We start from the raw sequence: 57,671 nt of genomic DNA, 5'->3' as shown, positions 1-57,671 counted from the left end.
AAGCCGTCCGCTTTAATCACAATCGGTGCGCCTTTTTCACGCACATACGCCAATGCCGGTTCAATTTCAGTAAAGTTTCGATATTCCGCTGTCGGGATGTGATGTCTGGCTAAAAAGTCTTTGGTAAATGCTTTTGAGCCTTCCAACTGTGCTGCTGCTTTAGTTGGCCCAAAAATTTTCAACCCTTCGGCACGGAACGCATCAACCACGCCCAAAACCAACGGTGCTTCAGGTCCAACAATGGTTAAATCCACTGCATTTTCTTTAGCAAAATTGACTAATGCCGGAATATCCGTTGCAGAAATATTCACATTTTCCGCTTTAGCTTCTTGCGCCGTACCGGCATTGCCGGGAGCAACATAAACCTTATCCGCTAATGGTGATTGTGCCACTTTCCACGTTAATGCGTGTTCGCGACCGCCATTACCAATAATTAAAACTTTCATTTGCTCCCTCCGAATTAGTGTCTGAAATGACGCATACCGGTTAACACCATCACCATATTGTGTTCATCCGCTGCATCAATGACTTCCTGATCACGGATTGAACCGCCCGGATGAATAACACAAGTCACACCTACTTTCGCTGCCGCATCGATGCCATCACGGAATGGGAAGAACGCATCAGAAGCCATTACTGTGCCTTTCACTTCCAACCCTTCATCTTCTGCTTTAATGCCAGCTATTTTTGCAGAATAAACACGGCTCATTTGACCAGCCCCAATACCAATTGTTTGATTATTCTTCGCATAAACAATCGCATTTGATTTCACATATTTAGCTACTTTCCAACAGAATAAGAGATCCTGTAGCTCTTCTTTTGTTGGTTGACGTTTGCTGACCACTTTCAAATCATCCAAACCAACCATTCCAAGATCGGCTTCTTGCACCAATAAGCCGCCATTCACTCGTTTGAAATCCAAACGTGGTTGACGCTGTTGCCATTGACCACATTCAAGCACACGTACATTTTTCTTAGCGTGAACCACCGCTTTCGCTTCTTCAGAAACAGACGGCGCAATAATAACTTCAACAAATTGGCGATCAATAATGGCTTTTGCAGTTTCCGCATCAAGTTCACGGTTAAAGGCAATAATGCCGCCAAATGCGGAAGTCGGATCGGTTTGATAAGCACGGTTATAAGCTTCTAAAATATCTTTACCCAATGCCACACCACAAGGGTTAGCGTGTTTTACAATCACACAAGCCGGCTCTGAAAACTCTTTCACACATTCCAATGCGGCATCAGTGTCGGCAATATTGTTATAAGAAAGCGCTTTTCCTTGTAACTGTTTTGCTGTTGCCACACTGGCTTCTTTTAGCTCTTTTTCAACATAAAATGCAGCATTTTGGTGTGAGTTTTCGCCGTAGCGCATTGTTTGTTTACGAATAAAGTTAAGATTTAATGTGCGAGGAAACTGCCCACAAGGTTCTGCTAATTCCTGTTCATCTGCAGCTTGGTAAGGTTTGACTAAACGACCAAAATAATTTGCAATCATCGCATCATATTGTGCGGTATGTTCAAATGCTTTAATCGCTAAATCAAAACGAGTTTCAAACGTTAAACTATTTTGATTTTGATCCATTTCCGCCAAGATCGCATCAAAATCGCTATTATTCACAACTATCGCAACATCTTTATGATTCTTCGCGGCAGAACGCACCATTGTAGGCCCACCAATATCAATATTTTCTACTGCTAACTCTAAAGTGCAGTCCGCTCTGGCAACCGTTTGTGCAAATGGATATAAATTAACCACCACCATATCAATCGGATCAATTTGATGTTGCGCCATCACTTCATCATCAATGCCGCGACGCCCTAAAATACCGCCGTGAACCTTTGGATGTAACGTTTTAACACGTCCATCCATCATTTCAGGAAACTGTGTATAATCAGAAACTTCCGTCACTGCCAAACCGTTTTTTTCTAATAATTTTGCTGTACCGCCTGTTGATAAAATTTGTACGCCACGATCAATCAAACCTTTGGCAAATTCGACAATACCGGTTTTATCCGAAACACTAATTAACGCACGTTGAATAGGACGTTGTTGTTGCATCATTTTTTCCTTTGTTAATGATTAAAAAGATGAGATTTTTTGAGGACATAAGTATAAAGCAAACGTTTGCTTTTATAAATTAAAAGTTTAGGTTTTCCTTAAAAAAAGCAAACCTAAACTTTAAAATGACTAAAGCAAAAATTTAACTTTCTTGCTTAAAAAGACCGGATGAACCTTCAGAGTAATCTTTCGGTTGTTCCTTGAGATTGAGATTTTTTACTGAAGACTCCTCTTCAACTGCTGTAAATACCGCCTTATCCAAATTTGGTAACAACGCGGTAGAAGTCGCCGCAAAATGTTGATACAACTTGTGATAATCTTGCGCTAAATTTTTCATTAAATCAGACGCTTCAGTGAAATGCTGTTCAAGCTGTTGTTTTTGTTCAGCGATGGTTTCATTCGCTTGTTGCAGCTGTTGCTCGACCTGTTTTTGTTTGCGTACGCTACCGTTGGTAAAACGAGCCACCAAATAACCAATAAAAAAGCCGGCAATCAAACCAATTAACAAAATGTGCCACATTTCTTCACTCCAGTTTTGCATACAAACTCCTTAATAGCAGCGATGATTAACAATGTTCTAATCATAATGTCTTCACCATAATTTGTCTTGCAGCAATCTTCAATTATTTGTTGTAGTTCACAAAATTTTTATTTAATTGTATCGCCATTATCCAATCATAAAAAAGCTTCGCCTAATTGACGAAGCTTTTCCCGAATCTTCAATCTGCCTGACTATATTAACGCCACGCTTTGTATTGATTAATTAAGCCGTTGGTTGAACTGTCGTGGGAAGACACTTTTTCATTGCCCACCAATTCCGGAAGAATACGGTTTGCCAACTGTTTACCTAATTCCACACCCCATTGGTCGAAAGTGAAGATATTAAAGATAACACCTTGTACAAAGATTTTGTGTTCATACATCGCAATCAATGCACCTAATGTAAATGGTGTAATTTCACTCACCAAAATAGAGTTTGTCGGTTTGTTGCCGGTAAAGACTTTAAACGGCACGATGTGCTGTACATCTGCAAGGTTTTTACCCGCTTTCACAAATTCCGCTTCCACTTCTTCTTTTGTTTTACCAAAAGCCAAGGCTTCGGTTTGTGCAAAGAAGTTAGAAAGCAATTTAAGATGATGATCGCCTAACGGATTATGTGTTTTTGCCGGTGCAATAAAATCACAAGGGATCAAAGTTGTTCCTTGGTGAATTAATTGATAAAACGCGTGTTGGCCGTTGGTTCCCGGCTCACCCCAAATAATCGGGCCGGTTTGATAATCGACCGGATTGCCGTTGCGATCGACATATTTACCGTTAGATTCCATATTGCCTTGTTGGAAATAGGCAGCAAAGCGGTGCATATACTGATCATATGGCAAGATCGCCTCTGTCTGCGCGCCTAAGAAATTAGTATTCCATAAACCGATTAACGCTAATGTCATTGGAATATTTTTCTCTACCGCTGTATTTCTGAAATGTTTATCCATTTCGTGTGCGCCGCTTAATAACGCTTCAAAATTATCAAAACCGATAGAAAGTGCGATCGATAAACCGATGGCAGACCAGAGAGAATAACGTCCGCCAACCCAATCCCAGAACTCAAACATATTGTCGGTATCAATACCAAATTCCGCTACCGCTTTTGCATTGGTCGATAATGCTGCGAAATGTTTTGCGATATGCGCTTCATCTTTCGCTTTTGCCAAAAACCATTCACGCGCCGAATGTGCGTTGGTCATTGTTTCCTGTGTGGTAAAGGTTTTTGATGCCACCAACACTAACGTGGTTTCCGGATCAACTTTCTTCAATGTTTCAGCAATATGAGTGCCGTCAACATTGGAAACAAAGTGCATTGTAAGGTGATTTTTATATGGTCTTAACGCTTCAGTAACCATATAAGGCCCTAAATCTGAACCGCCGATCCCGATATTAATCACATCAGTGATCGCTTTACCGCTATAACCTTTCCATTCTCCGGAAATCACACGCTCACAGAAAGATTTCATTTTTGCCAATACCGCATTTACCTCCGGCATCACATCTTTGCCATCCACATAAACCGGTGTATTGCTACGGTTACGCAATGCAGTATGCAACACCGCACGATTTTCAGTACGGTTGATCTTTTCACCGTTGAACATACTTTCAATTGCGTCTTTAACAGCAGTTTCATCAATAAGTTGGCGCAATAAAGTTAAAGTTTCATCAGTGAAACGGTTCTTAGAAAAATCGACTAAAATATCATCATTGAATTTTAATGAATAACGATCAAAACGATCCGGTTGCTGTGCAAACAATTGCTGAATAGTGACATCTTTTTGTGCTTTTTGATGTTGCAACAATGCTTGCCACGCTTTTGTTGAAGTTGGATTAATATTTTTCATACATAATTTCCCTTAATTAAAAATTAATCAATATATTCTACTAATACTCGCGGAGTAAGTTTCGTTACTAATTCATAACTGATTACACCAATAATTTCAGCTATTTCTTCTATCGGCAATTCTTTACCCCATAAAATGACTTCATCTCCGACCTTGTCCTGTGCGTCCGCACCGAGATCAACCGTTAACATATCCATTGAAACTTTGCCAACGATAGGCACACGTCTGCCGTTAATATAAACAGGCGTTCCTGTTGGCACATCACGTGGGTAACCGTCGCCATAACCGATTGCCACCACGCCAATTTTAGTATCTTTTTCGCTTACCCAACGACCGCCATAGCCGACCGGCTCGCCTTTTTTATGATTACGCACGGCAATCAATGATGAGGTTAACGTCATCACCGGAATTAAATCATAAGCACTGCTCGGGGTGTTATTGGCGGAAATGCCGTACATAATAATGCCCGGACGAATCCAATCCAGATGGGAATCTTTCCAGAACAAGATACCACCTGACGCAGCAATACTTTTCTCTCCCACTTTACCGGCGCAAGCGGTTAGGAAACGATCCAGCTGTTTTAAGGTGTAATCGCTGTCCAACTCATCGGCTCGACTGAAATGGCTGATAAAGCGGATTTGATTAACATTTTGCGAAGCGGATAACGCTTGATAATAACGATCGACTTCATCCAGCTGCACACCTAAACGATGCATTCCGGTATCAATTTTAATCCAAACATTGATCGGGTTCGGTAATTTAGCCGCTAATAATGCTTCCAACTGCTCATCACAATGTACCACTGTTTCCAAATTATTAACCGACAAAATCGGCAAATCGGAGGCGGAAAAAAAGCCTTCTAATAACAAGATAGGCTTGGTAATTCCATTGGAGCGCAAACGCAACGCTTCACCTAAGCGTGCGACACCGAAACAATCTACATTGTCTTGTACAGTCTGAGAAACAAACTCAACACCGTGTCCGTAAGCATTCGCTTTCACCACCGCAATAATTTTACTGTTCGGCGCAAGCGAATGAATTTTTTCTATATTATGTTTAAGGGCAAGAGAGCTAATCTTTGCCGTTGCTGCTTTCATATAACTGCCTTTGTTAATTAATAATGATCTTCATAGCCTGAATCATACTGAAGATTAGTAAATTTCGAGAAATTACCTTGGAAGGCTAACCGTACGCTACCGATTGGCCCGTTACGCTGTTTACCGATAATAATCTCTGCCGTACCTTTAAATTCGGAATTAGGATTATAAACCTCATCTCGATAAATAAACATAATCAAGTCCGCATCCTGCTCAATCGCACCTGATTCACGCAAATCCGAATTGACCGGACGTTTATCGGCACGTTGTTCCAAACTTCGGTTTAGCTGTGACAATGCGATCACCGGCACTTTCAACTCTTTAGCTAATGCTTTTAATGAACGTGAAATTTCTGCAATTTCCAATGTTCTGTTTTCGGCATAACCCGGCACTCGCATTAACTGCAAATAGTCGACCATAATCAATGCCAAACCGTTCGGACTTTCTCGATGAATACGTCTGGCACGCGAACGCAGTTCTGTCGGGGTCAAACCGGAAGTGTCATCAATATAAATATTCTGCTTCTGTTTCAGCATTCCGATGCAACTTGCCAACGCATCGCCTTCCGCACCGTCAAATTCGATCTGACCGGTACGCAATTTGGTTTGATCCACCCTTGCCAATGACGCTAGCATCCTCATCATTAACTGTTCCGCCGGCATTTCCAAGCTAAAGATCAACACCGCTTTATTCTGATCCGCCGGTAATGCCGCATTTTCACACAAATTCATCGCGAAAGTCGTTTTTCCCATTGAAGGACGTGCCGCCACAATAATCAAATCTCCGGGTTGTAAACCTGCCGTTTTTTTATCCAAATCAGTAAAGCCGGTGGAAATTCCGGTCACGCCGCCATTCGGATTTTGTGCCAACAACTCAATTTTATTAACGGTATCTTTGAGGATTTTATTCACATTCTGCGGTCCGCTTTCCGTACCAACCATTCGCTGTTCGGAAATCTGCAAAATCTTACTTTCGGCGGTATCCAGAATGTCTTTCACATCCTGCCCGTTAGTGGAATAACAGTTTTCAGAGATGGTATTGCTGGCAGCAATCAACTCACGCAAAATCGCTTTTTCACGAATAATATTGGCATATGCCAAAGCATTGGCGCTGTTCGGCGTTTTTTGCGATAACTCAACCAAGTAGGAAAAACCACCGACCGAATCTCCTAAATTTTTACTATTTAATGCCTGCTCCAACGTGATTAAATCCGCCGGTTTACCATAACTCAACAAGGCTTCAATCTCTTGGAAGATAATACGATGGGCATAAGTGTAGAAATCTTGAGCAATTACCGCTTCGGCAACGCTGTCCCACAAAGCGTTATCCAACAGTAACGCCCCCAACACCGACTGTTCCGCTTCCAATGAGTGCGGCGGCGTAAATTGTTCTAAATCTTTATTATTTTTTGCTGATGTTGTCGTTGAATTTTTAAGCTGAGATGTTCGAGTCGGAGTCCACGCCATACTATTCACCATTTAACTATACTAAGGGCAGAAGTATAGCAAAAATAACGCCAAAGCGTGGATCAAAAATAGCGCAAAAACGTGCTGAAAAAGATAAACCGCTAAAAACCTTAACGATTTTTAGCGGTTTGCAGAAGAGGAAAAGAATTACTCTTTTTTACCTAATTGAGGGAATGCAGAGTTATTCAATAACAAACCGGTTTCGGTGTAGATGCCGAGCTTGTCACGTGTATCAGTAATATCCAAATTACGCATTGTTAATTGACCGATACGATCTTTCGGATCAAACGGTGCATTTTCAATTTTTTCCATACTTAAACGTTCAGGCTGATAAGTCAAGTTTGGTGATTCAGTGTTAAGAATTGAGTAATCATTACCACGACGCAATTCAAGTGTTACCTCACCGGTAATGGCACGAGCCACCCAACGCTGTGCAGTTTCTCTCAACATTAATGCTTGCGGATCGAACCAGCGACCTTGATAAAGCAAGCGACCTAAACGTAAACCGTTGATACGATACTGTTCGATAGTATCTTCATTATGAATACCGGTAACCAAACGTTCGTAAGCGATATGTAACAACGCCATTCCCGGAGCTTCATAAATACCGCGACTTTTCGCCTCGATAATACGGTTTTCAATTTGATCCGACATTCCTAAACCGTGACGACCACCGATACGGTTCGCTTCCAAGAACAGATCAACCGCATTCGCAAAAGTTTTACCGTTTAACGCCACAGGAACACCCTCTTCAAAACGCACGGTCACTTCTTCTGCTTTAATTGCAACGTCATCTTTCCAGAAAGCAACACCCATAATCGGATTTACGATACGAATACCGCTGTTCAAAAATTCCAAATCTTTCGCTTCGTGAGTTGCACCGAGCATATTGGAGTCGGTAGAGTAGGCTTTTTCAACCGACATTTTGTAATTAAAGCCGTTTGCAATTAAGAATTCGGACATTTCGTGACGACCGCCGAGTTCATTAATAAATTGTTGATCCAACCAAGGTTTATAAATTTTCAATTTTGGATTGGTCAATAAACCATAACGGTAGAAGCGTTCAATATCATTACCTTTAAAGGTACTGCCGTCACCCCAGATATTGACATCATCCTCTTTCATTGCAGTAACTAACATTGTACCTGTTACCGCACGACCAAGCGGAGTAGTGTTGAAATAGGTCACGCCACCGGTACTGATATGGAATGCGCCGCACTGAATTGCCGCAATACCTTCATTTGCCAATTGGCTACGACAATCGATTAAACGAGCATTTTCTGCACCATATTCTTTCGCTTTACGCGGAATGGCATCGTAGTCATCTTCATCAGGTTGTCCTAAATTTGCGGTATAAGCATAAGGCACTGCACCTTTTTGACGCATCCAAAGCAATGCTGCGCTAGTATCTAATCCACCGGAGAAAGCAATACCGACCTTTTGGCCCACTGGAAGTGATTCAAGAATTGTTGTTGACATATTAATTCCTATTAATGAGATGTGTTTGATAGTGTGATAAAACGAACATTTACCGAGTCGGTATTATTCCCTAAAATCAAACAACTGTCTATAAAATTTAAAAATAAAAATGCAACAAATATGCATAAAAATTCATTTATTTGCATAAAAATATCTTTTTAAGCGAAAGCTGTGCGATTCAAGAAAAATCATTCTAGAGAAGATAATCCGGCTATGCTAAAATCCGGGCGAAAAAAATGCCACTTAAAAGTTTAAGTGGCATATAAACTAAATAGAGTTTATAAAAATATACAGGAAGTGAAATGAGTAACTTCTCAGTTACTCAGTCTAGAAAATCTAGACTAATATGCAAACACAACATCATACTTAAGAATCTGAAACTCATTAACTAGTAAGGAATGACCAATCATTAAGTATGGCGCCATTCTAGGGGTCAACCTGACAATAGACAAACAATTTTTTTTTATCTTTAGCATAAAAAAAACTAATAACAAATGAAATAGATACTAACGAAAAGTTTTTATAATGGATACGAAATTATGGTTAAACGTTTGCCTCCCTTAAATGCTCTGAAAGCCTTTGACGCTGCCGCCAGACATTTAAGTTTCACTAAAGCCGCAGAAGAGCTGTTTGTGACTCAAGCAGCCATTAGTCATCAAATAAAAATTTTAGAAGATTTTTTAGGTGTTGCGCTTTTTTTGCGCAAAAATCGTACACTTGAACTCACTGAAGCAGGCAAAATTTATTTTTTTGACGTTGCCAACATATTAAAAAAATTAATTGACGCGACCGAACGCCTTACCCGAAATAAAGAACAAAACGTGATCTCGATCAATATTCCGCAAACATTCGGGATGCAATGGTTGGTTCCTCGTCTTAGCGAATTTAATCAACGCTATCCCAATATTGATGTCCGCATTAACGGTGTTGATCAGGATGAAGGTTTATTGACGCAGGAAGTCGATATTGCCGTTTATTACGGTAAAGGTGATTGGAACAGCTTAACCGTAAAACGCTTGAAAGAGGCTCGACTACTGATTCTCGCCTCGCCGGAACTGCTCCACGCTCATCCGATTCATCACGCTGAAGATTTGCGACAGCACACGTTGCTGCACGTACATAACCGCGATAACTGGCAGATGGCATTGAAAGCACTAAAATTAGAAAATATCGATCTGCAGCATAATCCGGTATTCAGCCACACCTTTATGGCGTTGCAAGCGGCGATTCACGAACAAGGTGTTGTTTTAGCCAATGAACTATTAGCGGAGCAAGAACTTCAGCAAGGCAATCTTCAGGAAGTGTTGCATTTACAACTTCAAGATCCGAAATCATTTTATGTGGTTTATCACCCGGATCGTGAAAATGATGATAAAGTAACAGCATTTCGTGATTGGTTGATTTCAGTAATGGGGCAAGAAAAATAATGTTTAAACGTTTTTTAATTTTCACCGCACTCAACGGCTTTTTTTGTGTTGCTTTCGGTGCATTTTCATCTCACGTATTAAGTGAACAACTTTCCGAACAGGCACTACTCTGGCTGGAGATTGGTTGGGATTACCAAGTTTTTCATACATTGGCATTGTTCTGCATTGCTATATTCTCATTATTGCCGTCTAATGATAAAAAATTAACTAAAAAAATTGCTTTTAGCGGTTATTGTTGGCTTTGTGGTATTGTATTATTCTGTTTTAGCTTATATTGTTTAGCTATTACTGGTAATAAAAGTTTAGCGCATCTTACGCCGTTCGGCGGTCTCTGCTTTTTATTGGGATGGGGTAATTTAATCTATACCGGGATACGTTATCCTTTTAGTAAATAACATCGTTCTAACTTACAGGAAAGTGCTATGAATCAAATCATCCTCTATTGCCGTGCCGGTTTTGAAAAAGAATTGGCTGCGGAAATCACTGATAAAGCGGCTAATTTGGGTGTTTATGGCTTTGCCAAAACAGAAGATAAGAGTGCGTTTGTTATCTTTGAATGTAACAGCAAAGAAGATGTACAAGCATTAATAACAGAACTTCCGTTCCATTCGTTGATTTTCTGTCGTCAATGGTTCGCGGTTGTTCAGAAGATGAATTTCGCGGAGAATTCCGATCGAATCACACCAATTATCAAAACGTTGAAAGAATCTTCATTGAAGTTGGAACAATTTACTGATCTTTGGGTGGAAACTGCGGATACCAATAAAGCCAAAGAACTGCTCACGTTCTGCCGCAAATTTACGGTGCCGTTGCGCCAAAAAATGAAAACGTTAGGCTATTTCAATATCGACACTGCCAAACGTTGGGAAAACATTACGCTTCATCTTTTCTTTACCGATGCCGAAAATTGCTATCTCGGTTACTCTTACAACAACAACCACTCTCCGGATTTTATGGGAATTAAACGCTTGCGTTCGCCACGTTCCGCACCGAGTCGCTCTACCTTAAAACTGGAAGAAGCGATTAAAACATTCCTCACACCGAAAGAGCAATCTGCACGTTTAACCGAACATCATTATGCGGTTGATTTAGGCGCTTGTCCGGGTGGTTGGACCTATCAACTTGTGCGCCGTGGGCTTTTCGTCTACGCGGTTGATCACGGTAAAATTGATGAAAGCTTAATGGAAAGCGGTCGTGTTGAACACTGCTCCGAAGACGGCTTCAAATTTGAACCGCCTGTCGATCACCATATTGACTGGTTGGTTTGCGATATGGTCGAACAACCGATTCGTATTGCCGAGCTTATCGCTAAATGGCTAACCAGAGGCTGGTGCAGTGAAACCATTTTTAACCTCAAATTACCGATGAAAAAACGCTATGAAGAAGTACAAAAATGTATCTTCCTGATTGAGCAAAAATTGCTGGATGAAGGCTTGGATTACAAACTTCACGCAAAACATCTATATCACGATCGTGAGGAGATCACAGTACATATCTATTTAACCAACAATTAATTGAGGAATTTATGAGTTTAAGAATTGCCGTTGTCGGCGCCGGCGGTCGTATGGGGCGCCAACTAATTCAAGCCATCAGCAAAGCGGACGGAGTGCAGCTCACTGCCGCATTTGAAAGAGAAGGTTCAAGCTTGGTCGGCAGCGATGCCGGCGAGCTTGCCGGTATCGGACATAACGGCATTGCCATTTCCGATAATTTGGCACAGCAGGCAGATAATTTTGATCTTTTAATCGATTTCACTCGTCCGGAAGGCACATTGGCGCATTTAGCTTTCTGTAGTGCCAATAATAAAAAAATGGTTATTGGTACTACCGGTTTTGATGAACAGGGAAAACAGGCAATTAAACAAGCTGCCGAAAAAATCGGCATTGTCTTTGCTTCAAATTACAGTGTCGGCGTAAACCTTGTGTTCAAACTGTTGGAAAAAGCAGCCAAAGTGATGGGCGATTATTGCGATATCGAAATTATCGAAGCTCACCACCGCCATAAAGTGGATGCACCTTCCGGCACAGCATTATCAATGGGTGAACACATTGCCAAAGCAATGGGAAAAAACTTAAAAGATCACGCCGTTTATGCTCGTGAAGGCATTACCGGCGAACGTAAACAGGATCAAATCGGTTTTGCCACTATTCGTGCCGGTGATGTTGTCGGTGAACATACCGTTTGGTTTGCCGATGAAGGTGAACGTGTTGAAATTGCACACAAAGCCTCCAGCCGGATGACTTTCGCCAACGGTGCGGTGCGTGCTGCCAAATGGTTGGCTAATCACGACAAAGGTCTGTTCGATATGACCGATGTTCTTGACTTGAATAATCTTTAATCTACGAAACCCAAATCTTGAAATAAAAAATGGTGAAAAGCAAACGCTATTCACCATTCTTATTTTGCTCCAATTTGCTTTTAACTTACTCAACCGTTACCGCTTTCGCTAAATTTCTAGGTTGGTCAACATCCGTACCTTTAATAATCGCCACATAATAGGAGAGCAACTGCATCGGCACGGTGTAATAAATCGGTGCGGTGATTTCATTCACTTTCGGCATTGTAATAATTTTCATATTATCACTGTCTTGGAAACCGGCTTCCGCATCAGCAAACACATATAATTGACCGCCTCTGGCACGCACTTCTTCAATGTTAGATTTCACTTTTTCCAACAAATCATTGTTCGGTGCCACCACAATCACCGGCATATCGGCATCAATCAATGCCAACGGCCCGTGTTTCAATTCACCGGCGGCATAGGCTTCTGCGTGAATATAAGAAATTTCTTTTAATTTCAATGCCGCTTCCATTGCGATTGGATAAAATTCACCACGCCCTAAGAACAACGCGTTATGTTTTTCTGCAAAATCTTCTGCCAATTTTTCGATCTGTTTATCGAACACCAACGCTTTTTCAATGTCGGTCGGCACAGTGTGCAATGCTTGCACGATCTCTTTCTCTTTTTCCGGCGAAATGCTGCCGTTCAATTTACCAATCGCCACCACCAACATCAACATTGACACCAATTGTGTGGTAAAGGCTTTGGTTGAAGCCACACCGATTTCCACACCGGCACGCGTCATAAACGCTAAATCGGACTCACGCACCAACGATGAACCGGCAACATTACAAATGGTCATCGCCGCCATATAACCTTTCTCTTTTGCCAAACGTAATGCTGCCAAAGTATCAGCGGTTTCACCGGATTGAGAAAGCGTTAATAACAGGCTGTTCGGACGTGTAACAAATTTGCGATAACGGAATTCGGAAGCAATTTCCACATCACAACTCACACCTGCCAATGCTTCAAACCAGTAACGCGCGACCATTCCTGAATTGTAGGAGGTACCGCACGCCACAATCTGCACGTGTTTGACATTTTCCAAAATAGATTTGGCTTTGCTGCCGATACTTTCGACAATCACGCTGTCGTGCGCAATACGACCTTCCAACGTATTAATAATCGCGGTCGGCTGTTCAAAAATCTCTTTCTGCATAAAGTGACGGAATTGCCCTTTATCCGCTGCATCCTGTTCTAAATTTGATTCTGAAATCGGACGTTCCACTTTTTCGCCTAAACGGTTATAAATGGTGACGCTGCGACGCGTAATTTCCGCCACATCGCCCTCTTCCAAGAAACTGAAACGGCGAGTCACGTTTAACAGTGCCAACTGGTCGGAAGCAAGGAAGTTTTCACCGACGCCATAACCGATAACCAATGGGCTGCCGGAACGGGCGGCAATTAAATGTTCCGGTTGTTGGCGGTGCATCACCACCATACCATAAGCACCGGTTAATTGCGTTACCGCTTGTTGCACTGCTTTTAACAAATCGTGGCAGTGATCAAATTCCCAATGCACCAAATGCGCAATCACTTCGGTGTCGGTTTGTGAAACAAATTGATAGCCACGTTGTTGTAATTCTGCTTTAAGCTCTTGATAATTTTCGATAATACCGTTATGCACCACCGCAATATCACCCGACATATGCGGATGCGCATTGATTTCAGACGGTTCACCGTGCGTTGCCCAACGTGTATGTGCAATCCCTGTACCACCGATTAACGGCTGTTTTTCCACCGCTTCATCCAACGCTTTCACTTTACCAACTCGGCGAACACGTTGTAAGTTATGGTTAGCATCCACCACTGCCACACCAGCGGAATCGTAACCACGATACTCTAAACGGTGTAAGCCTTGAATTAAAATTTCTGCAACATCACGTTGTGCGACTGCACCAACAATTCCACACATAATTTTTTCCTTTTTCAATAAATTAGTTTGTAGCGGCAATAAGCACGTCTACACCAAGATTTTCAATCTGTTGTTTAACCGCCGCATCAATATGATCATCGGTGATCAAACAGTTAATCTGTTGCCAAGTCAGTTCCAAATTTGGCATTTTACGTCCGATTTTTTGCGATTCCACCATCACAATCACTTCACGTGAAACCTCCGCCATAACACGACTCAAACCGACCAATTCATTAAAGGTTGTCGTGCCACGCTGCAAATCAATGCCGTCCGCACCGATAAATAATTGGTCAAAATCATAGGAACGAAGCACCTGCTCCGCCACTTTGCCCTGAAATGAATCGGACGAGGCATCCCAAGTGCCGCCGGTCATTAATAAAGTCGGTTCATTCTCCAACTGGCGCAATTCAGCGGCAACGCTTAACGAATTGGTCATCACCACCAAGCCCTGTTTTTTATTCAGCTGGCTGATTAATGCGGAAGTGGTGCTACCGGTGTCGATAATAATGCGGTTGTGATCACGAATTTGGGCGGCGGCAATTTTGGCAATAGCCACTTTCTGCGGTGAAAGCGCTTCAATCTCCTCTTCCGCCAACACCTCTGCCGGCATTAACACCGCACCGCCGTAACGGCGCAGTAATAAGCCGTTTTGTTCCAATGCGGACAGATCCTTACGAATCGTAACTTCTGATGTTTCAAATTGATTGACAAGCTGTTCAACTGTCACTTCGCCTTGCTCTTCAAGGCATTTAAGAATGGCGTGACGGCGTTGTTTAGTGTTTCTTTTAGTAGCCATTATGTTTTGAATCGCTCCTTTTAAATTTCGAAGCGAAATATAGCAAAATAAAAAAACGCTGACAAATGCTATTTCGTTTTAGCAGCAAATTTCTTCACTTTTTGCAAAAGATTAAATGTAAATTTAAGAAAAATTTGTGATTTGGTTAACAGATCTTTAATTAAAAATTTAACAAGAAAGCGGTATGGTTTTATGATGTCAAATGAAGTGTCTATTTATTAAATTCGTTGGAAATAAGGAGTTCAAAATGAAATTAAATCAGGTTGCCGCTTATTATCGTAAACGTTCGCAACTTATTGTTTTAACAGGAATTCTCTTGGGGGGGGTATTAGTCTTTTGCCCTTAACGGCAAATGCGGCTGTTGACCAAGCGGCGGTATTAAAGAAAGTTGTGGAAAGCGGTAACACGGATGGATTAACTGATGAAGAAAAGACTTGGTTTACTTCTTTCTTTGGGGGCACGACGTTACACTCCGGTAGTGAGGGGATCAAAATAGGGGCGGTGTCTGTACGGGCAGGTACGATTGAAGAACCTCAGATAGGTGAGAGAAACAAGAATATTAGTACGCAAAGTAATAGCGGGATTATTTATGGGATTAATAATGACTATGCCGGTCAGGCGTATGCTTTTGGGAATGATAATACAGTGCTTAGTCCTGGCAATGGAGTAAGTATGGGGATGGGTTATCAGAACAGAGTGTACGGTAATGGTAGTGTAGGTATTGGAGTATTTAACAGAACAGTACCTACGGAACGAGAACAGACCGGGATGACATCGGCGGCAATTACAGTTGGTAAGAATAATTTAGCCAATGCGCAAAGTATTGCGATGGGGCTTGATTCTGTGGCCATGGGAGAATTGTCTATTGCGTTAGGTTCGAGAGCGGTTGCCGCCAATTCTCTGGAGGCAGCGACGGCATTTGCCGATTCGCTGTATACACCGGGGTCTTTTCATTATGCGGAATATTTACAAAAACATTTTCCTAATAAATTTGGGGTCTATGATGCTTCGCAAACAGAATACCAACGAATGGATAAAGTAGATCCTATTTTATTCAATGAGTATAAATGGTGGTTTGATTCTGTCGGTATTGCCAGCTATGAAAAATTGATTGAGCAATCCGGTGGTGGTGCCAGCGGAGAGCATACGGCTAACATCGTTATGTCAAATTTCGGTTGGAAGTATGCAATGACACAAAATAACATCATGGCACCGGTAGCGATAGGATATATAGCTAAAGCAACAGCGAATTATGCGACAGCTATCGGTCCGGGGGGCGGAAGCGACGGAAGAAGCCGCATTGGCCGGTGGATTGCTTTCACAGGCAAAAGCAAAGCAAGCTGTAGCGTTAGGTCGTGAGTCGAAGGCATTGGCTAAAGATGCGGTTGCGGTCGGCTATTGGGCAAAAGTAGCAGCTAAGGAAGGTGTAGCAGTCGGCGCATGGTCAGTAGCCTCTTCCGATTATGGCGTAGCACTGGGGATGGAATCAGAGTCCTTGCCCGAAGATGTTGTTGAGGTTGAAAAAGCACCGTACAGTGAAACAAAGCTTAGTGTCAACGGTAATGGCAAAACTGGTGCGGACAACGATATTTTACGTGGCCCAGTATCCTTTGGTAGCAAGCTCTATAATAAACAAGGCGCGCAAACAGCAACCTATATTCGTCAAGTTCAATATGTAGCCGATGGAACGCATGATACAGACGCAGTTAACCTTCGTCAATTACGAGGTGCTCTCTTTAATGGTATTAAGGCTGGTGATGGTGTAACCATTACCAAACAGGATGATTCAACAAAACCTGACTATGGCACGATAACCGTGACGGCTGCCAATACGAATACAGGTAATGCAGCTACGTATTCTTTTGAGGCAGGCGATAATGTGACTGTTAAGACCGAAGAAAAAGAGGGTGTAACGCATATCACCATTTCCGCCAAAGACACCACCTATACCCCAGGGGAGAATGTCACTATCGATAACGGTAACATTTCTGCTACTGACACGAAGTACACCGCTGGCGATAATATTACGATAGATAAAGACGGCAAAATTTCGGCAAAAGATACTACCTACACAGCCGGAGAAAATATTACTATTGATGACAACAACAAAATCTCTGCTGCTAAATATGAAGCCGGTGATAATGTTTCTATCAAGAAAAAAGAGGGAGCAGATAACACCTTTGTTATCTCCGCAACCAATAGCGGTGGCGGCACTGATTTTAACGTGAAAGGTGATGTCGGTGAAGCAACGCAAGTGAAAAGCGGTGATACTGTAAACATTACAGGCGGTGCAACCGGTTTATCTCACAACGCTAATATCGGCGTAGAAAAAGCGGATGATGGCTTGAAATTAAGATTAGCCAAAGATATTACCACCGAAAGCGTCACCTTAAGCAAAGGCGAGAACGGCAAATCCACCAAAATGGACGCCGAAAGTGTGACTGTTAATAACGGCAAACAATCGACTAAAGTCAGTGCCGAAAGTGTTAGCGTCAACAACGGCAGCCAACACACCACTGTCAATGCCGGCGGCATCAGCGTAAACAGCAACAACCAAGCGCCGGTTTCTTTAACTTCTCGTGGTTTGGATAACGGCGGCAATCGTATCAGCAACGTTGCAGACGGCGTACAACCTCACGATGCAGTCAATGTAAGCCAACTTAACCGTATGAAGAAAAAAATGGAAAAACATTCCGATGCCGGTACTGCAGCAGCGATTGCGGTCGGCAATTTACCGCACGCTATGCACAGCGGTAAATCAATGGTGGCAGTTGCCGGAGGCAGCTACGGCGGTGAATCTGCGGTGGCAATCGGGGTATCGCATACCAATGAAAAAGGCAATGTGATTTTGAAACTTTCCGGAACCAGTGACTCCAACGGTAAATATGGTGTCGGTGCCGGTGTGGGTTACGAATTCTAATTCAACCGATATTGCAATGACGTAAAACAATGGGGCGCAGATTACAACGCCCCATTTTTATGTACTTTTTATGTGATTTTATGCGATAAATTTTTTACACGAAATGAAGAGGAATTTTTGCTGAAAGCGGCAATCCGCTATAAATCCAACACAATATCCTGTTCCAACTGACAACAACAGAGCAGAATTTCATCCGGTTGCAAAAAAGCCAATGGCGGTTGGCGATAACGCACCGAACCTTGCAGCATCTTCGCCCGACAAGCACCGCAATAACCGGAGCGGCATTGATATTCGTGTGCAATCTGATGCTGTTCCAGATTTTCCAATAAAGAGATTTGATTATCGTGCAACAATGTCTGTTGCCGTTGTTTCAAATGCACCTGATAAACTTTCATTGTCTATTTTTATCCTTTTGATAATACAAGAAAAATTTAAACAGTTTCATTAAGGCGATTAAATCCGTTCTCGCAATTGGCGTAAACGGCAATAACAGATAATAGAGCCAACGGTATTTCTGCACCAAGCAACAAGTGTATTGCCACTGCTGCTCGCCACCGTTTTGGCGATAAACCGCAATGCTTTGCTCAATTTCCTGATCGGAAATCTCTTCACTGACATAAAGACTATGAATATAAAACAGCAAGTCACGCGCCTGTTGTTTATTTAAATTATGGCTGAACACTTTCGACTCAAAATCGATAAAACGCACGCCGTCTTCCAACCAACCCATATCACGAATCGCCGGTCTGCCGTGATAGAGTTTTTTTTGATGTAGATTTGCCAACGCCAACGCAGCATCGTGCAATAAACGTTGTTTAAATTCAGGGGCGATATTTCGGTCATAAATATAACGTTTGACCGACTGCCCGACATCTTCAATCACAAAATAATGCTCACGCACCAACACCAGCTTGGCAACCGCCGCCTGTTGTTGATTAAGATATTGCAATGTTTTAATTTCACGTTCCAATGCTGCTTGTGGATTAGGCTTCAACAATCGCATTGCGCCACTGGTGCGCTCCACCTGTTTTAGCCAATATTTTTTGCCCTCAAATTGAAAAGGGAAAACCCGTTCTTTCGGGTTTTCCGCGACCAACTTTTCCACATAATCAGAAAAATGCATACTCCACCAAATTACTGCTGTTCGATTTTAGGTTGATTTTTCTGTGCATTATACTGAATATCGTCCAAACACCAATCCACTAATAATTTTCCGTTCTCAAAAACGGTCTGCATCATTGAGTTTTCGGCATATTGATTTAACGGCAGATGATCGATATTGATCGTTTGATATTTTTCCCCGTTCCAGATCAAATCCAAACGCCCTTTTTTGCTCACCTTGCCTTTGTCGGTAATCGGTGCTTTATAAACATCCACCAATTTACCTTCGGTTATGACGCAACTGCATTTCATCGCAAAACGGTGTGTATCACGATTGATGCTGGTGGTGAGATTGCCTTGCAATAAAGAACCGCCGCAACCCAAAATCACATTTTCCACTGAATATTGATTATCTTTTAACGCTTTCAACAAATCCCAAGCACTGTTTTCATTAATGCCGTCGCCTTGTAGCACTTTGACATTATTCAACACCTTGTAACCTTTGCTGTTAACGGTAACACCAAAAGTGTTTTCCAAACGTTCGCAAGCAAAAAGCACATTGCTAATCGCATCGCCGCTGTCCGGTCTAAGCACGAGCGGAAATTTACGCTGTTTCACTTTTTCCGCTAATTTGCCACAGAACACCTCTTCAATGGTTTTGTAATAGTCGTAACTGTCAACCACAATGGAAATGACAGAATTTTGATAAGTGTCCAATAAATGCTCGTAAGCCTCTACTTCGCGCGCTTTTGACCACGAAGTGATGGTGCTGTGTTCCGCTGCCGGCACACTGAAACCTGCCATTTCTGCGTGGTAATATTGGCGCAACATCAATAATGCCCCAACGTTATCCGTACCTTTGAAATTCAGCAGATGTGCTGCACCGCCAAGCTGCGCACTCTCTTCACTTGATACACCGCGATAACCAAAATCGTGCAACATAAACGGCAAGGCATCCAAGCTGTCGGCAGTTTCCTGCAGGAATTTGCGACAAATGCGATGATAAGAGTTGGATAAAGTCGCAACCGTACACGGATACCAAACTTTTAACAACAAGGTTTCAAAGAAACTCACCAACCACGCACAACGAGGGTCAGTGTTCTCAACGGTAAGCAACACATTGTGATTATTCACCAAACTGCCTTCCGGCACTGCTCTGATTTTTAACGGCAAATAACCTTGATGCTGCTGCAAAATATATTGCCAATTTTCACGATCAAACGGCAAACCGTGCAAACGCATAATTTGTTCCGCTTCATCAATCATTGCTTGTGTGATCGGCTGGCAAAGGTATTTTTTCAGATAATACTGTAAACCGAAAAATTGGGTATAACCGTAACGTCCGCCACGACTTTCAATGTAGTGATGCATATAAGTCATTTGTGGTGGATATTGGCGTGAATGAGAGTATTTATATGAATCACTCATCAAAATAATATTTTTATCCATTACGATTCAGCCTCTATTTATTTGCGATCAAGCTTAATTCTGCCACTCTATCACCTGATAAAACACAATCCATTTGATAGAACTGATTGCCGTTCAAACGCATTTTTGCGGTTAAACGTTCAGTGCTGCCGGCGCTGTTAGCGGAAGTGCGTAATACACGTTTGGTGCCGGCAACCTGTTGCACTTTGGCAATACAGAGATAATTGAGTTTTGCCTCTTCGCCGGTACGAACCGCGCCGATATTTCTATCTGCTGAGTTATAACCCAATTTTTTCACCCACGCTTCAGCATTTTTCTTCGCTTTGACGGCTTGTGCATCTGCATTGGCAGCTTTGAAATCATACAATTTTGCCTTGTTAGCAACCGCAATGACTTGACCGTTTTTCAAATAGATTTTTTCTGCATTGTTGCCGCTGACATCAATATAAACAATGTTTTTACCACTGAAATACGCGGTATAAGTTTGATTAGCGGTCTGATAAATAAAACTCGGTAAACTTTTTGCACTGTCGCTGATCGCTTTTAATTCGGCATTTTCTGCCACTTTTTCTGCTACCGGCGCCGGCTTTTCTTTGCCGGGAAGTGCCAACTGGCTACACGCCGACAACACAAATGCAAACGCCACACTTAATAATAGTGATAGATTTTTGCTTTTCATCATTATGATTTCTCCATTGTTTATGATTAATCTCGACTCAAAAATAGTGCTGCCGCACCACGCACACCGCCGGAATCACCGTATTTTGCTTTACGGATTGCCGGCACAACCGCGCTGCGCATTAAATGTTGTGGCAGACGTTTCGGCAAGGCTTCATAGATATAGTCAAAGTTGGATAAGCCTCCTCCTAAGAAAATAGCATCCGGATCAAGTACGGTAATCAAATTACCAATGCTGATCGCCATTAATTCAATAAATTTCTCGACAAATTCAACTGTTTTGGCGTCATTTTGATAAAAACGTTGGATGATCTCTTTTGCCGACAATTTTTCGTGCAGTAAATCGTGATATAACAGTTCAAATCCGCGTCCGGATAAATAGGTATCTAAACAGGCGATATTGCCGCAACCACAACGGTAAATCGGGGCGTTATCCCAGCCAAGCAGTTTTAAAGCGTGATAATTTAATTGGATATGACCGACCTCTCCCGCCATTCCCACTTTGCCGGAATGCACTTTGCCGTTAAAAACCAAACCGCCACCGAAACCGGTGCCGATAATCAAGCCTAATACGGTTGAATACTGTTTGCTCTCTTCATCCCACGCTTCCGAAAGGGCAAAACAGTTGGCATCATTTTCAACGCGCACTTCACGCTGTAAACGCTGTTCCAAATCACGCACAATCGGTTGATTATCAGCAACGCGAATGTTGGTGATTTCGGCAATGCCGGTATCACGGCGCACAAAACCGGGTACGCCAATGCCGACAGTGCCTTTGCAGCCAAATTTTTGATCCGCTTTTTTCACTAGTTGCACCACCGCATTCAGCCAATCTTCATAACTGGTTTGCGGCGTATTGATGCGCTCACTGTACAGCCGCTCCAGTTGCTGATTAAATGCTGCCAATTCTATTTTTGTACCACCAATATCGATCCCATATAACATATTTATACCTACGTAAGTTGAAAAAATTACTGGAATTATAGCCTATTTTGTAATAAACCTGCTACATTCATAAAAACAACTGCAACAATAACTAAAAATCGCAACAAAAACGAACAAGAATGTATATAATGACTGCCTTTCATTTTTTGAGTTATAACAGATAAACACACCATTTCAGAAAAAATTAAAACAGCGAGGAAAATATGGCAAAAATTGAGCTTGTCGCAAAAGCAAACCTACCTACTGAATTTGGTATCTTTCAAATTATAGGTTTTGAACATCCACAAACACACAAAGAACACGTTGCCTTAGTGATGGGAGATATCGCCAACGGCAAACCGGTACTTACCAGAATTCATTCAGAATGTTTAACCGGTGATGCTTTGCATAGCTTGAAATGCGACTGCGGTTTTCAATTACAGGCAGCACTTAAGCAGATCAGCAACGAAGGAAGAGGCGTTTTAATTTACCATCGTGCCGAAGGTCGTGGCATCGGTTTAATTAATAAAATCCGTGCGTATGCCTTACAAGATCAGGGAATGGATACCATTGAAGCCAATTTGGCATTGGGCTTTAAAGAAGATGAACGTGATTTCACTGTTTGCGCGGAAATTTTTGAATTGTTGGGCGTAAAAGAGATTCGCTTATTAACCAATAATCCGCAAAAAATCGAAACAATGAAACGTGCCGGTATTAATGTGGTGGAACGTGTGCCGTTAAATGTCGGTGAAAATCGTTACAATACGGACTATTTAACCGTGAAAGAGCAGAAAATGGGGCATATGATTGTGCATTCCCACGACTGTCAGTGAGATAAAGAGCATTAATTTTTTCATATTTTTCAAATAATTAAGGTCGCCATCGTGCGACCTTTTCCTTCAAGATTCAACTCACTTTAAAGCGTTTTCTTTTAGTCAATCAATCCTTTTTCCAATAAATAATCCAACACCAAACAGCCGGCTTGTGAGCAAATAGCGCGATCTTTGCCGCTAATCCAGCGGATTTCTTCAATTTCCGCACTGGCACTCAATTCACCTTGATATTGAGCCTGATAACAACGCATAATCACCATTACGCCTTCCGCTTTGCCGTGTGCTTGAGCTTGGAATGTTTCCACCGGCTGCAAGCTGTTCGGTATCAAATCAACATTTAACTCTTCCTTAATTTCACGAATTAACGCCTGTTGATCGCTCTCTCCGGCTTCACGTTTGCCGCCCGGCAAATAATATTGATCTTTTCCGTATGAACGTGTCATTAATAGTTGACGATCTTTAATTAAAATCCAAGCTAATTTATCGATATGTTGCATATTTGCTATTCCTCCAATTTTATTTGCGTCTTTTCTTGCATCCCTATCGTTTGCTAGTATAGTGAGTTTTCTAACAATCGTAACCTTTTTATTTAATAGGATCATTATGTTGACTGTTTATGGAATAAAAAATTGTGATACCGTCAAGAAGACACTTGCCTGGTTGGCACAACATCAACTTGAAGCAACGCTGCACGATTATCGTCAGCAAGGCATTGATGCCGCTTTTTTACAACAGGTTGAAGCATTGTTCGGTTGGGAAGCGTTAATTAATAAACGCAGCACCACGTGGCGTAATTTGGATCAAGCCGTTAAAGATCAACTTAATCAGGATAATGCACTTTCTTTATTGCTTGAACAGCCAACGCTTATCAAACGCCCGATCGTGTTGGGCGATAACGTGCAGCTTATCGGCTTTAATGCTAAACAGTATGCGCAGGCTTTTGGAGTGGCGGAATGAAACAGCAAGTCATTACACTCGCACAAGATTTAATTCGTCGTCCCTCTATCAGTCCGAAAGATGAAGGTTGTCAGCAAGTCATCGCCGATCGTTTAAGCAAATTAGGCTTTAACATTGAATGGATGCCGTTCGGTAACACCTTAAATTTATGGGCGACTCACGGTGATTCCGCACCGACTATCGTTTTTGCCGGACATACCGATGTTGTCCCGACCGGTGATGAAAAACAGTGGCAATACCCGCCTTTTTCAGCGGAAATTGTCGATGATTTGCTTTATGGTCGTGGTGCCGCAGATATGAAAGGTTCGTTGGCATCAATGGTGGTGGCAGCGGAACAGTTTGTATCGCAACATCCTCAGCATAAAGGACGCATCGCTTTTTTAATTACTTCCGATGAAGAAGCGGCAGCGAAAGACGGCACGATCAAAGTGGTGCAAGCCTTAATGGCTCGCGGTGAGCAAGTCGATTACTGTTTGGTCGGTGAGCCGTCCAGCACGGCAAAATTGGGCGATATTGTCAAAAACGGTCGCCGCGGCTCCATTACCGGCAATCTTTATATTCAAGGTGTGCAAGGGCACGTTGCTTATCCTCATCTTGCCGATAATCCGATTCATAAAGCCGCCGGCTTTATTCAAGATCTGGTGAAGATCAAATGGGATAACGGCAATGACTTCTTTCCACCGACTAGTCTGCAAATTGCCAATATTCACGCCGGCACCGGCTCGAACAATGTTATTCCGGGTGAACTTTATCTGCAATTCAACTTGCGTTTTAACACCGAAACCAGTGATGAAAAGATTAAACAACGTGTTGAAAATCTCCTCAAACAGCACCAGCTGGATTACCGGATTGAATGGTGGCTATCAGGACAGCCGTTTTTAACCGCTAAAGGTAAATTGGTCGATGCGGTGGTACACGCATTGCAAAAAGTGGCGGCAATTACGCCGACATTGGAAACCAGCGGCGGTACTTCCGATGGTCGCTTTATCGCTTTAATGGGTGCCGAAGTGGTTGAGCTTGGACCTTTAAATAAAACCATACACCGTATTGATGAATGTGTAAGCTGCGAAGATTTAGCAAAATTGGCGGTTACTCATTTAGAAATATTAAACACATTATTAGGAGCGTAAATTATGTTGCCGCTTGCACTTGATTGCTTAACCGGAAAATCTCGCCAACATTTGGCGTTATTACCTTTACCCTATTCCACAGCGCATTTTTTACAGCCGCCGGTTGTAAAAGCCTTTCAAGGATTGCAACAAGCTGCGAAAAAAGCCGGTTTTAATTTACAGCCGGCAAGCTCTTTCCGCGACTTCACTCGCCAAAAATGGATTTGGGATAATAAATTCAACGGCATCAGGAAAGTACACAATGATCAGGGCGAAAACATTAATCTTTCATTGCTTAATGAATGGCAAAAATGTTTAGCCATTCTGCGTTGGTCAGCGTTGCCCGGTGCCAGTCGCCATCATTGGGGCACAGAAATTGATGTTTTTGATCCGGATCTCTTGCCTAAAGGGCAATCGCTGCAATTAGAGCCTCAAGAGTATCAACAAAACGGCTACTTTGCGCCGTTGGTTGAATTTCTACAACAACATCTGAGCGACTTTGATTTTTATCTTCCTTTTCTCGAATTACCGCAAGATAAAAAAGTCGGGGTTGAGCCTTGGCATATCAGCTATCGCCCGATTGCCGAAAAGTTACAGCCGTTACTCACCCTTGATGTGCTGTTAGAGGCGTGGAAGGATGAAACCATCGCCGGCAAAAAGATCCTCACTAAACATCTCCAAGAGATTTTCGATCAATTTATTCTTTAATCAAAAGTCAGTTCGACCCACATTGGATTGTGGTCGGACGCTTTTGTTTTTTTCGTGGTCGCAGAAACAGCTTTCAATCCTTTGACAAAAATATGATCCAACGGGAAATCATTGAAACGTAAACGATTATCCGGCGAAAAGGAGATCTCGTGTAAACCGAATTGTGCCATTTTCTGTTGTAATATCGCCGCCCGTTCCTGATTCCACGCATTAAAATCACCGGCGATAATCACCGCATCAACGCGCTGTTGTAGCTGTTGCATAATTTGTTCCAACTGCTGGCGATATGCGCTCGTTCCCCACTCAAAATTGACCATATGCACATTAATCATTAATAAAAATTTGCCGTTATCCAACGGATATACTGAAGATACACTGGTTTTAGGAATAGCTAACCAAGGCTCATCGACCGCCGCACTACAATAATATTGTGGCGAAAACGGTGAAAGTGTCGCCACGCCGGATTGCATATCGCGATAAGCAAAGCCACTGGCAAACAGCTGATTCGGCATATGTTGCAATAATTGCGGCAATTTCTGCAAAGAAGTCGCCTCTTGCAATAACATAAAATCTGTTTTTTCTTCATAATTTAGCAATAATGACTGCCATCCCTGATCTTCGCCTTTATGCACATTCCACACCAACAATTTCAATGGTTGGGTAGTTGAAATTGCTTCTGCATCCAACATTGGACGATAACAACTTAATTTGCTGTCTATTTCAACAAAGGGCTCAAAACTCTGCTTTTCATTCATTGAAATAAACTGTGTCAACGGCGGCTGATAAAGGGTTAATGATTGATATAAAAATACGATAACCGCCAATATCAACATCAGCAAAAAAACGCCACTTAATTTAATTAATTTTTTCATAAATATTGCTCACTTTTTACAATATACCCCGATTGCACACTTTACATATCGCTCACTAATTGATTTAATAGCGCGCGTTAATGACTTTTCAACAAGGCTTATTATATGGGCATTTACACATATATCTGTTTTTTATCCGCAATTTCTATTTTACTCGGTTTTGTTACCAGTAAAATCAGCGATAAAGTTCAATCTACTATTGCAATTACCGCCGCTGCGATGATCGGTTCATTGCTGCTTTTGACCTTAGGTTATCTTGGTTGGTTCCAAATTGACAGCATTGCCACTGAAGTAATGCAGGAAATTGACTTTAAAAGCTTTCTACTTAACGGAATTTTAGGTTTCTTACTGTTTGCCGGCGCATTAGGCATAAAAATTCCGGTATTGCGTGATCAAAAATGGGAAATTACGATCTTCGCACTATTTTCAACACTGGCATCCACGTTTATTGTCGGTGCATTGATCTACTTAATCGCTAATCTTATCGGCTTACCGATCGATTTTATTTACTGCTTGCTGTTCGGCGCTTTAATCTCCCCTACCGACCCGATCGCCGTATTGGCAATTATTAAAAATCTACGTGCACCGAAACGTCTATCAATGCAGGTTGAAGGCGAATCACTGTTTAATGATGGTGTCGGTTTGGTGATTTTCGTTACTATTTTTACCGTTGCTTTCAGCGGTGAACAGATGTCCGCCAGCGAAATTTTACACCTGTTCCTACACGAAGCCATCGGCGGCATTATCTTCGGTTTTGTGCTTGGTTTGGTCGCTCACCTATTAATTTCAGCCACTGATGACGGTAGCTTGGAAATCCTATTAACGTTAACCATTCCAACTGCCGGCTTTATGTTGGCAAATTTATTGGAAGTTTCCGGTGCATTGGCAATGGTGGTTTCCGGTATTATGGTCGGCAACTGGACACGTCATCGTGGCTTCTCCGAACAGAGCCAACGCTATCTTGACCACTTTTGGGAAATGATCGACCACTTCCTCAACTCACTGCTATTCTTCCTGATCGGTTTCGCACTATTGTTGATCGATTTTACTTTCCAAGGCTTTTTGATGATGTTGTTGGCAATTCCGGTCTGTTTAGCTGCACGTTATATCAGTTTATGGTTGCCGTACTCAATGTTACGTTTCTTCCGCACCTATAATCCTTATACTTTAAAAATTATGACGTGGGGTGGACTACGTGGCGGTTTGGCTTTGGCAATGGCGCTTTCCATTCCGGCGAAAGCAGTATTTGTTAATGGCACAGATGTAAAAGATATTATCCTGATTATGACTTATGCCGTTGTGGTATTCTCAATTTTGGTGCAAGGTGTAACCATTGAAAAAATGATTAAAAAATCAAAATTGGTTGATCCGAACCGCGAGGAATACCTCACTCCAAGCTCACATTTTGAACATCACTCTTCCGTACAAGAGTAAGTTTCAACTTTGCGCCAGTCAGAATTACGAGTATAATTCACCGCAATTTCGCCGCACATTATGTGCGGCATCTTTTTATCAAGAAACAGAAGACAATTATGACGACTACAATTATTACTGTTGACGGCCCGAGCGGCGTTGGTAAAGGTACTTTATGTCAAGCATTGACCCAACATTTCGGTTTTCATTTATTGGACTCCGGTGCAATTTATCGTGTTTTCGGTTTAGCGGCAGCAAAACAGCATATTGATTTCTCCGATGAACAGGCGTTAAGTGCTTTTGCCAAAAGCATAGAAATTACTTTTTCAAGTGATGAAAACGGTGTAAAAACTTTTCTAAATCAAGAAGATGTGAGTGATGCTATTCGCACACAACAGGTTGCAGATTATGCTTCCAGAACAGCCGTATATCCTTTAGTGCGTGCTGCTTTATTGCAAAAACAGCGGGATTTTGCTCAAGCTCCCGGCTTAGTGGCGGATGGTCGCGATATGGGGACAGTTGTTTTTCCGCAAGCGCAAATTAAGTTTTTTTTAGACGCTTCAGCACAAGAACGTGCAAAAAGACGTTTAAAACAGTTGCAGGAAAAGGGAATTAATGGTAATTTTGCCCAGATTTTATCCGAAATTCAGGAACGCGATTACCGAGATAGAAATCGTGCGGTTGCTCCGTTAAAACCCGCCGATGATGCAATTCTGTTAGATTCATCTTCCCTTTCTATTAATGAAGTTTTCACGTTGGCATTGCAACATATTCGTCAGCGTTGCCCTCATTTGGGATAGAATCATTTTGTGTTTATTCAAGGAAGAATAGGCGTTTATTATCAGCCCCGTTTAATAAGGAATTTAAGCGGTCGTTATTAACTTATTGAAGATTAATTTATATGTCAGAATCTTTTGCTCAACTATTTGAAGAATCACTAAAAGAACTTGAAACTCGTCAAGGTTCAATCGTTACTGGTACTGTTGTTGCGATCAACAAAGGTTTCGTTTTCGTTGATGCAGGTTTGAAATCTGAAGCGGCAATCCCTGCTGAAGAATTCCAAAATGCACAAGGTGAAATCACTGTTCAAGTTGGTGATCAAATTCAAGTTGCGTTAGACGCTGTTGAAGATGGTTTCGGTGAAACTAAACTTTCTCGTGAAAAAGCAGTTCGTCACGAATCTTGGATTGCCTTAGAAAAAGCATACGAAGATCAAGAAACTGTTGTTGGTTTAATCAACGGTAAAGTGAAAGGTGGTTTCACTGTTGAGTTGAATGGTGTTCGTGCATTCTTACCTGGTTCATTAGTGGATACTCGCCCTGTACGCGATACTCTTCACTTAGAAGGTAAAGAATTAGAATTTAAAGTTATCAAATTAGACCAAAAACGTAACAATGTTGTTGTTTCTCGTCGTGCCGTTATCGAATCTGAAAACAGCCAAGAACGTGATCAATTACTTGAAACCTTACAAGAAGGCGCTGAAGTTAAAGGTATCGTTAAGAACTTAACTGACTACGGTGCATTCGTTGATTTAGGTGGTGTTGATGGTTTATTACACATCACTGATATGGCTTGGAAACGTGTTAAACATCCGGGCGAAATCGTAAATGTCGGTGATGAAGTGACTGTTAAAGTATTGAAATTTGACCGTGATCGCACTCGTGTTTCATTAGGCTTAAAACAATTAGGTCAAGATCCTTGGGCGGCTATCGCTGAAAATTATCCTGTAAACAGCAAATTAACAGGTAAAGTAACCAACTTAACCGACTACGGTTGCTTCGTTGAAATTTTAGACGGTATCGAAGGTCTTGTTCACGTTTCTGAAATGGATTGGACCAACAAAAATATCCACCCATCTAAAGTTGTCAGCGTAGGTGATGAAGTTGAAGTGATGGTATTGGAAATCGATGAAGAACGTCGTCGTATTTCTTTAGGTTTGAAACAATGCAAACCAAATCCATGGCAACAATTTGCTGATACTCACAACAAAGGTGACAAAGTATCAGGTAAAATCAAATCAATCACTGACTTCGGTATCTTTATCGGTTTAGAAGGCGGTATCGATGGTTTAGTTCACTTATCAGATATTTCTTGGAATGTTCCTGGCGAAGAAGCTGTTCGTAACTACAAGAAAGGTGATGAAGTTGAAGCTATCGTATTACAAGTCGATGCAGCGAAAGAACGTATTTCTTTAGGTATCAAACAACTTGAAGAAGATCCGTTCAATAATTTCGTTTCTATCAACAAAAAAGGCAGCGTAGTAAGTGCTAAAGTTGTTGATGTTGACGCGAAAGGTGCCAAAGTTGAGTTGGATAACGGTGTTGAAGGTTATATCCGTACCGCTGATCTTAACGGCGAAGTGAATGTTGGTGACGTTGTTGAAGCGAAATACACCGGTGTAGATCGTAAAGCACGTATCGTTCACTTATCAATCCGTGCAAAAGATGAAGCTGAAGAAGCTGCAGCATTAGCAAGCGTAAATAACAAACAAGAAGAAGTTGTTATTCCTAACGCAATGGCTGAAGCATTCAAAGCAGCAAAAGGTGAATAATCTCCCTTATCACTTTGCTTAATTGCAATAAATCCGATATGTTTCGGCATATCGGATTTTCTACCTAAAACAGAAGGATACTCATATGACAAAATCAGAATTGATTGAAAAGTTGATAAATCGTCATCCTACTATGTCGATTAAACATATTGAATTTTCTGTTAAAGAAATTATTGAACATCTCTCTCTTACCTTAGAAAAGGGTGATCGTATTGAAATCCGCCGTTTCGGTAGTTTTGCATTACGCTATCGTCAACCTCGTACAGGTCGTAACCCTAAAACCGGTACACAAGTCAGTCTTGAAGCGAAATCCGTTCCGCATTTCAAAGCCGGAAAAGAACTTCGTGAACGTGTTGATAACATTTAGTTGAATAATATGATCAAACCAGTTTAACGTTGCTAATCCATTCCTGTTTTATTAGCAACGTTGCTTTTCTCCTATTATCATTTCACCATTTTATGAGCCGACCTAAACATAGTTTACCCAGACCGCCTTGGTCGTCACATTCACTCTGGAAACCTACGCCTTCCGCCTTTGCGGTATTGGTTATTTCGCTCCTCACTTTCGGTGTTGGCGATGGTTTTTTAGTTCTATCTCAACTCGGCTCCACACCTTGGACAGTATTAGCACAAGGTCTTTCCCTTAAAACAGAAACCAATATCGGCATTATTAGTTTTATTATCAGTGTGATCGTAATGTTGACTTGGATACCTTTTCGACAAAAACCGGGCTTAGGCACAGTGCTGAATATCAGCTTGATCGCACTTTCTCTTGGCTTGACCGTTACTTTTATTCCGGCTCCGCAAACCTTTATCGGTCAGCTTATGTTTATGCTCATCGGTGTGATTATCGGCGGCATCACCTCCGCATTCTATCTTACCTGCCATATGGGCGCAGGCCCTCGTGACGGTTTAATGGTCGGTCTTTATCAAACGACAGGTTTCAAAATCGGGACGATCAGAACCTTAATCGAAGGTAGTGTCTGTTTTGTCGGCTGGCTATTGGGAGGTGTTGTCGGTCTAGGCACATTAGTTTTTGCCTTATCTATCGGGTGGGTATTACAAACCACGCTCGGATTGATTATCAAAAAATTTAATAGCCGATAAAAGATACAATTATATTTATCAAAACAGTGCATTCAAGGTTTCAAATTAGAATAAAAAACCGCATTGGTTACCACAAATTGACTGAACTTGGACGAAATTAAAAATGTGACGATAAACCAAAGTGCGGATGCTCTTTTGTCGGTATTCAAACCAAATTTGAACACGACATTCCAATGTGCAAAAACGGAAGCATCGGTATCATTGATGTGAAGATTGCACGATTTGCCCCCTCAAATGGTGAATTTTTGCTCCGCTGAACACTTTTAAATCATACAAAGACAAATTAGCAAAATTCCACACCAACTAAAAAGAAAGGTGAAATTGATAGAAATTAAAGACAAAAATGCCTAGTCTAGGCTTTTTTCTGACATATCTACTACGGAAAATTTCTCTCTGTTTTTCTTTTTTAAATCAAACAAAAATGTCAATAGTACTTCTAAAACAAAATCGGGAACAGAACTTCCCCCATCTTTTCGCCTCCATCTTCTGATTTTATTTTTAGTCACATTTTTATAACCTGCCTGATGCAACAAATCAATTAAAATCTGTTCGTTATGTACAATATCAGTTAAAAATAATAAACTTCCAAAAATTTCATTTTTCGTTTTTTCATAAGACATAATATTATCCTATTTTTTAGGTTAAATGATGATTCTATTGCTCTTACATTATCATAATTCAAAGAAGACAATTTTTGCTTTTGAGCCTCGATTTTATGACCGTTAGCATCAAGTGTTCTATTATCCGGTCTAGTGACTTTAATTTCATTATCGAGCTTTTTAGGTTGGATAAATCCGCTTTGCAGCTGCTCTAAAGTAATTTCTTTAGCTTTAATATCGGAATGATTGGCTAATCCCTTAAGTACGTTAACCACGTTAGGATCATTTTTAATTGCTTGTTGAGCCGGAACACTATTCACCAGTACATTATAGGTATTTTTTCCTGAGTGATCAGAAATTTCTTTATTAAACGAGAAATCAACACAATAATTTTTCTGTTGACTTAATTCTAATGGGCTTAAAGAGTCATTGATAATATCTTCTAATGGCTTATATTTCGGATGCTTTAAAATAGCTTCAATTTCATCTTCAATGAAAAACTTTTGGTTTTGATCAGATACTTTTGATAAGGCTATTGTATTAACTTCAAAATCTCTAGCTAAATAAATTTCTTGCCGATTATGTTTACTCCAATCTAGCTTTAATCCAACTTCTTCAGATAATGTACGGGTAAACTCTCTAAGTGTTCGACTATTTCCATCAGGGAATGGGTGAAAGTAATCGAGTTTTTTATATATATCAGCTAATTCTTTAGCAAAATCACTTTGATTTAGCTCTTTCATACGCTCAATATTTATAGAGCTTAAAACATTTTCAGCCTCTTCAATACTCTTCCTATCCATTGAACTATAACACACTGTAATCACACCAAATTTAGGATAATTACGATTTTTATGCCATACTTCATCACTATAAACTTTTACTTCTGGTCTAAATTTTCCGGCAACCTCTGGGCTATCCTGAAAGATATAAGCATTTATTTTCTTAAGATGTTCAAGATCAAAGTTTCCTTTGATTGGGGTTTCCCTTAATTCAGTTAAACGGATAAATGATAACTTATCCTTTATTTCTTCTTCGGAATAACTTTTTGCCATATCAAACACCAGCTTTTACTGCCTTAATATATTCTCTGGTAAATTCTTCTCTGGTCAATAAACCTTGAATATATTCATCAGCAATCTCTAGCAATCCTTGAGATAAGGTAATTCCCTCTAAACCAACACTAGCTTTGGCATATTCTACGGCTTCACGTCTTTTCTCCATTTCTTCTTTAGAAATCATTTTTTCTCCTTAATAGTTTTCTTAATTACTACTGATTATAATACAGATTTAACTTTCTATCTTTCATTTTTATCCCTTTATATACAACAAAAGAAAGCTTAGGATCTCTTTTATATATTTCTTTTAAATTCCGCATTTAATGACAGCGAAGCACCACTTTTATAGTTCGCACTTCACAGGTGGAGAAACACCCTTTTTATGACTAAAAGCACACCATACGGCTATGGCAAGATCATTTTTTTAGAATTCAGCAAAAACTGTAGATATTTGAGAAGAGAATATTGGCGCTATAACTATAAATCCTATGTAATCTGATGAAAGGTTGTAAACAACACAGGATTGGCATCATAAATCCCTCATAACCTCCGTCATTTTTCCTTTTCGATTCAGAATTTTGCTATTATAGTCGCTCTATTTTTGGCATAATGGACATCATTTCATTTTCTACTAGGGGGCAATGTGAAATTAAAATACATTCTAACTTTAGTTATTGTTATTGCATTAATCATCGTCGGCATTACTGTCGGTGCCAATAACGATCAAGTTATTTCCGTAAACTATATTGTCGCAAAAAGCGATATACAACTCTCTAGCCTAGTTGCACTTTTATTCGGTTTCGGCTTTTTGCTCGGCTGGTTGGTCACCGGAATTTTTTACATCAAACTCAAAGTAAAAAATATGGCGTTAACACGCCAAACTAAAAAGCAGTTACAACAAATCAATGAATTAATGACCGCAAGAGATAAAAACGCATAATGCTGGAACTGCTTTTTTTGCTGTTACCTATCGCCGCTGCCTATGGCTGGTATATGGGACATCGTAGCGCTAAAAAAGATCAGGAGGAGATCAGCAATAAATTATCCCGTGATTATATGACCGGGGTAAATTTTCTTTTATCTAACCAACAAGAAAAAGCGGTTGATCTTTTCTTAAAAATGCTGGAAAAACAGGAGTCGGAAAACGCTATTGACAACGACTCCCAATTTGAGGCGGAATTGACTTTAGGTAATTTATTCCGTTCTCGCGGTGAGGTGGATCGTGCGTTGCGTATCCACCAAAATATCGACAACAATCCGAATTACAGTTATGAACAAAAATTGCTCACCCGCCAGCAATTAGCCAAAGATTTTATGTTTGTCGGCTTCTTGGATCGTGCCGAAAAACTCTACCAAAAATTAAGTGAAGAGCCGGATTATGCGGAAAATGCCTTGCACGAACTGGCAAATATTTATCAACGCACTAAAGAGTGGGATAAAGCGATTGAAGTGGGCGAGCGTTATCGTAAATTGACACAACAAACCGAAAATATCGCATTGTCACACTACTATTGCGAATTTGCCTTAGAATCCAATCAGCAACAACAGATTATAGATGCTCTTACAAAAGCTTTAATCGTTTCACCAACTTGCGTTAGAGCAACGCTTATTCTTGCCGAACAATATGCAAAACAAGGCAATTACCCCAAAGCCATCAAGACATTACAACAAATTACCGAGCAAAATCTTGCCTACATCAGTGAAGCCTTACCACCACTTATCGAATATTATCAACATTTGCCGAATAGCCACGATTTGGAGCTGTTTCTGATCAAATGGCAACAGCAAAAAGTCAATAGTGCCGTTGTCATCGCCTTAACAGATTATATTGAACAAAAATCGGGTGCTGAAGTTGCAAAAAATCATCTCTATCGTCGGCTTGAGAAACGTCCGACAATGCGAATATTTCATCGTTTCATTCAATATCAAATTGATGAACTTGATGAGGGAAACGGTAAAGAGAGCCTAAAACTGCTCTACAATATCGTTGATGAACGTTTGAAAAAAAGCTTTGAATATCGTTGTAATCATTGTGGTTTTCAGAGCCATAAACTGATTTGGCAATGTCCGTCCTGCCGACGTTGGGAAACAGTTACACCAGTAGAAAATTAATTTGCAAACAAAGAGGGAACATCATGGAAAACAAAGTTATTGTCGCCTTAGACTATGAAACGAAAAAAGAAGCAATGCAGCTGGTTGATCAAATTGATCCTAGTCTATGCCGCCTCAAAGTGGGTAAAGAGATGTTTACTACACTGGGTACAGAATTTGTCAAAGAGTTACAAAGACGTAGCTTTGATGTGTTCTTAGATCTTAAATTCCACGATATTCCGAATACTGTTGCCCGTGCGGTACGTTCCGCTGCCGATTTAGGTGTTTGGATGGTCGATATGCACGCCAGTGGCGGTTTAAGAATGATGGAAGCAGCGAAAAAAATTCTCGAACCTTACGGCAAAGATGCACCGATTTTAATTGCTATCACCGTGCTAACCAGTATGGAAGAGGCGGATCTCTTACAAATCGGCGTTAATACTTCTCCGGAAGAACACGTTATTCGTTTAGCACGTTTAAGCCAACGTGCCGGCTTGGATGGTGTAGTCTGCTCGCCACAAGAAGTGGAAATCCTACGTCAGCGTTGCGGAAATGAATTTAAATTAGTCACTCCGGGCATTCGTCCTGAAGGCAGCCAATTAGGCGATCAACGCCGCGTAATGACACCAAGAGAAGCGATCAATGCCGGCTCCGACTATTTAGTTATCGGTCGTCCGATTACGCAAGCTGCTGATCCGGTTGCCGTATTAAAACAGATCAACGCATCGATTCAAGGATAATCAATGTCTGACAGTCAACTTGTTTACTCAACTGAAAGTGGACGCATTAAGCCGCAAAAACAGGCTCCACAACGGCCACAAGGTGATGGCATTGTTCGTATTCAGCGTCAAACATCAGGGCGCAAAGGCAAAGGTGTTTGCGTTATCAGCGGTTTGCCCTTAGACGACAAAGCCCTTTCTGATCTTGCTTCATTACTGAAAAAGCGTTGTGGCTGTGGCGGCTCAGTTAAAAACGGTACCATTGAAATTCAAGGAGAAAATCGTGATCTGTTAAAACAGCTGCTGGAAGAGAAAGGCTTTAACGTTAAGCTGGCAGGTGGTTAAGCATTAAACAGTCATTAAAACTCTCGTATTCAACAATTTACATACGAGAGTTTTTTCTTTTACGCAAAAAATTTCTCTTTTTAGAAAAATTTTCCGCATTAGTCACTTCAACGACATCTTATTTTGCGACATATCACTCATTTTTGAATAAATTTGCCATAAAAATTTTGACATAGTTCTCATTTTAGAAAATTTACACTTTATAAACGCTCATTTTTTCTTTTAAATACAAATCATAAGTTCGATTAAGAACATTATTTATACTTTCTTTTCTACTTTCATTTTATAAATAAGGAGTCTTTATGGCACTCGATCATTCATTAAAAGGACAATGTATTGCCGAATTCCTCGGTACGGCATTATTGATCTTTTTTGGTTGCGGTTGCGTGGCTGCCGCCCGTGTTGCCGGTGCTTCATTCGGTCTATGGGAAATCAGTATCGTTTGGGGAATGGGCGTTGCATTAGCGGTTTATCTTACCGCCGGCGTTTCCGGTGCTCACCTTAATCCGGCAGTAACAATCGCACTTTGGAAATTCGCTTGCTTCGATGGTAAAAAAGTCGTGCCTTTCATTATCGCTCAAATGTTAGGCGGTTTCTTCGGGGCAGCCGTTGTTTATTTTCTCTATCGAGGTGTCATTATTGATTACGAAACAACTCAACATATTGTAAGAGGTTCTGCCGAAAGCCTATTTACCGCCGGCATTTTCTCCACCTATTCCAATCCACACATTGATTTACTCACTGCCGGTGCCGTTGAATTTATTCTTACTGCCACTTTAGTCGGTGTTATTTTGGCTTTAACCGATGATGGTAACGGCGTGCCTCGTGGTGCTTTAGCACCTTTACTTATCGGTATTCTGATTGCAGTATTAGGCGGTGCAATGGGTCCATTAACCGGCTTTGCGATGAATCCGGCACGTGACTTCGGACCTAAATTATTCGCTGCACTTTCCGGTTGGGGCGAAATCGCAATGACCGGCGGACACGTTATTCCATATGCATTAGTGCCAATCATTGCGCCGATTCTTGGCGGATTATTCGGTGCGTGGGGTTATCGTCGCTTTATTGGCAGAAATCTTCCGTGCAATAGCTGTAAAATTGACAACTAAATTTCTTGAAAAGGTAACTTATTATGACAGATAAAAAATATATTATTGCTTTAGACCAGGGTACAACCAGCTCTCGTGCAGTTTTGCTTGACCACGATGCCAATATTGTCGGCATTGCACAACGCGAATTTACACAAATTTATCCAAAAACAGGATGGGTTGAACACGATCCGATGGAAATTTGGGCTACGCAAAGTTCGACCTTAAATGAAGTGGTGGCGAAAACCGGTATTACTTCCGATCAGATCGCCGCTATCGGAATTACCAATCAACGTGAAACAACGATCGTTTGGAATAAAAATACTGGCAAACCGGTTTACAATGCGATTGTGTGGCAATGCCGTCGTACCGCCGAATTTTGCGATCAATTAAAAGCGAAAGGTTATACCGATTATATCCGTAATACTACCGGTTTAGTGGTCGACCCCTATTTCTCCGGAACAAAAGTGAAATGGATTTTAGATAACGTTGAAGGCGCGAGAGAACAGGCAGAAAAAGGTGAATTGTTATTCGGTACGGTTGATACTTGGTTGATTTGGAAACTTACTCAAGGCCGTGTGCACGTTACCGATTACACTAATGCCTCTCGTACAATGATGTTTAATATTCATAGCAAACAGTGGGATGACAAGATGTTAGAAATTTTGGATATTCCTCGTAGTATGTTGCCGGAAGTGAAAAATTCTTCCGAAATTTATGGTCAAACCAATATCGGTGGTAAAGGTGGCGTGCGTATTCCAATCGCCGGTATTGCCGGTGACCAACAAGCTGCGCTTTACGGGCATCTTTGCGTTAACGCCGGTCAGGCAAAAAACACTTACGGCACAGGTTGCTTTATGTTGATGAATACCGGTGATAAAGCTATTACCTCACAAAATGGGCTATTAACCACTATCTGTTGTAACGCCAAAGGTGAACCTGCTTACGCTTTAGAGGGTTCTGTCTTTATTGCCGGTGCGTCAATCCAATGGTTGCGCGATGAATTAAAAATTGTACACGACAGTGCCGATACCGAATATTTCGCTCAAAAAGTGCCGGATTGTAACGGCGTCTATGTTGTTCCGGCATTTACCGGTTTAGGTGCACCTTATTGGGATCCATATGCACGTGGTGCTATCGTTGGACTTTCTCGTGGGGCTAACCGCAATCATATTGTCAGAGCAACGCTTGAATCTATCGCATACCAAACTAAGGATGTTTTGGAAGCGATGTTGTCCGACTCAGGTGAAAAATTGCAATCATTGCGTGTTGATGGCGGTGCCACCGCGAATAATTTCTTAATGCAGTTCCAAGCCGATATTCTTAACACTCAAGTGGAACGCCCGACTGTCAAAGAAGTCACCGCGCTCGGTGCCGCTTATCTTGCCGGCTTGGCGACCGGATTCTGGAAAGATCTCGAGGAGTTGCGCGACAAAGCTTCTATCGAAAGAACATTCTTGCCGGATCAAAACGAAGCAAAACAACAACGCCGTTATAAAGGTTGGAAAAAAGCCGTTAAACGTGCCTTAGAATGGGCAAAAGAGGATGATGAAGAATAGCTTAAATTAACCGTTTCTTAATTGTAATCAAAACCTGCAATAGCTTTAAATTGCAGGTTTTCTTTTTTCTTGCAAAAAGATTTTTCAATACCGTAGCGTTTCAACTATTCCGGATATTCCAAAATGTTTAATAAAAACTTAATGGAAATAAGAGAAAAAGGGTTATATAAGAAAATTTTTTAAGGAAATAAATGGCGGTGAGAGAGGGATTCGAACCCTCGATAGAGTTTCCCCTATACACACTTTCCAGGCGTGCTCCTTCAACCACTCGGACATCTCACCGTTTTGAGGATTTCATTCAGAAATTAGGTGCGCAATATATTCACTTTCCGGCAAATCGTCAAGCATTTTCGGCAAAAATGACGACAACTGCTTAAAAAAGGGGCTGATTTTACTCAGCCCAAATGCTCTACTTATCTTTACTAGCAAAAAATCGAATGATTACAAACTCTTTTGCGAATTGAAATGATCAACCGCAACATCAAACCGTTCCGCAACATCTTTCGCCACCGGAGAAAATAATGATGAAGTAACGGTAACAACTGAGCAGGCTAAAAAGCCCGGAATAATTTCATAAAGATTGGCAATATCCGTCCAATTTAAAGTTTGCATTAATGGTTTCCACGCCACCACCGTTACTGCGCCGGCAATCATTCCCCATAATGCCGCATTGGAAGTGATATTACGGTTAAATAAAGACATTATCACCAATGGCCCGAATGAAGCCCCAAATCCTGCCCACGCATAGGAAACCAATCCCATCACACGTGAATTCGGATCTTGAGCAATCGCAATTGCAATCACGGCAATAATTAACACCATAATACGCCCAACCCAAACCAGCTCTTTACTGGAAGCATTTTTGCGTAAAAAACCGTGATAGAAATCTTCAGTAAGTGCCGCCGAACACATTAAAAATTGTGCGGACAAGGTACTCATAATTGCGGCTAAAATGGCGGATAAGACAATGCCGACAATCCACGGATTAAAAATGGCTTTGGAAACTTCAATGAAAACAGACTCCGCAGAATCCAACATTACACCTTTCACTTCAAAATAAGCCAAACCGAAATAGCCCACTGCACAAGCACCGCCCAAACAGAGTAACATCCAAGTAATGCCTATTACTCTGGCTTTTTCTAACGCCTGAACAGAGCTTGCCGCCATAAAACGCGCCAAAATATGTGGCTGACCGAAATAACCTAAGCCCCAAGAAAGCGCGGAAATCACGCCAATGCCGGAAACGTTATACAGCCAGTTTGAATAAGGAATGCCGGTCTGTTCCGACTTTAAAGCCAACGCAGTAGAAATTTCATCCCAGCTGATGTTCAACAGCACAATCACCGGTGCCAACAATAATGCGAAAATCATCAAAGAGGCTTGAATGGTATCACTCCAGGAGATGGCTAAATAACCGCCGATAAAGGTATAAGCAATGGTCGCAACCGCACCAAAAATTAATGCGGTACCATAATCAATACCAAGCAGACTTTGGAACAGTTTTGCACCAGCCACCACGCCTGAAGCGCAATAAATGGTAAAGAAAAAGAGGATCACTGAGGAAGAGATAATTTTTAATGATTTAGCACGATAAGGAAAACGCGCAGCAAAAAATTCCGGCAAGGTTAACGCATTGCCATAATGCTCAGTGAAAATACGCAAACGTCCGGCAACAATACGGTAATTAAAATAAGCCCCTACCGTTAACCCGACTGCGATCCACGCTTCCGACAAGCCGGTAATGAAAATCGCACCGGGTAGTCCAAGCAACAGCCAACCGGACATATCGGAGGCACCGGCAGACATCGCCGTCACAAAGCTCCCCATTTTACGTCCGCCCAAAATATAATCATTAAAGTTTTTTGTTGAGTAATAAGCGTAAACGCCAATACCTAAAATCACAAACAGATATAAACCAAAAGCTGTGTAGATTTGATAATTCTGCATACTTTTCCCCTATAAAATGGTGGTTATTGTTCTTCAATAGCCATCAGTGTCGCATTTCCGCCTGCGGCCGCAATATTCTCACTACGTGAAAATTCGTGATATAACAACGTAATATCTTGATGCTGTGTCCAATCATATAGGCAGAAAATAAATGGATTTTGTTGTGCTAATGCCATTCGTTTCTCCTGACTGATTGGCGAGACAAACACGCCTTTTTGATAATATTCGTTCGCTTTACGCGCAGTTAAATCCGGTAATTGATGTGTTAACAGTAGATTATCCTCTTCCACGACCACCTTAAATCCGGAACGTTGCAGATACTGATATGCTGACATCAAACGTGCGGCATCATCGCCCAACAACAACACTGATGTTGTTTTATAATCAATGGTATTCAATTCTCCGGTAATGCTCGGTACGGTTTTCGGCACTTCCGCTAAAGAAGAATAATATTGCGTTGTTCGCGTCAAACGTTGAACATATAATTCACCGCCCGCTTTCGGTCCTGTTCCGGATAAACCGTGCCCGCCAAACGGTTGCACCCCGACCACCGCACCGACAATATTTCGATTGATATAGAAATTACCGCATTGTAGATTGTCTTCGACCATTTTAATCGCTTGCTGAATTCGGCTATGGCAACCACCGGTCAGCGCATAACCTTTTGCATTAATCTGTTGTAACAAAGCAGCAAGATCTTGCGGTTTATAACGTACAAAATGCAAAATCGGCCCAAAAACTTCGTGTGTAATCTGCTGTAATGAACCAATCTCATAAATTGACGGCGCCACAAAATAGCCGGATGCCGGTGCAAACAATTCAAAATGGCGACGTGCGATTTTACGCACACTTGCTTGATAATCAAGTAATTTTTGTTGTGCTTCCTGATCAATTACCGGCCCAATATCCGTATTGAGATATTTTGGATTACCGATGACCAGCTCCTGCATGGCTTCGGTAAGCATTTGATATAGACGATCGGCAATATCCTCTTGTACCAACAAAATACGTAATGCGGAACAGCGTTGACCGGCTGAATCAAACGCAGAAGCCAATACATCAGTAATAACCTGTTCCAATAATGCCGAAGAATCGACCACCATTGTGTTTAAACCACCAGTTTCTGCGATAAATACCGGCTGATTTTCACGAGTAATCAACTGCTTATTAATTAAATGTGCCACTTCTGTTGAGCCGGTGAACATTACCCCGTTAAACGGCTGCGCAACCAATGCTGCACCTAACTCGCCATTGCCCAATGTTAATTGCAATGCATCACGAGGAACGCCCGCTTGATGCAACAATCTCACTGCATAATAAGCAATCATTGAAGTTTGTTCCGCCGGCTTCGCCACTACGCTATTTCCTGCCGCCAATGCTGCTGCCAGCTGTCCGGTGAAAATTGCCAATGGGAAATTCCAAGGCGAAATACACAAAATAGTACCCAATGGCGGTGCCAACATCTCTTTTGCGGATAATGATTTAATTTGTTCTGCATAGTAACGTAAAAAATCGACTGCCTCTCTCAGCTCTGCAATCGCATTCGGTAAGGTTTTCCCTGCTTCTTCAATCGCTAATTTAATCAATAAACCGAAATTCTGCTGATAAAGATCGGCTGCTTTTTCTAAAATTTCGGCTCGTTCCTGTACCGATTTTTCCGCCCATTTACTTTGTTGTGCCGCACAAAAAACCTCAGCGGCTGACGAAGTAGACATAAAATCGATTGTTGCCAATCTATCCGCCGACTGCGCCGGATTAATGGCTTTATAACTGTGTGAAATATCCGCATCGGTTGCACAAAGCGAGTGAACGTCGCCATACTCCGCTTTATTTAATGCCTGTTCCAAGCGAGCCAAATCCATTTCATCATTTAAGTTGAAGCCTTGAGAATTTTGGCGTTGTGGGAATAATTCCGCCGGCAATTTAATTGCTTTATTCGGCAAACCATTAAATTTCTTCACTTTTTCCCACGGTGCTTCAATTAACTCTTCAACAGAAATATTGTCGTCAATTAATTGGTGAACAAAAGAAGAGTTGGCACCGTTCTCCAACAAACGGCGCACTAAATAAGCCAACAATGTTTGATGCGTTCCCACCGGCGCATACACGCGCACACGACGATTGAATTGTTGCGGCCCGACAACATTGTCATACAGCGTTTCGCCCATTCCGTGCAAACATTGAAATTCAAATTCTTTATCCTGACCCAATTCGTAAATGGTTGCGAGCGTCTGCACATTATGGGTTGCAAATTGTGGATAAATCACATCCTGCGCTGCCAGTAATTTTTTGGCACAGCTGATATAAGAAATATCACTATGCACTTTTCTGGTGTACAACGGAAAACCGGAAACGCCTTCCGTCTGTGCCCATTTAATTTCACTGTCCCAATATGCGCCTTTTACCAAACGCACCATCATTTTTCGTTGATAACGGCGATTCATTTCAATAATGTAATCCAACACAAACGGACAACGTTTTGAATAAGCCTGAACCACAAAGCCAATACCATCAAAGCCGGCCAAGTCAGGATCTTGCAACAGTTTTTCTAATAAATCTAAAGAAAGTTCAAGTCGAGAAGCCTCTTCCGCATCAATATTCAAACCGATATTGTACTGTTTTGCCAATAAAAACAGTTTTTTCAATCGAGGATAAAGTTCATCCATTACCCGCTGTTGTTGCGAACGGAAATAACGTGGATGAATAGCGGACAGTTTCACCGACACACCATTGGAATCATACAATGAGCGACCTGCCGATTGACGACCGACCGCATCAATCGCCTCCACATAATCTTGCATATATCGGTCGGCATCCGCCATTGTCATTGCCGCTTCGCCCAACATATCAAAAGAGAAACGGTAGCCTATTTTTTCTCGAGGTATAATGTTTTTTAATGCCTCTTCCATTGTTTCGCCGGTAACAAATTGATTGCCCAAAATGCCCATCGCTTTTTCAATCGCTAATTTCATTAGCGGCGCAGATAAACGAGAAAAACTTTTCATTAATGCCGAAGAGAGCGCTTCTTCACTCAAGGAAGCGCTGATTTTACTGCCTAAAAGCAGACCGTAACTGGCAGCATTGGTAAATAATGACCCCGATTTTTTAATATGAGAACGCCAATTACCAAGCTGTAATTTATCGTTAATCAATGCATATCTCGTTTCCGCATCCGGAATACGCAACAACGCCTCCGCCAAACACATCAAGGCAATGCCCTCGTCACAGCCTAAAGAAAATTCGTGCATCAAGGCATCAACGCCGTAATGTTTCTGTTTTTTGGCACGCACTTTCGTAATCAGTTCGCGCGCAACATTATCGATACGATGTTGTTGTTGTTCATCAAAAGATAATGTGGCGAGCAAGCGTTGTACCGCTTCCTGTTCCGGACAGGCGTAATGTTGACTGATTAATTGACGTAATTTTGATTTTTGGCTGAGATCATTGGCATATTGGTAATTCATTTTTGCTCCGCAAACACATATTGTTAATTAACTGTTACGAATTTAAAGTAATCACCACAAATAATAAAGTGCATTTGTTTAAAACTGTGACACATTTCAAATAATTTATTAACAATAAATAAACATTTATTTTTATTATGACTTTTGTTGTGATTTCTTGATTTTAATGACCACTTTTTACCCACTTATTTAAACTTAGTTAAATATCCCTTGACAAAGAAAGGTTTTTGTCTACTAAATAAATGCGTTTTTCAATAAAAACGATGGCAAACACACACAACTTGGAGAAATTATGAAAAAATTAACTAAGCTATCACTTACCGTGTTGGCGCTCTCTCTTTCTACTGCGGCATTCGCTGCACCCAAAACATTAGTTTACTGTTTAGAAGCCTCCCCTTCAGCATTCAACCCACAATTAGTAACAGACGGTGCCTCCATTGATGCCAGCGGACAAGCCATTTATAACCGCTTAACCACTTTTGAACGTGGTAAAACTAATGTGATCCCGTCATTGGCAGAAAGTTGGGATATTTCAGATGACGGCAAAGTGTACACTTTCCATCTCCGTAAAGGCGTAAAATTCCAATCAAATAAACTCTTTAAACCAACCCGTGATTTTAACGCTGACGATGTGTTGTTCTCATTTAATCGTCAATTAGATAAAAATAATCCATATTACAAAGTTTCCGGCGGAACTTATGAATATTTTATCGGTATGGATATGCCGAATATCATTGATAAAATTGAAAAAATTGATGATTACACCGTTCGCTTTACTCTAAAAGCACCTAATGCACCGTTCCTTGCTAATGTCGCGATGGACTTTGCGTCTATTCTTTCAAAAGAGTATGCCGATAAAATGTTGGCTTTAGGCAAACCGGATGCAGTCGATACTCAACCAATCGGAACCGGACCATTTGAATTAGTGTCTTATCAAAAAGATGCGTTGATTCGTTATAAAGCCTTTTCTGACTACTGGGAAGGCAAAGCAAAAATTGATCGTCTTGTCTTTGCCATTACGCCGGATCCTTCCGTTCGTTATGCAAAATTGAAAAAAGGTGAATGCCACGTTATTCCTTATCCGAATCCGGCGGATATTGCCGATATGAAGAAAAACCCTGACATTACCGTTCACGAAAAAGCAGGACTTAACATCGGTTATTTAAACTTTAATGTGACTAAACCGCCATTTGATAATGTTAAAGTGCGTCAAGCATTAAGTTATGCGGTCAATAAACAAGCCATTATGGATGCGGTTTATCAAGGAACAGGTCAAATTGCGAAAAACCCAATTCCACCGACAATGTGGTCTTACAATGACGATATTAAAGATTATGAATACAATCCTGAAAAAGCCAAACAACTGCTAAAAGAGGCTGGTTTTGAAAAAGGGTTCAGCACCGAACTTTGGGCGATGCCGGTTTCTCGTCCATATAATCCGAACGCACGTCGTATGGCGGAAATGATTCAAGCAGACTGGAAAAAAGTCGGTGTTGACGCCAAAATCGTCAGCTACGAATGGGGTGAATATTTGCAGCGTATGCGTAAAGGTGAAGATCCGAGCGGTATGATGGGTTGGAACGGTGATAACGGTGACCCCGACAACTTCTTAGGTACATTGTTAAGCTGTGCTGCCAAAGAGCAAGGTTCAAACTATGCCAAATTCTGTTACGAACCGTTTGATAAATTAATTCGTGAAGCGGTGCAATCTACCGACTTGGCTAAACGTACCGAGCTTTATAAACAGGCGCAGGTGATCTTCAAAGAGCAAGCGCCTTGGATCACGATTGCACACTCAACTGTTTATGAGCCGACTCGTAAAGAAGTGAAGAATTATGTTATTAACCCATTCTCACTTCACCCGTTCTACGGCGTTGACTTAGAATAATTACAATCGCTATATTATCACTTTTATAATGATAACAACCTTTCTTGCCATCACTTGATGGCAAGAATCTTTTAATTGTTTAATGAGAATTTTATGTTTCGATTTATTTTCAAACGGGTAGCGATGGTGATTCCAACATTTATTGGCATCACTTTACTCACTTTCGCTCTTATTCATCTCATTCCCGGTGATCCAATCGAAATTCGTATGGGAGAACGTGGTTTAAGTCCGGAAGTTCATCAACAAATGATGCATCAATTAGGGCTTGATAAATCTTTACCTGAACAATATTTCGATTATTTAAAAGGCATTGCCCACGGTGATTTCGGTACTTCCTTTAAAAACAATGTGCCGGTTTTGGATGAATTTCTGTCACTCTTCCCTGCCACCATCGAACTTGCCGTTTTCGCCATTTTATTTGCCGTCATTATCGGCATTCCAATCGGTATTTTGGCAGCGATTAAACGAGGGTCGATATTTGATCACTCGGTAATGGCAATTTCCCTCACCGGCTACTCTATGCCGATTTTCTGGTGGGGCTTATTATTGATGTTGTTGGTATCGGTACAATGGAATTTAACGCCGGTGTCCGGTCGCATTGATGCGGAATATTGGGTCGATTCCGTAACCGGTTTTATGTTGATTGACAGCTGGTTATCCGGCGAACCCGGTGCATTTAAATCGGCGGTGATGCATTTAATTCTCCCTTCTATTGTGCTTGGCACTATTCCGTTAGCGGTGATTTCAAGAATGACCCGCTCCTCTATGTTGGAAGTGCTTGGCGAAGATTATATCCGCACTGCGCGTGCTAAAGGGTTGTCATCAATGCGTGTTATTGTTGTGCACGCACTGCGTAACGCATTAATACCGGTAGTTACCGTCATCGGGCTGATTGTCGGTCAGTTATTATCCGGTGCGATTCTTACCGAAACCATTTTCTCTTGGCCGGGCATCGGTAAATGGGTTATTGAAGCCATTCGTGCCAGAGATTATCCGGTCGTACAAAGTGCCGTGTTGATTATTGCCACCATCATTATTCTCGTCAATTTATTGGTCGATCTGTTATATGGTGTGGTCAATCCTCGTATTAGATACCGCAAATAAGGATTTAATTTATGTCTACCCTTGAGCTTGCCGCACCGGCGCCTCGTTCACCGCTACAAGAATTTTGGTTCAATTTCAGCCGAAACAAAGGCGCTGTGGTCGGTTTAGGATACATTGTCATTATTTTTGTGATCAGCGTGTTTGCTGATGTAATTGCACCGCACGATCCGATTATGCAGGTTCGCGATGCCTTCCTGTTGCCGCCTGCTTGGATTGATGGTGGAAATTGGAGCCATATCTTAGGTACGGATGATGTCGGCAGAGATATTCTTTCCCGTCTGATCTATGGTGCACGACTATCCCTTTTCATCGGGCTGTTGGTGGTTTCACTCTCTTTTATTTTGGGCGTTACTTTAGGTTTAATTGCCGGTTATTTCGGCGGTTTAGTCGATATGATCATTATGCGAATTATCGATATTATGTTGGCGCTGCCGAGCCTGTTGCTTGCCATTGCAATTGTCGCTATTTTAGGGCCATCATTGCTCAACGCTTCATTTGCAATCGCCTTTGTCTCATTACCGAGTTACGTCCGTTTAACGCGTGCTTCGGTTTTAAATGAGATCAATCGTGATTACGTTATCTCTTCTCGTGTCGCCGGTGCCGGTATTTTACGTTTAATGTTTATTACCATTTTGCCAAACTGCCTCGCGCCATTAATCGTACAGACCTCAATGGGCTTTTCCAATGCGATTTTGGATATGGCAGCACTCGGTTTCCTTGGTATCGGTGCGCAACCACCGACACCGGAATGGGGCGCAATGTTGGCAGAAGCGTTACAGTTCGTGCAACGTGCTTGGTGGGTGGTTACTTTCCCGGGCTTAGCCATTCTCTTCACTGTGCTTGCCTTTAACCTAATGGGTGACGGCTTGCGCGATGCACTTGATCCAAAATTGAAACAGTAGGAGCAGCAATGTCGTTATTAACCGTCAACAATTTATCTGTTCATTTTGGCGATAAAGATAAGCCGTTCAAAGCGGTTGATCGCATCAGTTATCAAGTTGAACAGGGTGAAGTTTTAGGTATTGTCGGCGAGTCCGGTTCGGGAAAATCGGTAAGTTCCTTAGCCATTATGGGCTTAATTGATTTTCCGGGACGTGTCAGTGCCGACCAATTACAGTTTGATGGGCAAGATCTATTAAAACTGGATGAAAAACAGAAGCAAAAATTGGTCGGTGCCGATGTAGCAATGATCTTCCAAGATCCAATGACCAGTTTAAACCCTTGTTATACCGTTGGTTTCCAAATTATGGAAGCACTTAAGGTACACCAAGGCGGAAGTCGCCGTGCACGCCGTGAACGTACCCTTGAATTGTTAAAACTGGTCGGTATTCCCGATCCGGAATCACGGCTTGATGTTTATCCGCACCAATTATCCGGTGGAATGAGCCAACGTGTAATGATCGCAATGGCTATCGCCTGCAAGCCGAAATTATTGATTGCTGATGAGCCGACCACCGCATTAGATGTGACTATTCAAGCACAAATTATTGATCTGCTTTTAGAATTACAGCAAAAAGAGAATATGGCGCTAATTCTGATTACGCACGATTTAGCATTGGTGGCGGAAGCGGCACACCGTATTATCGTGATGTATGCCGGTCAAGTGGTCGAAGAAGGATTGGCAGCAGATATTTTCCGCGAGCCGAAACATCCTTATACGCAGGCATTATTACGCTCCTTGCCGGAATTTGCTACCGGTAAATCGCGTTTACAATCATTACCCGGCGTGGTACCGGGAAAATACGATCGTCCGCAAGGGTGTCTGCTTAATCCGCGTTGCCCGTATGCTACCGATGAATGTCGTAAAACTGAACCGCAACTACACAAGCTGAATAACCGTTTGGTGAAATGTCATACGCCTCTTGATGCACAAGGAAATCCTCAATATGTCTGATAAACAAACTACTACACAAACAGTGGCGGATTCGCCTTTATTGGAAGCGATTAACCTAAAAAAATATTACCCGGTTAAAAAGGGATTTTTTGCACCTGTACAATATGTAAAAGCACTTGATGGCGTTTCATTTAAATTGCAACGTGGCAAAACATTGGCGGTGGTTGGTGAATCCGGCTGTGGCAAATCGACATTAGGGCGATTATTAACAATGATTGAAAACCCGACAGAGGGGGAACTCTATTATCAAGGGCAGAATTTTTTGGTGAAAGATAATGAAACCGTTAAATTACGCCGCCAAAAAATCCAGATTGTGTTTCAAAATCCTTATGCTTCACTCAATCCACGCAAGAAGATCGGCACCATTTTAGATGAACCGCTCAAAATTAATACCAACCTAAGCAAAGCGCAGCGTAAAGAAGCGGTGCTGTCAATTATGGAAAAAGTGGGATTACGTCCGGAGTTTTATGATCGTTATCCGCATATGTTTTCCGGCGGTCAACGTCAGCGCATTGCTATTGCTCGTGGCTTAATGTTGAATCCTGATATTGTGGTGGCAGATGAACCTGTTTCAGCACTGGATGTTTCCGTTCGCGCACAAGTACTCAATTTGATGATGGAGTTGCAGGAAACACTAGGCTTATCCTATGTTTTCATTTCGCACGATCTCTCTGTGGTAGAACATATTTCCGATGAAGTGATGGTGATGTATTTGGGGCGTTGTGTTGAGCAAGGCACAACCGAACAGATTTTTGGTAATCCGCGTCATCCTTATACTAAAGCATTGCTTTCCGCAACGCCGAGATTATCCCCCGAATTAAGGCGAGAACGAATTAAACTTTCCGGCGAATTACCAAGTCCGTTAAATCCGCCGAAAGGCTGCGCTTTCAATGCACGTTGTCAGTTCGCCACCGAGCAGTGCCGACAACAGCAACCGGCATTAAAAACCTATTCCGACGGCGTAAAAATTGCTTGCTTTATGGTGAATGACAATTAGTCGTTTACGAAAAAAATAAAAGGTCTATAATACGCGCATTCTAATTTATGTGTGTTTAAAAAATGATCTCAAAATTTGTTTCTAAAGGGTTTATCTTTGGTTGTATCGGCGCCAGTTTTTATGGATTAAACCCTTTATTTACACTACCTTTATATGAATTAGGGTTATCTCCCGATTCAGTATTATTCTATCGTTTTAGCGTTGCCAGCTTGATCCTTGCATTCATTATGCGGCAGCAAAAAATTTCTTTTTCGCTCACGAAAACAGAATTAGTTGCTGTTATTTTCGTTGGTGTAATGTTTGCCATTTCTTCACTCGCCCTCTTTATGAGTTATCAGTTGATTGAAGCCGGTATTGCCTCAACTATTTTATTCATCTATCCATTATTAGTGGCGGTGATGATGATTATGTTCTTCAAAGAACGTATCAATTTAATCACGATGCTCGCCATTACTTTGGTCATTTTTGGCGTTTCTATGTTATACCAAGGCGATGACGGCACCAGTCTTAACCCGTTTGGCGTTTTACTTGTCTTTATTTCAGCCTTAACTTATGCCATTTACATTATTGCTGTTGAAAAATCACCTTTGCATAATCTGCCAATCATTAAATTAACTTTTTACGGCTTGCTCTTCAGTGCATTGGTGTTTTTCCTCCGTTTGGATTTCGGCACACATTTGCAAGTAAATAATTCGTCACAATTTTTTATTAATATCATTGGCTTAGCGATTGTTCCGACCGTGCTTTCTTTGGTGTTGATGAATCAGTCTATTCAAATGATCGGTTCAACCACCGCTTCCATTATCGGCGCATTAGAACCGATTACTGCGCTATTAGTCGGCGTTTTAGTATTCCACGAACAGATGACTGTGCGGATTTTATTCGGCATCATCGCGATCCTTTCTGCGATTGTCTTAACCGTTTCAGGGAAAGAAATTTTACGTTTCTTCGGCGGTCGCCATCACCATTTTAGACATTAAAAAAAGAGAGGTTGGTATCGCTACCAACCTCCTCAATGTTTACGTCCTTGCGACTTATATATCATTGAAAATGGTCGCCCCCTCTTCCGCCGAGCTGATGTTTTGTCTGAACAGTTTAAACAACTCTCGTCCGGAATATTGGTATTCTTCACTGAGATCAACCGTCACGGCTTGGCGTTCACTTAAATCGGTTAAACAGTTTAAAATGCCCTGTTCCGCATCAATTTCTAATAAATCGCCATTTTGCACATAGGCTAACGGCCCACCTTTCACAGATTCCGGCGTTAAATGAATGATCGAAGGTACTTTCCCGGAAGCACCGGATAAACGCCCATCCGTCACCAATGCGACTTTTAACCCCTGCTCCATTAAATTGCCTAAAATCGGCATCAACTGGTGCAATTCCGGCATTCCTCTTGCCGCCGGTCCGCTGTTACGCACCACAATCACTGCATCTTGCGTCAATTTCCCTTGTTGATAAGCGTTCACCACATCCTGTTGTGACTCAAACACCATTGCCGGTGCGGTTAATCGTCGTTTTTCTGGTTGCACCGCACTGATTTTAATCACACCTCGTCCCAGATTACCGGCAACCACTTTTAATCCGCCGTGTGCACTGAATGCTTTTCCTTGCTCCGCAATCACATTCTTATCTAAAGTCTGATCCACCGCCTGATAAACCAGTTTTCCTTGTTGTAGGGTCGGCATCGTGAAATAATCCTGCATTGAGCCATAAATCGGGGTCGCATCTAAATGCAATAATCCGCGCTCTGCCAACAGTTTCAACAATAACGGCACCCCGCCGGCCTGATGGAATTGATTTACATCCGCCGGCCCATTTGGATAAACTTTCGCCAATAACGGCACCACATCCGACAACGCAGAAAAATCATCCCAATTTAGAATAAAACCGGCTGCTTTTGCCACCGCTACCATATGTATTGTGTGGTTTGTACTGCCGCCCGATGCCAATAATGCCACCAAACCATTAACCAAACTTTTTTCATCCAACACTTTCGCTAATGGTCGAAAATCTGTGCCGTTTTGGCTGATTTTCACCATATGACGGCTGACTAATTCTGTTAGCAATGGACGAATCGGGCTGTTTACCGGCACAAATGCCGATCCCGGCAACATTAAACCCATTGCCTCAAATACCAGCTGATTAGTATTTGCTGTGCCGTAAAACGTACAGGTTCCGTTGCTATGATAAGCGGCATTTTCCATCTGTTGTAATGCCTCTTTGCCCAATTTACCTGCCGCATACTGTTGCCGAATCGCCACTTTTTCTTTATTGGAAATACCGGTTGCCATTGGTCCGGTCGGTACAAATGCGGTCGGCAAATGCCCATAAGATAATGCCCCCATTAATTGCCCCGGTGCAATCTTGTCACAAATGCCCAATAGCAATGTGGCATCGAAAGTATTATGGCTTAAACCGATAATCGTACTTTGTGCAATTAAATCACGTGAAAACAGCGAAAGATCCATCCCTTGCTGCCCTTGCGTAATGCCATCGCACATTGCCGGCACACCGCCAGCCACTTGTGCGGAATGTCCCAGTTGTTCCAACGCCTGTTTGATTTGTGTCGGATATTCAGCATAAGGTGAATGCGCGCTCAACATATCATTATAGGCAGAAACAATGCCGACATTGATTTTAGTGAAATCCAAAATTGTCTGTTTCTGTGCCGGACAACAGGTTGCCACTGTATGTGCTAAATTGCCGCAACTCAGATGCGAACGGCTCTTTCCTCGTTGCAACTGATGTTCAATGCGAGCCAAATAACGTTCGCGGGTGTGTCGACTGCGTTCCGCAATTCGTTGAGTCACTTGAGCAATAACAGAATTCATACCGCACCGCCTATTCCGCTAATAGTGGTTTAATAGCACTGACACAACGCTTAACCACCTCATCAAAAGGGGCATTAATATCAATTTGAATCACATCGCTTTCATCGGCTTGCGGTGTTTCTAACGTGGCAAATTGGCTCTTCAGCATATCAACTTTCATATAATGCCCTTGCCGTTGTTTCATTCTGGACAGCACTAAATCAAAATCCCCCTCTAGAAAAATAAATTTCACATCTTCATTGCCTTGTCGGATTTGATCGCGATATTTCTTCTTCAAAGCGGAACAGATAATAATGCCTCGTTCAGATTTTTGCTCCAAACTGAATGCCGCATCCCGAATACGTTCCAGCCAAGGTGCTCTATCTTCATCATTCAATGGATGACCGTCACGCATTTTGATGATATTGGCACGTGGGTGAAGATCATCTCCATCGATTAATTTCAACCCCAACTGCTGGCTGATTGCAGTACCGATACTGGTTTTGCCTGTACTCGAAACGCCCATTAAGATAAAACTTTTCCCTTTTTGTGCTGTCATTTTCATCCCCCTAACGACACTCAATTTTTCGCTAAAATCCATCTACGATAACCTCTTAGCTAAACTACACTCGCAAAAGTATAAAAATTTAGCCTTATGTTATCGGTAACAATTAAAGATTAAATCTATTTTGCCTATTTCGTCAATAACTGAAGTTATTTTTCTTTGATTTAGGTCATTTTTTATCAAAACCACTGTTTATTGATTAATATTTGAACCAAAACAAATCGCAATCAGAAAAAATGAGATCTAGATCGCATTTTTGAAAAATTTATTTTTACATTTTTTCTGTTATCGGTAACATTACATTCAGCTAAATTCTTAAGTCTATTTTTGGGAGAATCATATGGCTCACGATGCAACAACTCTGCTTTTAATTGCGCTCGGTGCAATTATTGCTTTATTAATCTTAATTATACGTTTTAAAGTTCACGCTTTTGTCTCTTTAACCTTAGTCAGCCTATTAACCGCACTTATTACCGGTACACCTTACACTAAAATTGTACCGACAATGCTGACCGGCTTCGGTAACACCTTGGCATCCGTTGCGTTACTCGTTGGTTTAGGCGCAATGATCGGTCGTCTATTGGAAATCACCGGCGGTGCCAAAGTGTTGGCGGATACGCTCATTAATCTGTTTGGCGAAAAACGCGCACCATTAGCGCTGGGTGTCACCTCACTATTATTCGGTTTCCCAATCTTTTTTGATGCCGGATTGGTGGTAATGTTGCCAATTATCTTCAGCGTAGCGAAACGCTTCGGCGACTCCACCTTAAAATATGCTTTTCCGGCTGCCGGTGCGTTTGCGGTAATGCACGCTTTTTTACCGCCTCATCCGGGTCCGGTTGCTTCAGGTGAACTGCTTGGCGTAAATATGGGATTATTAGTGATTGTCGGTCTGCTCACCGCTATTCCGACTTGGTATATCGGCGCTTATCTCTATGCACAATTTATCGGCAAACGTATTCACGTTGCACTGCCAACCACTTTTTTAAGCAAAAATGTCGTGGCTGAAACCGCAAATTCTGAAGTACCAAGTTTTAGAAAAGTGTTATTTATCCTGTTATTGCCGCTTTGCTTAATCTTTTTAGATACCGGCTTAAATACATTAAGCACCATCAAAGTCATCGACGGCTCACAAACTTGGGTCGAAATCCTCAGAATGTTAGGTAAAACACCGGTTGCCTTGTTAATCACATTATTGGTTGCCATTATGTTATTAAAAGGTCAACGCACTAAAGAACAGATTGAAAAACTTTGTGACAGCGCCTTAGGTCCGATTTGCTCAATCGTTTTGGTAACCGGTGCCGGCGGTATGTTTGGCGGCGTGTTGCGTGCCAGCGGTATCGGCGATGTGTTGGCATCCACGTTATCCGACACCGGATTGCCGGTGATCGTGGCGGCATTCGTTATTTCTGCCTGTTTACGTGTTGCTCAAGGCTCTGCAACTGTGGCATTAACCACCACAGCCGCCCTTATGGCTCCGACCATTGCGGCAACATCCGGATTAAGTCAATTCGATCTCTGTTTTATCGTGATCTCAATCGCTTCCGGTGCGACTGTGTTATCTCACGTTAATGACTCCGGTTTCTGGTTAATCAGCCGTTTCTTAGAAATGGACACCAAAACCACCTTTAAAACTTGGACTGTTTTGGAAACCTTGTTGGGCGTTATCGGTTTTACTATTGTCGCTATCGCCAGCATTTTCCTCTAACTGATCACACCTTTACGGTTGGGCATATGCCCAACCTTTTTTCTTGATGCCCACTTTTCTGTCAGCAAAAAAAGCGTAAAATGCATCGCTTATTTCCATATTCAATTTCACAGGTCTAAGATGTTTGCGTACATTTTCCCCTTATTGCTGTTAGTGATTTCCAACTGTTTTATGACATTGGCGTGGTACAGCCATTTGAAATTCCTGCATAATGCCCCGATTTGGCAAGCGGTCATTTTCGGCTGGTTTATCGCATTACTGGAATACAGTTTTATGATTCCGGCAACCCGATATCTTGCTGCACAAGGTTTCTCTTTCGGGCAGATGAAAATCACCCAAGAGGTGATTACGTTGCTTGTTTTTGTGCCATTTCTGATTTGGTTCTTTAAACAACCCTTTAAATTAGACTATCTCTGGGCAGGGCTTTGTCTGTTAGGTTGCGTCTATTTTGTGTTCAGAAGTTAAAAAAACAGCCGTTTCAATGGCTGTTTTTTATCGTATCACTGCATTATTCCGTTTCTGATTGCAGCGCCAATAATGGGATCACCAAATCTTCTTCATCCGCAAGATGACGATAAAGCAGCTCACCGCTCTGTTTAATATTATTGATTAGCTGCTCGACCCATTTTTGCTGCGTTTGCGGTACCGGTGTTTGCCGTAAACGTAACAGATCACGATTGACTTCACTTAACCGTTCGGCAATCTGCTGATGATCGTTTTCCAACAGATCGAAACCGGTAGCTAACTTAGGCTGCTGCAAGCGCATTTTAGGAAAATGTTCATCATCCTCTAAACGATGATGTCCGTCCAAATGACCGTAATGCAAATAGGATTCGTGCAACAAACGTTGTTGGAACGTTTCCCAATCTAATTTTTGTTCCAAATATTGCCGCCCTAAATGATCCAGCATTCCTTGCCCGAAGCGTAAGCTATCGTGCATTCCTAACCAACCGGCAGTACCGCTGAAACTCGGCAACATCCGCCATTTGTCTTGCGGAAAGCGTTGCAATAAAAAAAGTTGATCATCCTGCAATAAACTGTGTGGATGGGATGGTTTATAAAGCATCATATTTTCTCCTTATTCAGGGCGGATGCCTTAGCAACCACCCATTTTATCAATTTTCAATTTGACCGAATTTACCGGCATTAAAATCGTTCACCGCTTGGCGAATCTCTTCAAAAGAGTTCATTACAAACGGACCATAACCCACAACCGGTTCTTCAATCGGTTCGCCTGCCAACAGCAGAATTTTCAGCTCTTCATCTGCGGCAGTAATGGTAACTTTGCCGGCACTTCTTTCAAAATTGACTAACTGTCCGGCACTCGCCTGCTCATTGTGATTAAAGGTCGCTTTACCACGCAACACCACCATAGAGAGCGATTGGCTTTCCGGTATTTCAATCTCCACTTCACGTCCGGCGTTAATCGCCATATCCCACACATTCATCTTGGTATAGGTTTTCGCTGCCCCTTGAATATCGGCGAAATTACCGGCAATAATGCGGGCATAGCCGGCATTATCGGCAAATTCCACCACCGGAATATTCTCTTTAGCGAGGTGTTGATAATGTGCCGGTACATTTTTATCCTTACGCGGCAAATTTACCCAAAGCTGTACCATCTCAAACATTCCACCTCGACGACTAAATGCTTCAGAATGGAACTCTTGATGGATAATACCAGCTCCGGCTGTCATCCATTGCACATCACCAGCTTTAATCACACCGCCACCACCACTGGAATCACGATGTTCCACTTCTCCTTGATAAGCAATAGTTACTGTTTCAAAGCCTTTATGTGGGTGCTGTCCGACTCCTCGTGGAGTACGTTTATTTGGTTCATAATATTGTGGTGCGGCATAATCCAACATTAAAAATGGATTTGTTCCACGATCTTCCCCCATATGACTGAACAATGGTTGAACCAAAAATCCATCTCCAACCCAATGTGCTTGATTTTCTTGATAAATATTTTGGGGCTGAAGTAGATTAGCACTTATGCTAAGCTACAAAAATGAAGATAACCAATTGTAAACTAAAGAAATCTATACAAAGAAAACTGCTTGAATTTTTTGTATTAGAAGTAACAGCACGATCAGCAGCAGATTTGCTTGGCATTNAAGCCAATACTGCCATCTTGTTTTATCGAAAAATTCGTCTCGTTATCAGCCATCATTTAGCACTACAAGCACATGAACTTTTCGATGGCGAAGTAGAGTTAGATGAAAGCTATTTTGGTGGTGTGCGAAAAGGGAAAAGAGGTC

54 protein-coding genes, 1 tRNA gene and 1 pseudogene (1 of these 56 running past the window's edge) are annotated in these 57,671 nt (G+C 41.7%); 30 read left to right on the top strand and 26 right to left on the bottom strand.

Features of this window, described 5'->3' with window-relative positions; translation table 11 throughout:
* From purD to argG, 7 genes are all read right to left on the bottom strand, one after another.
* Positions 1 to 446: the 5' portion of a phosphoribosylamine--glycine ligase gene (purD, locus tag A3EO_RS0108730; RefSeq protein WP_018346846.1), read on the bottom strand. Its footprint begins 841 nt before the window's first position; the window shows 446 of its 1,287 coding nt (coding positions 1-446); the start codon lies at positions 444 to 446; its stop codon lies beyond the left edge, outside the window.
* A 14-nt stretch (positions 447 to 460) separates the two neighbouring features.
* Positions 461 to 2,062, bottom strand: a complete 1,602-nt coding sequence (gene purH, locus A3EO_RS0108725) for a bifunctional phosphoribosylaminoimidazolecarboxamide formyltransferase/IMP cyclohydrolase (protein ID WP_018346845.1) — start codon at positions 2,060 to 2,062, stop codon at positions 461 to 463.
* 142 nt (positions 2,063 to 2,204) lie between these two features.
* The gene (locus A3EO_RS0108720) at positions 2,205 to 2,603 is read right to left on the bottom strand and encodes a Z-ring associated ZapG family protein (protein ID WP_013745512.1); all 399 of its coding nucleotides are present in this window, start codon (positions 2,601 to 2,603) and stop codon (positions 2,205 to 2,207) included.
* 196 nt (positions 2,604 to 2,799) lie between these two features.
* Positions 2,800 to 4,446: a glucose-6-phosphate isomerase gene (pgi, locus tag A3EO_RS0108715; protein ID WP_018346844.1), complete on the bottom strand. Its 1,647-nt coding sequence runs from the start codon at positions 4,444 to 4,446 to the stop codon at positions 2,800 to 2,802.
* A 23-nt stretch (positions 4,447 to 4,469) separates the two neighbouring features.
* Complete coding sequence (alr, locus tag A3EO_RS0108710; protein ID WP_018346843.1) at positions 4,470 to 5,543, bottom strand: alanine racemase; 1,074 nt, start codon at positions 5,541 to 5,543, stop codon at positions 4,470 to 4,472.
* A 17-nt stretch (positions 5,544 to 5,560) separates the two neighbouring features.
* A complete protein-coding gene (gene dnaB / locus A3EO_RS0108705; RefSeq protein ID WP_018346842.1) occupies positions 5,561 to 7,009 on the bottom strand; it encodes a replicative DNA helicase in 1,449 nt (482 codons plus the stop codon).
* Positions 7,010 to 7,156: 147 nt separating this feature from the next.
* Positions 7,157 to 8,488 (bottom strand): argininosuccinate synthase, encoded by a 1,332-nt coding sequence (gene argG / locus A3EO_RS0108700; protein ID WP_013745517.1) that lies wholly within the window; start codon positions 8,486 to 8,488, stop codon positions 7,157 to 7,159.
* 539 nt (positions 8,489 to 9,027) lie between these two features.
* On the opposite strand from argG, the gene A3EO_RS0108695 reads away from it, so the two are divergent.
* Genes A3EO_RS0108695 through dapB form a run of 4 tightly spaced genes read left to right on the top strand, consistent with a single transcriptional unit; the run spans position 9,028 to position 12,253 of the window.
* A complete protein-coding gene (locus A3EO_RS0108695) occupies positions 9,028 to 9,915 on the top strand; it encodes a transcriptional regulator GcvA (RefSeq protein ID WP_018346841.1) in 888 nt (295 codons plus the stop codon).
* Positions 9,915 to 10,310 (top strand): DUF423 domain-containing protein, encoded by a 396-nt coding sequence (locus A3EO_RS0108690; RefSeq protein WP_018346840.1) that lies wholly within the window; start codon positions 9,915 to 9,917, stop codon positions 10,308 to 10,310. Before A3EO_RS0108695 ends, A3EO_RS0108690 begins: the two co-directional genes overlap by 1 nt.
* A 27-nt stretch (positions 10,311 to 10,337) precedes the next feature.
* Positions 10,338 to 11,429 carry a 23S rRNA (cytidine(2498)-2'-O)-methyltransferase RlmM gene (rlmM, locus tag A3EO_RS0108685; RefSeq protein WP_013745520.1) on the top strand — a complete coding sequence of 364 codons (1,092 nt, stop codon included), beginning with the start codon at positions 10,338 to 10,340 and terminating at the stop codon, positions 11,427 to 11,429.
* 11 nt (positions 11,430 to 11,440) lie between these two features.
* Entirely contained in the window at positions 11,441 to 12,253 is an 813-nt protein-coding gene (gene dapB / locus A3EO_RS0108680) for a 4-hydroxy-tetrahydrodipicolinate reductase (RefSeq protein WP_018346839.1), read from the top strand.
* A gap of 85 nt (positions 12,254 to 12,338) precedes the next feature.
* Here dapB and glmS read toward each other — a convergent pair whose 3' ends face one another.
* On the bottom strand, positions 12,339 to 14,171 hold the full coding sequence (gene glmS, locus A3EO_RS0108675; RefSeq protein WP_018346838.1) for a glutamine--fructose-6-phosphate transaminase (isomerizing): 1,833 nt from the start codon (positions 14,169 to 14,171) through the stop codon (positions 12,339 to 12,341).
* A gap of 22 nt (positions 14,172 to 14,193) precedes the next feature.
* Positions 14,194 to 14,967 (bottom strand): DeoR/GlpR family DNA-binding transcription regulator, encoded by a 774-nt coding sequence (locus tag A3EO_RS0108670; protein WP_018346837.1) that lies wholly within the window; start codon positions 14,965 to 14,967, stop codon positions 14,194 to 14,196.
* Between the two features lie 336 nt (positions 14,968 to 15,303).
* Here A3EO_RS0108670 and A3EO_RS0108660 point away from each other — a divergent pair, with 336 nt between their 5' ends.
* Both A3EO_RS0108660 and A3EO_RS0108655 read left to right on the top strand, forming a co-directional pair.
* Positions 15,304 to 16,326, top strand: a complete 1,023-nt coding sequence (locus A3EO_RS0108660) for a hypothetical protein (protein ID WP_018346835.1) — start codon at positions 15,304 to 15,306, stop codon at positions 16,324 to 16,326.
* A complete protein-coding gene (locus tag A3EO_RS0108655) occupies positions 16,220 to 17,887 on the top strand; it encodes a YadA-like family protein (protein WP_080638287.1) in 1,668 nt (555 codons plus the stop codon). The genes A3EO_RS0108660 and A3EO_RS0108655 overlap by 107 nt, the downstream gene beginning before the upstream one ends.
* Positions 17,888 to 18,024: 137 nt before the next feature.
* Here A3EO_RS0108655 and yfaE read toward each other — a convergent pair whose 3' ends face one another.
* Genes yfaE through nagK form a run of 5 tightly spaced genes read right to left on the bottom strand, consistent with a single transcriptional unit; the run spans position 18,025 to position 22,039 of the window.
* Entirely contained in the window at positions 18,025 to 18,282 is a 258-nt protein-coding gene (gene yfaE / locus A3EO_RS0108650; protein WP_013745525.1) for a class I ribonucleotide reductase maintenance protein YfaE, read from the bottom strand.
* Positions 18,279 to 19,010, bottom strand: a complete 732-nt coding sequence (locus A3EO_RS0108645) for a BUD32 family EKC/KEOPS complex subunit (RefSeq protein WP_018346833.1) — start codon at positions 19,008 to 19,010, stop codon at positions 18,279 to 18,281. Before A3EO_RS0108645 ends, yfaE begins: the two co-directional genes overlap by 4 nt.
* Before the next feature lie 11 nt (positions 19,011 to 19,021).
* Positions 19,022 to 20,437, bottom strand: a complete 1,416-nt coding sequence (locus A3EO_RS0108640) for a nicotinate phosphoribosyltransferase (RefSeq protein WP_018346832.1) — start codon at positions 20,435 to 20,437, stop codon at positions 19,022 to 19,024.
* Positions 20,438 to 20,450: 13 nt separating this feature from the next.
* Positions 20,451 to 21,098, bottom strand: a complete 648-nt coding sequence (locus A3EO_RS0108635; RefSeq protein ID WP_018346831.1) for a hypothetical protein — start codon at positions 21,096 to 21,098, stop codon at positions 20,451 to 20,453.
* A gap of 23 nt (positions 21,099 to 21,121) precedes the next feature.
* Positions 21,122 to 22,039: an N-acetylglucosamine kinase gene (gene nagK, locus A3EO_RS0108630; RefSeq protein WP_018346830.1), complete on the bottom strand. Its 918-nt coding sequence runs from the start codon at positions 22,037 to 22,039 to the stop codon at positions 21,122 to 21,124.
* 203 nt (positions 22,040 to 22,242) lie between these two features.
* On the opposite strand from nagK, the gene ribA reads away from it, so the two are divergent.
* Complete coding sequence (gene ribA / locus A3EO_RS12845; protein WP_039152260.1) at positions 22,243 to 22,851, top strand: GTP cyclohydrolase II; 609 nt, start codon at positions 22,243 to 22,245, stop codon at positions 22,849 to 22,851.
* Positions 22,852 to 22,949: 98 nt separating this feature from the next.
* Here ribA and A3EO_RS0108620 read toward each other — a convergent pair whose 3' ends face one another.
* The gene (locus tag A3EO_RS0108620; protein ID WP_018346829.1) at positions 22,950 to 23,348 is read right to left on the bottom strand and encodes an NUDIX hydrolase; all 399 of its coding nucleotides are present in this window, start codon (positions 23,346 to 23,348) and stop codon (positions 22,950 to 22,952) included.
* A 106-nt stretch (positions 23,349 to 23,454) separates the two neighbouring features.
* On the opposite strand from A3EO_RS0108620, the gene A3EO_RS0108615 reads away from it, so the two are divergent.
* From A3EO_RS0108615 to A3EO_RS0108605, 3 genes are read left to right on the top strand one after another with little or no spacing between them, the layout of a single operon-like run.
* Positions 23,455 to 23,808: an ArsC family reductase gene (locus A3EO_RS0108615; protein ID WP_018346828.1), complete on the top strand. Its 354-nt coding sequence runs from the start codon at positions 23,455 to 23,457 to the stop codon at positions 23,806 to 23,808.
* Positions 23,805 to 24,938, top strand: coding sequence for a succinyl-diaminopimelate desuccinylase (gene dapE / locus A3EO_RS0108610; protein WP_018346827.1), 1,134 nt, complete (start codon positions 23,805 to 23,807; stop codon positions 24,936 to 24,938). Before A3EO_RS0108615 ends, dapE begins: the two co-directional genes overlap by 4 nt.
* A gap of 6 nt (positions 24,939 to 24,944) precedes the next feature.
* Positions 24,945 to 25,625, top strand: a complete 681-nt coding sequence (locus tag A3EO_RS0108605; RefSeq protein ID WP_026211073.1) for a M15 family metallopeptidase — start codon at positions 24,945 to 24,947, stop codon at positions 25,623 to 25,625.
* On the opposite strand, the gene A3EO_RS0108600 is transcribed toward A3EO_RS0108605, so the two are convergent.
* Entirely contained in the window at positions 25,622 to 26,497 is an 876-nt protein-coding gene (locus A3EO_RS0108600; protein ID WP_018346826.1) for an endonuclease/exonuclease/phosphatase family protein, read from the bottom strand. The genes A3EO_RS0108605 and A3EO_RS0108600 overlap by 4 nt on opposite strands.
* 105 nt (positions 26,498 to 26,602) lie before the next feature.
* On the opposite strand from A3EO_RS0108600, the gene A3EO_RS0108595 reads away from it, so the two are divergent.
* The 5 genes from A3EO_RS0108595 (at position 26,603) to yczE (ending at position 31,568) form a co-directional block, all read left to right on the top strand.
* Positions 26,603 to 27,931, top strand: a complete 1,329-nt coding sequence (locus tag A3EO_RS0108595) for a cation:proton antiporter (RefSeq protein ID WP_018346825.1) — start codon at positions 26,603 to 26,605, stop codon at positions 27,929 to 27,931.
* Positions 27,932 to 28,026: 95 nt separating this feature from the next.
* A complete protein-coding gene (cmk, locus tag A3EO_RS0108590; RefSeq protein WP_407919719.1) occupies positions 28,027 to 28,710 on the top strand; it encodes a (d)CMP kinase in 684 nt (227 codons plus the stop codon).
* Positions 28,711 to 28,811: 101 nt separating this feature from the next.
* Positions 28,812 to 30,461 carry a 30S ribosomal protein S1 gene (gene rpsA, locus A3EO_RS0108585; RefSeq protein ID WP_018346823.1) on the top strand — a complete coding sequence of 550 codons (1,650 nt, stop codon included), beginning with the start codon at positions 28,812 to 28,814 and terminating at the stop codon, positions 30,459 to 30,461.
* A 55-nt stretch (positions 30,462 to 30,516) separates the two neighbouring features.
* The gene (locus A3EO_RS0108580; RefSeq protein ID WP_158305803.1) at positions 30,517 to 30,828 is read left to right on the top strand and encodes an integration host factor subunit beta; all 312 of its coding nucleotides are present in this window, start codon (positions 30,517 to 30,519) and stop codon (positions 30,826 to 30,828) included.
* A 92-nt stretch (positions 30,829 to 30,920) separates the two neighbouring features.
* The gene (gene yczE / locus A3EO_RS0108575) at positions 30,921 to 31,568 is read left to right on the top strand and encodes a membrane protein YczE (protein WP_018346822.1); all 648 of its coding nucleotides are present in this window, start codon (positions 30,921 to 30,923) and stop codon (positions 31,566 to 31,568) included.
* A 347-nt stretch (positions 31,569 to 31,915) separates the two neighbouring features.
* Here yczE and A3EO_RS0108570 read toward each other — a convergent pair whose 3' ends face one another.
* Genes A3EO_RS0108570 through A3EO_RS0108560 form a run of 3 tightly spaced genes read right to left on the bottom strand, consistent with a single transcriptional unit; the run spans position 31,916 to position 33,409 of the window.
* The gene (locus A3EO_RS0108570) at positions 31,916 to 32,188 is read right to left on the bottom strand and encodes a hypothetical protein (RefSeq protein ID WP_018346821.1); all 273 of its coding nucleotides are present in this window, start codon (positions 32,186 to 32,188) and stop codon (positions 31,916 to 31,918) included.
* Positions 32,137 to 33,222, bottom strand: coding sequence for a Fic family protein (locus tag A3EO_RS0108565; RefSeq protein WP_018346820.1), 1,086 nt, complete (start codon positions 33,220 to 33,222; stop codon positions 32,137 to 32,139). Before A3EO_RS0108565 ends, A3EO_RS0108570 begins: the two co-directional genes overlap by 52 nt.
* 1 nt (position 33,223) lies before the next feature.
* The gene (locus tag A3EO_RS0108560) at positions 33,224 to 33,409 is read right to left on the bottom strand and encodes an antitoxin VbhA family protein (RefSeq protein ID WP_013745543.1); all 186 of its coding nucleotides are present in this window, start codon (positions 33,407 to 33,409) and stop codon (positions 33,224 to 33,226) included.
* 459 nt (positions 33,410 to 33,868) lie between these two features.
* Between A3EO_RS0108560 and A3EO_RS0108555 the strand changes: the two genes are divergently transcribed.
* The 6 genes from A3EO_RS0108555 (at position 33,869) to glpK (ending at position 39,027) form a co-directional block, all read left to right on the top strand.
* The gene (locus tag A3EO_RS0108555; RefSeq protein WP_013745544.1) at positions 33,869 to 34,165 is read left to right on the top strand and encodes a LapA family protein; all 297 of its coding nucleotides are present in this window, start codon (positions 33,869 to 33,871) and stop codon (positions 34,163 to 34,165) included.
* Positions 34,165 to 35,337 (top strand): lipopolysaccharide assembly protein LapB, encoded by a 1,173-nt coding sequence (gene lapB, locus A3EO_RS0108550; RefSeq protein WP_018346819.1) that lies wholly within the window; start codon positions 34,165 to 34,167, stop codon positions 35,335 to 35,337. Before A3EO_RS0108555 ends, lapB begins: the two co-directional genes overlap by 1 nt.
* 23 nt (positions 35,338 to 35,360) lie before the next feature.
* Positions 35,361 to 36,056, top strand: coding sequence for an orotidine-5'-phosphate decarboxylase (gene pyrF / locus A3EO_RS0108545; protein WP_018346818.1), 696 nt, complete (start codon positions 35,361 to 35,363; stop codon positions 36,054 to 36,056).
* A 3-nt stretch (positions 36,057 to 36,059) separates the two neighbouring features.
* On the top strand, positions 36,060 to 36,380 hold the full coding sequence (yciH, locus tag A3EO_RS0108540) for a stress response translation initiation inhibitor YciH (RefSeq protein WP_018346817.1): 321 nt from the start codon (positions 36,060 to 36,062) through the stop codon (positions 36,378 to 36,380).
* Between the two features lie 302 nt (positions 36,381 to 36,682).
* Positions 36,683 to 37,489: an MIP/aquaporin family protein gene (locus tag A3EO_RS0108535; RefSeq protein ID WP_013745548.1), complete on the top strand. Its 807-nt coding sequence runs from the start codon at positions 36,683 to 36,685 to the stop codon at positions 37,487 to 37,489.
* Positions 37,490 to 37,512: 23 nt separating this feature from the next.
* The gene (glpK, locus tag A3EO_RS0108530; RefSeq protein ID WP_018346816.1) at positions 37,513 to 39,027 is read left to right on the top strand and encodes a glycerol kinase GlpK; all 1,515 of its coding nucleotides are present in this window, start codon (positions 37,513 to 37,515) and stop codon (positions 39,025 to 39,027) included.
* Positions 39,028 to 39,219: 192 nt separating this feature from the next.
* Here glpK and A3EO_RS0108525 read toward each other — a convergent pair.
* The 3 genes from A3EO_RS0108525 to putA all read right to left on the bottom strand — a co-directional run bounded on the left by A3EO_RS0108525 (position 39,220) and on the right by putA (position 44,438).
* Positions 39,220 to 39,309, bottom strand: a tRNA-Ser gene (locus A3EO_RS0108525).
* A gap of 159 nt (positions 39,310 to 39,468) precedes the next feature.
* Positions 39,469 to 40,974: a sodium/proline symporter PutP gene (putP, locus tag A3EO_RS0108520; protein WP_018346815.1), complete on the bottom strand. Its 1,506-nt coding sequence runs from the start codon at positions 40,972 to 40,974 to the stop codon at positions 39,469 to 39,471.
* A gap of 23 nt (positions 40,975 to 40,997) precedes the next feature.
* A complete protein-coding gene (putA, locus tag A3EO_RS0108515; protein WP_018346814.1) occupies positions 40,998 to 44,438 on the bottom strand; it encodes a bifunctional proline dehydrogenase/L-glutamate gamma-semialdehyde dehydrogenase PutA in 3,441 nt (1,146 codons plus the stop codon).
* Between the two features lie 292 nt (positions 44,439 to 44,730).
* Here putA and A3EO_RS0108510 point away from each other — a divergent pair, with 292 nt between their 5' ends.
* From A3EO_RS0108510 to A3EO_RS0108485, 6 genes are all read left to right on the top strand, one after another.
* Positions 44,731 to 46,326, top strand: a complete 1,596-nt coding sequence (locus A3EO_RS0108510) for an ABC transporter substrate-binding protein (RefSeq protein ID WP_018346813.1) — start codon at positions 44,731 to 44,733, stop codon at positions 46,324 to 46,326.
* 93 nt (positions 46,327 to 46,419) lie between these two features.
* Positions 46,420 to 47,430 (top strand): ABC transporter permease subunit, encoded by a 1,011-nt coding sequence (locus A3EO_RS0108505; RefSeq protein ID WP_018346812.1) that lies wholly within the window; start codon positions 46,420 to 46,422, stop codon positions 47,428 to 47,430.
* An 11-nt stretch (positions 47,431 to 47,441) separates the two neighbouring features.
* Positions 47,442 to 48,332 (top strand): dipeptide ABC transporter permease DppC, encoded by an 891-nt coding sequence (dppC, locus tag A3EO_RS0108500; RefSeq protein WP_018346811.1) that lies wholly within the window; start codon positions 47,442 to 47,444, stop codon positions 48,330 to 48,332.
* An 8-nt stretch (positions 48,333 to 48,340) separates the two neighbouring features.
* Positions 48,341 to 49,324: a dipeptide ABC transporter ATP-binding protein gene (gene dppD, locus A3EO_RS0108495; RefSeq protein ID WP_013745555.1), complete on the top strand. Its 984-nt coding sequence runs from the start codon at positions 48,341 to 48,343 to the stop codon at positions 49,322 to 49,324.
* Positions 49,317 to 50,321 (top strand): peptide ABC transporter ATP-binding protein, encoded by a 1,005-nt coding sequence (locus A3EO_RS0108490; RefSeq protein ID WP_018346810.1) that lies wholly within the window; start codon positions 49,317 to 49,319, stop codon positions 50,319 to 50,321. The genes dppD and A3EO_RS0108490 overlap by 8 nt, the downstream gene beginning before the upstream one ends.
* Before the next feature lie 62 nt (positions 50,322 to 50,383).
* Positions 50,384 to 51,301 carry an EamA family transporter gene (locus A3EO_RS0108485; protein ID WP_018346809.1) on the top strand — a complete coding sequence of 306 codons (918 nt, stop codon included), beginning with the start codon at positions 50,384 to 50,386 and terminating at the stop codon, positions 51,299 to 51,301.
* 54 nt (positions 51,302 to 51,355) lie between these two features.
* Here A3EO_RS0108485 and edd read toward each other — a convergent pair whose 3' ends face one another.
* Both edd and A3EO_RS0108475 read right to left on the bottom strand, forming a co-directional pair.
* On the bottom strand, positions 51,356 to 53,155 hold the full coding sequence (gene edd, locus A3EO_RS0108480) for a phosphogluconate dehydratase (RefSeq protein ID WP_018346808.1): 1,800 nt from the start codon (positions 53,153 to 53,155) through the stop codon (positions 51,356 to 51,358).
* A gap of 10 nt (positions 53,156 to 53,165) precedes the next feature.
* Positions 53,166 to 53,693 (bottom strand): gluconokinase, encoded by a 528-nt coding sequence (locus A3EO_RS0108475; protein WP_018346807.1) that lies wholly within the window; start codon positions 53,691 to 53,693, stop codon positions 53,166 to 53,168.
* A 346-nt stretch (positions 53,694 to 54,039) separates the two neighbouring features.
* Between A3EO_RS0108475 and A3EO_RS0108470 the strand changes: the two genes are divergently transcribed.
* Together A3EO_RS0108470 and A3EO_RS0108460 are read left to right on the top strand one after the other, a co-directional pair.
* Positions 54,040 to 55,407, top strand: a complete 1,368-nt coding sequence (locus A3EO_RS0108470) for a GntP family permease (RefSeq protein WP_018346806.1) — start codon at positions 54,040 to 54,042, stop codon at positions 55,405 to 55,407.
* A 120-nt stretch (positions 55,408 to 55,527) separates the two neighbouring features.
* Positions 55,528 to 55,872, top strand: a complete 345-nt coding sequence (locus A3EO_RS0108460; protein WP_013745562.1) for a DMT family protein — start codon at positions 55,528 to 55,530, stop codon at positions 55,870 to 55,872.
* Positions 55,873 to 55,915: 43 nt separating this feature from the next.
* On the opposite strand, the gene A3EO_RS0108455 is transcribed toward A3EO_RS0108460, so the two are convergent.
* Together A3EO_RS0108455 and A3EO_RS0108450 are read right to left on the bottom strand one after the other, a co-directional pair.
* The gene (locus A3EO_RS0108455) at positions 55,916 to 56,476 is read right to left on the bottom strand and encodes a hemerythrin domain-containing protein (RefSeq protein ID WP_018346805.1); all 561 of its coding nucleotides are present in this window, start codon (positions 56,474 to 56,476) and stop codon (positions 55,916 to 55,918) included.
* Positions 56,477 to 56,522: 46 nt separating this feature from the next.
* Entirely contained in the window at positions 56,523 to 57,311 is a 789-nt protein-coding gene (locus A3EO_RS0108450; protein ID WP_018346804.1) for a pirin family protein, read from the bottom strand.
* A 110-nt stretch (positions 57,312 to 57,421) separates the two neighbouring features.
* Between A3EO_RS0108450 and A3EO_RS0108445 the strand changes: the two are divergent.
* Positions 57,422 to 57,671, top strand: a pseudogene (locus A3EO_RS0108445) (IS1595 family transposase); the annotation flags it as partial.

Source organism: Gallibacterium anatis DSM 16844 = F 149 (genome assembly GCF_000379785.1).
Taxonomy (GTDB): domain Bacteria; phylum Pseudomonadota; class Gammaproteobacteria; order Enterobacterales; family Pasteurellaceae; genus Gallibacterium; species Gallibacterium anatis.
The sequence above is the reverse complement of the archived record's forward strand: the minus strand, read 5'-3'. Positions and strand labels throughout refer to the sequence as shown.

Excerpts from the sequence above, each read along its gene's own strand:
- A3EO_RS0108460 (WP_013745562.1), top strand. The coding sequence starts at position 55,528 with ATGTTTGCGTACATTTTCCCCTTATTGCTGTTAGTGATTTCCAACTGT.
- A3EO_RS0108450 (WP_018346804.1), bottom strand. The coding sequence starts at position 57,311 with ATGGGGGAAGATCGTGGAACAAATCCATTTTTAATGTTGGATTATGCC.
- nagK (WP_018346830.1), bottom strand. The coding sequence starts at position 22,039 with ATGTTATATGGGATCGATATTGGTGGTACAAAAATAGAATTGGCAGCA.
- argG (WP_013745517.1), bottom strand. The coding sequence starts at position 8,488 with ATGTCAACAACAATTCTTGAATCACTTCCAGTGGGCCAAAAGGTCGGT.
- dapB (WP_018346839.1), top strand. The coding sequence starts at position 11,441 with ATGAGTTTAAGAATTGCCGTTGTCGGCGCCGGCGGTCGTATGGGGCGC.
- dnaB (WP_018346842.1), bottom strand. The coding sequence starts at position 7,009 with ATGGCGTGGACTCCGACTCGAACATCTCAGCTTAAAAATTCAACGACA.
- A3EO_RS0108645 (WP_018346833.1), bottom strand. The coding sequence starts at position 19,010 with ATGCATTTTTCTGATTATGTGGAAAAGTTGGTCGCGGAAAACCCGAAA.
- ribA (WP_039152260.1), top strand. The coding sequence starts at position 22,243 with ATGGCAAAAATTGAGCTTGTCGCAAAAGCAAACCTACCTACTGAATTT.
- A3EO_RS0108600 (WP_018346826.1), bottom strand. The coding sequence starts at position 26,497 with ATGAAAAAATTAATTAAATTAAGTGGCGTTTTTTTGCTGATGTTGATA.
- A3EO_RS0108655 (WP_080638287.1), top strand. The coding sequence starts at position 16,220 with ATGCGACAGCTATCGGTCCGGGGGGCGGAAGCGACGGAAGAAGCCGCA.
- A3EO_RS0108485 (WP_018346809.1), top strand. The coding sequence starts at position 50,384 with ATGATCTCAAAATTTGTTTCTAAAGGGTTTATCTTTGGTTGTATCGGC.
- A3EO_RS0108695 (WP_018346841.1), top strand. The coding sequence starts at position 9,028 with ATGGTTAAACGTTTGCCTCCCTTAAATGCTCTGAAAGCCTTTGACGCT.
- A3EO_RS0108505 (WP_018346812.1), top strand. The coding sequence starts at position 46,420 with ATGTTTCGATTTATTTTCAAACGGGTAGCGATGGTGATTCCAACATTT.
- putP (WP_018346815.1), bottom strand. The coding sequence starts at position 40,974 with ATGCAGAATTATCAAATCTACACAGCTTTTGGTTTATATCTGTTTGTG.
- putA (WP_018346814.1), bottom strand. The coding sequence starts at position 44,438 with ATGAATTACCAATATGCCAATGATCTCAGCCAAAAATCAAAATTACGT.
- A3EO_RS0108635 (WP_018346831.1), bottom strand. The coding sequence starts at position 21,098 with ATGATGAAAAGCAAAAATCTATCACTATTATTAAGTGTGGCGTTTGCA.
- A3EO_RS0108615 (WP_018346828.1), top strand. The coding sequence starts at position 23,455 with ATGTTGACTGTTTATGGAATAAAAAATTGTGATACCGTCAAGAAGACA.
- purH (WP_018346845.1), bottom strand. The coding sequence starts at position 2,062 with ATGCAACAACAACGTCCTATTCAACGTGCGTTAATTAGTGTTTCGGAT.
- yfaE (WP_013745525.1), bottom strand. The coding sequence starts at position 18,282 with ATGAAAGTTTATCAGGTGCATTTGAAACAACGGCAACAGACATTGTTG.
- dppD (WP_013745555.1), top strand. The coding sequence starts at position 48,341 with ATGTCGTTATTAACCGTCAACAATTTATCTGTTCATTTTGGCGATAAA.
- A3EO_RS0108620 (WP_018346829.1), bottom strand. The coding sequence starts at position 23,348 with ATGCAACATATCGATAAATTAGCTTGGATTTTAATTAAAGATCGTCAA.
- A3EO_RS0108595 (WP_018346825.1), top strand. The coding sequence starts at position 26,603 with ATGGGCATTTACACATATATCTGTTTTTTATCCGCAATTTCTATTTTA.
- edd (WP_018346808.1), bottom strand. The coding sequence starts at position 53,155 with ATGAATTCTGTTATTGCTCAAGTGACTCAACGAATTGCGGAACGCAGT.
- A3EO_RS0108570 (WP_018346821.1), bottom strand. The coding sequence starts at position 32,188 with ATGTCTTATGAAAAAACGAAAAATGAAATTTTTGGAAGTTTATTATTT.
- glmS (WP_018346838.1), bottom strand. The coding sequence starts at position 14,171 with ATGTGTGGAATTGTTGGTGCAGTCGCACAACGTGATGTTGCAGAAATT.
- A3EO_RS0108720 (WP_013745512.1), bottom strand. The coding sequence starts at position 2,603 with ATGCAAAACTGGAGTGAAGAAATGTGGCACATTTTGTTAATTGGTTTG.
- A3EO_RS0108470 (WP_018346806.1), top strand. The coding sequence starts at position 54,040 with ATGGCTCACGATGCAACAACTCTGCTTTTAATTGCGCTCGGTGCAATT.
- A3EO_RS0108560 (WP_013745543.1), bottom strand. The coding sequence starts at position 33,409 with ATGATTTCTAAAGAAGAAATGGAGAAAAGACGTGAAGCCGTAGAATAT.
- A3EO_RS0108565 (WP_018346820.1), bottom strand. The coding sequence starts at position 33,222 with ATGGCAAAAAGTTATTCCGAAGAAGAAATAAAGGATAAGTTATCATTT.
- rpsA (WP_018346823.1), top strand. The coding sequence starts at position 28,812 with ATGTCAGAATCTTTTGCTCAACTATTTGAAGAATCACTAAAAGAACTT.
- lapB (WP_018346819.1), top strand. The coding sequence starts at position 34,165 with ATGCTGGAACTGCTTTTTTTGCTGTTACCTATCGCCGCTGCCTATGGC.
- A3EO_RS0108475 (WP_018346807.1), bottom strand. The coding sequence starts at position 53,693 with ATGACAGCACAAAAAGGGAAAAGTTTTATCTTAATGGGCGTTTCGAGT.
- rlmM (WP_013745520.1), top strand. The coding sequence starts at position 10,338 with ATGAATCAAATCATCCTCTATTGCCGTGCCGGTTTTGAAAAAGAATTG.
- dapE (WP_018346827.1), top strand. The coding sequence starts at position 23,805 with ATGAAACAGCAAGTCATTACACTCGCACAAGATTTAATTCGTCGTCCC.
- A3EO_RS0108490 (WP_018346810.1), top strand. The coding sequence starts at position 49,317 with ATGTCTGATAAACAAACTACTACACAAACAGTGGCGGATTCGCCTTTA.
- alr (WP_018346843.1), bottom strand. The coding sequence starts at position 5,543 with ATGAAAGCAGCAACGGCAAAGATTAGCTCTCTTGCCCTTAAACATAAT.
- glpK (WP_018346816.1), top strand. The coding sequence starts at position 37,513 with ATGACAGATAAAAAATATATTATTGCTTTAGACCAGGGTACAACCAGC.
- pgi (WP_018346844.1), bottom strand. The coding sequence starts at position 4,446 with ATGAAAAATATTAATCCAACTTCAACAAAAGCGTGGCAAGCATTGTTG.
- yciH (WP_018346817.1), top strand. The coding sequence starts at position 36,060 with ATGTCTGACAGTCAACTTGTTTACTCAACTGAAAGTGGACGCATTAAG.
- A3EO_RS0108640 (WP_018346832.1), bottom strand. The coding sequence starts at position 20,437 with ATGGATAAAAATATTATTTTGATGAGTGATTCATATAAATACTCTCAT.
- A3EO_RS0108455 (WP_018346805.1), bottom strand. The coding sequence starts at position 56,476 with ATGATGCTTTATAAACCATCCCATCCACACAGTTTATTGCAGGATGAT.
- yczE (WP_018346822.1), top strand. The coding sequence starts at position 30,921 with ATGAGCCGACCTAAACATAGTTTACCCAGACCGCCTTGGTCGTCACAT.
- dppC (WP_018346811.1), top strand. The coding sequence starts at position 47,442 with ATGTCTACCCTTGAGCTTGCCGCACCGGCGCCTCGTTCACCGCTACAA.
- A3EO_RS0108670 (WP_018346837.1), bottom strand. The coding sequence starts at position 14,967 with ATGGCTACTAAAAGAAACACTAAACAACGCCGTCACGCCATTCTTAAA.
- pyrF (WP_018346818.1), top strand. The coding sequence starts at position 35,361 with ATGGAAAACAAAGTTATTGTCGCCTTAGACTATGAAACGAAAAAAGAA.
- A3EO_RS0108510 (WP_018346813.1), top strand. The coding sequence starts at position 44,731 with ATGAAAAAATTAACTAAGCTATCACTTACCGTGTTGGCGCTCTCTCTT.
- A3EO_RS0108535 (WP_013745548.1), top strand. The coding sequence starts at position 36,683 with ATGGCACTCGATCATTCATTAAAAGGACAATGTATTGCCGAATTCCTC.
- A3EO_RS0108690 (WP_018346840.1), top strand. The coding sequence starts at position 9,915 with ATGTTTAAACGTTTTTTAATTTTCACCGCACTCAACGGCTTTTTTTGT.